The sequence below is a fragment of the Acidovorax sp. FG42 genome (assembly GCF_057809195.1).
This window is the reverse complement of record NZ_JBMDJM010000028.1, coordinates 1-41,404: the sequence shown is the minus strand read 5'-3', so window position 1 is coordinate 41,404 and position 41,404 is coordinate 1. Positions and strand designations below refer to the sequence as shown.

Sequence of the window (41,404 nt, the reverse complement as noted above, 5' to 3'; positions counted from 1 at the left end):
GCCAGCCTGGCAGCGCCCAAGACCGGCAGCGCAGCACCAGCGGCCCCAGCAGCCAGCGCCGCAGCCCCCAAACCGGCAGCGCCCAGCCCGGCACCGGCCAAGGCAGGAGGCAACGACGACGACTGGGAGAGCTTCTGACGAGGGCCAGACAGGCCCCTGGATGCAGAGTTCAGGTCAAAACGGCTGCAAGCGCAGGTGGAACATGCGCTGACAGCTATCAAAAAAGAAGTGAAGAAGCACGCAGAGGGGACACCTTCTGCGTGCTTTTTTACGTGGCACTTGGGAATGCGCCGCCCCTTCAGGTCCGGCAGGGGGCCGGTCCGTAGCCCCGTCAGCGGTGCGGGTTGGGATACACCAGATGCAGCCCTGGCAACTGCGGACGCTGGAAGGGTTGCCACACCACGCCCGGGCCGTGCGGCTGGCCCAGGCGGTCTGCCACAGCCCACCAGGCGCTTGGGTTCAGGCCGATGCCAAAGTGGCTGGCCACCACTTCGATGTTCTCGGTGTGCGGGTTGTGGTCGGCGGGCGCCTGGATGCTGCCGCGCCAGGCCACCACGCCGTCGGTGCGCGAGTAGATGCTGGTGGTGGGCACTGGGGGCGCCTCGGGCAGGTTGTAGTTCTCGGTTTCGCGCTCGATGCTGCGGCCGCTGGCGAACTGGTAGATGCGCCATGCGTTGGTAGAGGTGTGGGGCCCGGCAAAGGGCGTGCCCAGGGTCACCACGCAGCGCACCAGGTCGGGCATTTCCTTGGCTAGCTCGCGGGCGTAGATGCCGCCCAGGCTCCAGCCCACCAGGCTGACCTTGTTGCCGCTGGCATCCGCCGCTTGCTGCAACTGGGCCTTGGCGTTCTCCAGCACGCCTTCGCGGGGCCCCAGGTTCAGGCCCTGGCCCCAGCCCAGCGTGTTGTAGTTGCGCGATTCGAGGTAGCGGCGCAGGGGCAGGGTGGTGGTGTCACCCGCCGTGAGGCCCGGGAACACGATGACCGTGTGCCCATCCCCCAGCGGGGCGCGCTGCAGCACAGGCCAGGCAGGCAGCACGGCGCCAAACTCCCAGGGGGCCCGCAGCTCCAGGGCCAGCAGCGGCAGGCTCGGCGGTGGCATGTGGTCGGGGGCGGCGGATTTGCGGTCGGAGAAGAGGGGCATCGATTCGTCGTTCCAAAACGGCGCGTGCCAGGCAAGGCACACGGTTGGTGCGACGGTAGCAGTTTTTGCGCACCAGGGCGGGGCGCGAAATGGAGCAAGCTCTCCAATTGCACCGTCGTTAGCGGCCTCAGTCCCCTTGCATTGGCGTGGGGGATTCTCAAAAAATGTCACGAAATGAAACCTATGACTGCTATGCTTTGAATGGCTTTTGCGCATTTCGCGTTCTGGCGCCCCTCGCAGCCCCCTCCGCCTGAAAGCCCCGTGCCATGACCGCTTTTGTCGACTCCGCCGTCCCTGCCAACGCCCACTCTGCAACGCCAGGGCAGGTGTCCAGCGCGGCGGCCGCCGTGCGTGAATTCCTGACCTTCCGCCTGGGCGCGGAGGAATATGGCATCGACATCCTGCGGGTGCAGGAAATCCGCTCGTACGAACGGCCCACGCGCCTGGCGCATTCGCCCGACTTCATCAAAGGGGTGATCGACCTGCGCGGTCGCATCGTCCCCATCCTGGACCTGCGCGTGAAGCTGCAGTGCCCCGAAGCCAGCTACAACGACTTCACCGTCGTCATCATTCTGGACATCGGCTCCACCGTGGTGGGGGCAGTGGTGGACGCGGTGGCCGATGTGGTCTCGCTCACCCCCGACCTCATCAAGCCCACGCCCCAGTTCGAGCGGCAGGGCCATGTGGACCCCGCCTTTGTCACCGGCATTGCCAGCCTGGGCGAACGCATGCTGATCGTGATGGACATCGAGGCGTTGCTCAGCAGTGACGAAATAGGACTGGTGACAAAGGCTGCATAGAGCTAAGGTAGCCACAGGCAGAACACGCACAACGATCAACCCGAGGAGAAGAAGGATGAATCAGTTCAAGATTTCCACCCGGCTCGCGATAGCTTTTGGCGTCATGGTCCTCTTACTGGTTGCTTTAGGGGCTGTGAGTTTGGTGCGATCTGCCAGCCAGCGTGCCGAACTGACCGACGTGGTGGGTGTGCGCATACCCATCACCAAGGCGCTGGGTACGTTGGCCGATGGCGTGAACGTCCAGGCCACTCAGTATCGCAACTTGGTGATTTTCTCGAACGAGACGATCTTGAAGGCTTCGCGAGACCAGATCGTTGAAGCACGGGCCAGGGTGGCGGAGGCCTATCAGGTCCTCAACCGACTCATCGTGTCTGAAAAGGGCAAGGAAGCCTTGGCGCGAATGGAGCAGCAGCGTGCAGATTTCTTGAAAGTGGGAGACCAGTACCTGGCGCTGATCCAGCAAGCCCAAAAAGACGAAGCCATTAAATTGCTGGAAGAGCAGCTTCGTCCCGTGCAACTTGCCTATCAAGCAAGTATCAGGGAGCAAGTGGAGCTGCAGGCACAGTTCACCGTTGCAGCAGGGCAGCGTGCAGAGTCGCAAGCGGGCGCCCTGCAGCGCGATGTGCTGATTGCGGCCGCACTTGCCATCGGCATCGCAATCTTTCTGGCCATCACCATCATCCGCTCCATCACCCGCCCCCTGGCGCAGGCGGTGGAGGCGGCCGACCGCGTGGCCGGTGGCGACCTGAGCGGCCAGATCGTCGTGCAGTCCAAGGACGAAACCGGCCACCTGCTCAGCGCCCTGCAACGCATGCAGCAAAGCCTGGTCAACACCGTCAGCACGGTGCGCCAGAATGCCGAAGGCGTGGCCTCAGCCAGCGCGCAGATTGCCTCCGGCAACAACGACCTGAGCGCGCGCACAGAGCAGCAGGCCAGCGCGCTGGAAGAGACGGCAGCGTCGATGGAAGAACTGGGCTCCACCGTGCGCCAGAACGCCGACAACGCACGAGCTGCCAACCAACTGGCCGTCAGCGCCAGCACCGTGGCCGTCCAAGGCGGAGACGTTGTGGCCGAAGTCGTCGAGACCATGAAAGGCATCAACGCCAGCAGCAACAAGATTGCAGACATCATCAGCGTCATCGACGGCATCGCCTTCCAGACCAACATCCTGGCCCTCAACGCAGCCGTCGAAGCCGCCCGCGCTGGCGAACAAGGCCGGGGCTTTGCCGTGGTGGCCGGAGAAGTGCGCAACCTGGCAGGACGCAGCGCAGAAGCCGCCAAAGAAATCAAAGCCCTCATCACCGCCAGCGTAGAACGCGTGGAACAAGGCACCGCCTTGGTGGACAAAGCCGGAGCCACCATGACCGAAGTCGTCAGCGCCATCCGCCGCGTGACCGACATCATGGGAGAGATCAGCGCCGCCAGCAGCGAACAAAGCGCAGGTGTCGGCCAGGTCGGCGAAGCCGTCACCCAGATGGACCAGGCCACCCAGCAAAACGCCGCCCTGGTGGAAGAAATGGCCGCAGCTGCCAGCGCCCTGAACGCCCAGGCCGGCGAACTGGTCAACGCCGTGGCCGTGTTCAAGCTCGACGCCAACAGCACATCAAGCCACAGCCCGGCGCGCAGCAGCGCAGCCCCCGCTCGCGCTCCCATTGCAGCGCCCAGCTACAAAGCCCCGGCCCGCAGCAGCGTGGGCAGCAGCGCCAAGAGCAGCAGCAAACCCGCAGCCAGCCTGGCAGCGCCCAAGACCGGCAGCGCAGCACCAGCGGCCCCAGCAGCCAGCGCCGCAGCCCCCAAACCGGCAGCGCCCAGCCCGGCACCGGCCAAGGCAGGGGGTAACGACGACGACTGGGAGAGCTTCTGAGAAGGGCCAGACAGGCCCCTGGATGAAGAGTTCAGGTCAAAACGGCTGCAAGCGCAGGTGGAACATGCGCTGACAGCTATCAAAAAAGAAGTGAAGAAGCACGCAGAGGGGACACCTTCTGCGTGCTTTGTTACTTGATGGATGTGCGAGTGGCATCAGCGGCTGGTGAAGTTGGCTGGTTGCCAACCGGGGCCGTCGTCCCAGCCCCAACGATGCGACTCGTACGCAAACGTAACGGAAAGCGCTATGCTGGGCTTGACCGCCACGGCGCGCGGTCTTTGCATGGGTGGGCATTTCTTTTTGCGCCGTTCTCCCCAGGAGTTCCGCAATGGACCGTGGTTTCACCGCTGTGCGCACACGCTTGCGCACGCACCAGCCCCCGGCCGCTGACGCGGCCCGCCGGGCTTGGGTGCAAGGGGTTGCAATGCCCACTCTGGCACCACCAAGGCCGCCGCCCCGGGCCGCTCTGGCTGCTGTTGCCACTTGCTCTGTGCTCTTTTCCCACCGCTGGCGCGCAGCCAGCGGGGCTCAGCCGTGTGCATAGTTTCCCTCAGGAGTGTTGTCATGAACCAGTTCAAGATTTCCACCCGCCTGGCGGGTTTGCTTGCGGCCCTGTGTCTGCTGGTGCTGCTGGTGGGCGTGGCGGGGCTGTATGGCATGGGCAATTCCAATGCCGGGCTCAAGTCGGTCTACGACGACCGGGTGGTGCCACTCAAGCAGATCAAGGTGGTGGCGGACATGTATGCCGTCAACGTGGTGGACACAGCCCACAAGGTGCGCGACGGCGCGCTGACCCCTGCGCAAGGCCTGCAGTCCGTGGCCGACGCGCGCAAGGCCATCGATACCAACTGGAAGGCCTACCTCGCCACGCAGCTGGTGCCGGAGGAAACGCAACTGGTCGAGCGCTTCAAGCCGCTGCAGGCCAAGGCCGATGCGGCGACCGACGTGCTGGCGGGGCACTTCAAGTCGGGCGATGTGGCGGCGCTGACCGCGTTTGCTGCCAAGGAGATGTACCCCGCCATCGACCCGTTGCAGGCGGTGCTGGGCCAGCTGATGCAGGTGCAGCTGGACCGTGCCAAGGCCGAGTACGACAGCGCGGCTACCAGCTACCAGACCATTCGTGCGCTGGCAGTCACGGCGGTGGTGGCGGGCATCGCGCTGGCGGTGCTGATGGGCGGCGCCATGATCCGGCAGATTTCGCGCGCGCTGGGCGATGCGGTGCAGATCACCGACGCGGTGGCCCAGGGCGACCTGACCGTGGCGATCCACGCCCGGGGCAAGGACGAGATCGCCCATTTGCTCAGCGGCCTGACCACCATGCGTAACAACCTGGCGCATGTAGTGTCGGGCGTGCGCAGCAACGCCCAGGGGGTGGCGTCTGCCAGTGCCGAAATCGCCTCGGGCAACAACGACCTGTCGATCCGCACCGAACAGCAGGCCAGCGCACTGCAGGAGACCGCAGCGTCGATGGAGGAGCTGAGTTCCACCGTCAAACAAAACGCCGACAACGCGCGCCAGGCCAACCAGCTGGCGATGAGCGCATCCACCGTGGCGGGGCAGGGCGGTGACGTGGTGGCCGAGGTGGTGACCACCATGAAGGGCATCAACGACAGCAGCAGGAAGATCGCTGACATCATCTCGGTCATCGACGGCATCGCATTCCAGACCAACATCCTCGCGCTGAACGCGGCCGTGGAGGCCGCCCGCGCGGGCGAGCAGGGCCGGGGCTTTGCCGTGGTGGCGGGCGAGGTGCGCAACCTGGCCCAGCGCAGCGCCGAGGCAGCCAAGGAGATCAAGTCGCTCATCACAGCCAGCGTGGAGCGTGTGGAGCAGGGCTCGCAGCTGGTGGACAAGGCCGGCACCACCATGACCGAGGTGGTGGGCGCCATTCGCCGCGTGACGGACATCATGGGCGAGATCAGCGCGGCCAGCAGCGAGCAGAGCACCGGCGTGTCGCAGGTGGGTGAGGCCGTCACGCAGATGGACCAGGTCACCCAGCAGAACGCCGCGCTGGTGGAGGAAATGGCGGCGGCCGCCAGCAGTCTGAGCCATCAGGCGCAGGCCTTGGTGGGGGCGGTGGCCGTGTTCAAGCTCACGGCCGACCAGGCGCGTGCAGCGCAGCCGGGCGGCGGAGCCACCGGGGCGCAGCGCCCCGTGCACGCCGCACCGGCAGGCAAGCCTGCATCGACAGGCGCGCCCGTCAGGGAGACTTCTACTCTGCGGTCCACGGCCACGCCCGCACCTGCTGGCAAAAAAGCGTCTGCTGCTGCTGCGCCTTCTGCAGCCAAATCGGCCAGTGCGCCGCCCAAGCTGGCCCAGCCTGTTGCCGCAGGTGCGGAGGACGATTGGGAGAGCTTTTGATGTGGCGCAGGCAGCGGGGCCGGTTGTAAGGTTTTTGCCCCTTGTTGGGACATAAACTTCTTCATCAAAGCGGGCCAACCAAAGCGCCCGCTACTCAAGGCTCAGGGACCGCAGGCTGCGCATGGCTCGCCACGGGCGGTGCGTGCGTCTGATTGCGGTTCTCTCCGGGCAATGGGGCAGGGGTGTCCACCCTTGGCTGCCCCAGCGCGCCACACCACGGGCGCCTGTCCCTCTGCCGTCCCTGCCCACGCGTCATGCTTATAAATTGATAAAATCATTTTTATCAAAACAAATGATACAATTGGCGCCAATCCAGACCTTGCCATTGTCCTGACCGGGCACCCGTGCGTGAGCACGCCCCAGGCGACATGGCCCAAACGGCTGGCAAAAACCTACAAGTCCCACGAAAGAGTCCATGAACAACCTCAAAATCGGAGCACGCCTGAGCCTGGCCTTTGGCCTCATCCTGTTGATCACCGCCGCCATTGCTGCCACCGGCGTGTGGCGGCTGGCTGTACTCAAGGAGGCCAGCAGCCGCATCGCCACTGTCGAGATGGAGCGCAACGCACTCGCGCAGGAATGGAAGGCCGCCATTGACCTGAACTGGGTGCGGGCGTCGGCATCGCTCAAGGCCACGGACGCGGGCTACATCCAGTCGCTGACGGCCGACATGGCCGCCACGTCGCAGCGTGCCAGCGAGGCGCAGAAAAAGCTGGAAGCGCTGGTGGACGACCCGACCGAAAAGGCGCTGATGGAGCGCGTGGCTGTCACCCGCAAGGCCTATGTGGATGCCCGCGCCAAGCTGCTGGACCGCAAGAAGGCGGGCGAGGATGTGTTTGCGCTGGTGGACAGCGACCTCAAGCCGCTGGCCACCGCCTACCTGCAATCGCTGGCCGATGTGGCAGACAACACGCACAAGCAGCTCGATGACTTTGAAGGCGCCATCCTCCAGGACGCGGTGACCAGCCAATGGGTGCTGGCGCTGGCTGCGGTGGCATCGCTGGTGCTGGGGGCCTTGTTCGCGCTGTGGACCACGCGCTCCATCGTGGGGCCGGTGCAGCGGGCTGTGCACGCGGCCGACGAAATCAGCCATGGCAACCTGTCGGTCCACATTCCTGATCTGGGTGAAAGCCGCAATGAGATGGCGCACCTGCTGCGGTCGCTGAACGAGATGCAGCAGAACCTGTCGCGCATCGTGGGGCATGTGCGCTCGGGCTCCGAGAACGTGGCCACGGCATCGTCCGAGATCGCCCAAGGCAACAACGACCTGAGCGCGCGCACCGAGCAGCAGGCCAGCGCACTGCAGGAAACGGCGGCATCCATGGAGCAGCTCAATTCGACCGTGCGCCAGAACGCCGACAACGCCCGGCAGGCCAACCAGCTCGCGCAAAGTGCGTCCACCGTGGCCGTGCAGGGTGGCGAGGTGGTGAGCCAGGTGGTGGACACCATGAAGGGCATCCACGACAGCAGCAGCAAGATCGCCGACATCATCGGCGTGATCGATGGCATTGCCTTCCAGACCAACATCCTTGCGCTGAACGCGGCCGTCGAAGCAGCGCGTGCGGGCGAGCAGGGCCGGGGCTTTGCGGTGGTGGCGTCCGAGGTGCGCAGCCTGGCGGGCCGCTCGGCCGACGCAGCCAAGCAGATCAAGGCCCTGATCAACGACAGCGTGGAGCGCGTGACTGCGGGCACCACACTGGTCGATCAGGCCGGGGCAACGATGACCGAGGTGGTGGGCGCCATCAAGCGGGTGACGGACCTGATGGGCGAGATCAGCGCCGCCAGCTCCGAACAAAGCCAGGGCGTGGCCCAGGTGGGCGAGGCCGTCACGCAGATGGACCAGGTCACCCAGCAGAACGCCGCCCTGGTGGAGGAAATGGCCGCAGCCGCCAGCAGCCTCAACACCCAGGCGCAGGACCTGGTGAGCACGGTGGCGTTCTTCAAGCTGGGCGCCCAGGGTGCAGTGGCAACGTCGGCAGCCAGCGCTAGCCCGCAGCGTGCGTCATTTGCTCCAGCGGCGCGCGTGGGCACCGCACCGGCCTATGCACCGCTGCCGTCCCAGCGCGCTCTTGGCGCTGCTCCTGCGGGCAACGCGGGCGCTGCGCTGGGCATCAACCTGGACACTGCCATCCAGGCACACGCCAACTGGCGCGCCAAGTTGCGCACCGCCGTCACCCAGAAGGAGCGACTGGATGCGGACATCGTGGGCCGCGACGACTGCTGCGAACTGGGCCAATGGCTGCATGGCGCTGGCAGCTCGCAATACGGTGGCAAGCCGTCTTTTGTGAACCTGCTGGACGCACACCGCCAGTTCCACGAAGAGGCGGGCAAGGTGGCGCGCATGATCAACCAGGGTGCCTATGACCACGCAGAAAAGCAGCTCGCCAACGACACCGCGTTCTCCCGCGCTTCGCAAAAGGTCGCCACGGCGGTGATCCAGCTGGCCAAGGAACTGAAGGTGCGCCTGGCGGGCTCGTCCCAGGCGGCGGCGCCCCGGCCTGCGCAGCCTGCGGCCCTGGCCAGTGCGCCGCGCCCCAAGGTCACAAGTGCTGCGGGGGACGACGATTGGGAATCGTTCTGAGCCGTTGAGCCGCGCCGCCCCATGCGCTGTGCGGGCAAGGGGCGTGTGGCGAAGCCTTTGAACAGGTTCTTACGGCGCTTGCTTGAACGGCAGGCGCTGGTGCAGGGACTCCAGGTAGTTCTCCACCCCGGCCCCTTCGCGGTCCAGAAAACGCTGTACCGCCTCTGCAAACGCCGGGTGCGCCAGCCAGTGCGCGCTGGTGGCCTGCACGGGCAGCAGGGCGCGGGCCATCTTGTGTTCGCCCTGGGCGCCTCCCTCAAACCGCACGGCGCCGTGGGCGATGCACCACTGCAGCGGCTGGTAGTAACAGGCCTCGAAATGCAGACAGTCCACACGCTCCAGGGCTCCCCAGTAGCGGCCATAGGCCACCAGTCCGGTGCCTGGTTCAGAGCGTGAATCAGAGTCATTTGGGCCTGTAGCGCCAGATTCATATGCGCCGATAGCTATCAAACTGCTAGCAATAGGCCGCCCGTCCCGCTCTCCCACAAACAGCAGCCAGGCCTCCGGCATGTGCGCGGCCATGCGGGCAAAGAAGTCGCGCGTGAGGTAGGGTGGGTTGCCGTGCTCCAGGTAGGTGCGCTCGTAGCAGCGGTAGAAAAAGTCCCAGTCTGCAGTGCTGATGTCGGCCCCAAGCGACCAGCGGAAGGTCACCCCCGCATCGGCCACGCGGCGGCGCTCCTGGCGGATCTTTTTGCGCTTGTCCTGCGACAGGCTGGCCAGAAAGTGGTCAAAGTTCCGGTAGCGCGGGGGCTGCCCAGCCGTGGCCGCCTCCCCTTGCGCAGCAGCCAGTGTGGGTGGCTCGTTCTTCCAATGAAATTGCACGGTGTGCCGCAGCATCAGGTCTTGCTGCACGCTGGTCTGCACATCGTCATCGCTGGCAAACAGCACGTGCACGGACGACACGTCTTCTTGCTCGCACCACTGGCACACCGCCTGCACCAGCAGGGCCCGTGTAGCAGCATCGCGCGCCAGCAGGCGGCTGCCGGGCACAGGGGTGAAGGGCACGGCGATGACGGCCTTGGGATAGTAGGGCACGCCATGCTGCTCATAGGCGCTGGCCCAGGCCCAGTCGAAGACGTATTCGCCATACGAATGGCTTTTGAGGTACAGCGGGCAGGCGGCCACCAGGGTGTCGCCTTGCCACAGCGTCATGAAGCGGGGCGTCCATCCGGTGCGGGGCGTGGCGCTGCCGCTGCTTTCCAGCGCCGCCAGGTATTCATGCCGCATGAAGGGCGTGGGGTGGCTTTGCTGCGCCAGCAGGCGGTTCCAGGCCGCAGCGTCCACGTCCAGCGCGGAGGGGAGCACGCGGGCGATAATGTCAGCTTCAGCCATGCAGGCCCCTGTGATGCTCCCTTGATGGCGGGCCTGCAACGGCGGTATTCAACCCGGCCGCAGGGGCCGATTCCAGTTTCATGACGCTCTCCATTTGCACTGCGCAGCTCAACTTTGTTGTGGGCGACATGCCCGGCAACGCCCAAAAGATCATTGCGGCAGCCCGCGAAGCCTATGCCCAGGGCGCCCGGCTGCTGCTGACGCCGGAGCTGGCCATTTGCGGCTATGCGGCCGAAGACCTGTTCCTGCGCCCCGCCTTCATTGCGGCTTGCGATGATGCCGTGAAAACCGTGGCCCGCGAGACTGCGGGGTTGAAAGGCCTCGCTATCGTGCTGGGCCACCCGCAGGCCATGGCCCCTGGCGCGCAGGCCTTCAGCGTGTGCTTCAACGCCGCCAGCGTGGTGCGCGACGGCAAGATCGAGCAGACCTACGCCAAGCGCGAGCTGCCCAACTACCAGGTGTTTGATGAGCGGCGCTACTTTGTGCCGGGCAGCAAGCCCTGCGTGTTCGAGGTGGAGGGCGTGAAGGTGGGCGTGCTGGTGTGCGAAGACGCCTGGTTTGCCACCCCCGCGCGCGACACGGCCGCTGCCGGGGCGCAGCTGCTGGCGGTCATTAATGCGTCGCCTTTCCACCTGGGCAAGGGCACGGAGCGCGAGGCCACGATGCGCGCCCGTGTGGTCGAGACGGGCCTGCCGCTGGTCTACGCCCACCTGGTGGGTGGGCAGGATGAGGTGGTGTTCGAAGGCCGGTCGTTTGCGCTGGCGGCCGACGGTTCGGTGGCGGGCCGGGCGCCTGCTTTTGTGGAAAAACTGGTCTATGCGCTAGTGGAACCTGCCCAAGGCGCTATCAAAATTACAGCAGAGGTGGCCCCCGAGCGCACGCTGGAGGCCGACCTGTGGGACGCCCTGGTGCTGGGCGTGCGCGACTACGTGGGCAAGAACGGCTTCCCTGGCGCGTTGCTGGGGCTGTCGGGTGGCATTGACTCGGCGCTGGTGCTGGCGATTGCGGTAGACGCGCTCGGTGCCGACAAGGTCCGCACGGTGATGATGCCGTCGCCTTACACCGCCGACATCAGCTGGATCGACGCGCGCGACATGGCCACGCGCATGGGCGTGCGCTACGACGAGATCTCCATCAAGCCGCAGTTCGAGGCCTTCAAGGCCGCTTTGGCCACCGAGTTTGCCGGTTTGCCTGAAGACACCACCGAAGAAAACCTGCAGGCGCGCATCCGGGGCACGCTGCTGATGGCGCTGTCCAACAAGTTCGGCGCCATCGTGCTGACCACGGGCAACAAGAGCGAAATGTCCACCGGCTACTGCACGCTGTACGGCGACATGGCCGGCGGTTTTGCGGTGATCAAGGACGTGGCCAAAACCCGGGTGTTCGACTTGGCCCGCTGGCGCAATGCCAACGACCCGTATGGCACAGGCGCCAATCCCATTCCCGAGCGCATCATCACGCGCCCCCCCAGCGCTGAGCTGCGGCCCGACCAGAAAGACCAGGACAGCCTGCCGCCCTACGAGGTGCTGGACGCTATCGTGGCCCGCTACATGGAGAACGATGAGCCCATCGAATCCATCATTGCCAGCGGCTTTGAGCGCGCCGATGTGGAGCGCGTGACACGGCTCATCAAGCTCAACGAGTACAAACGCCGCCAGGCTCCCGTAGGGATTCGCGTCACGCGCCGCAGCTTCGGCAAGGACTGGCGTTACCCTATCACCAGCAAATTCAGGGCGTGACGCGTTCGCGCCGTGCCTTCAGCCCCCTTTTTTACATCCTCCAGGAGACCCGCCATGAAAATGATCACCGCCGTCATCAAGCCCTTCAAGCTCGAAGAAGTCCGCGAAGCCCTGGCCGAATGCGGCGTGACCGGCCTCACGGTCACCGAAGTGAAGGGTTTTGGCCGCCAGAAGGGCCACACCGAGCTGTACCGTGGCGCGGAATACGTGGTGGACTTTCTGCCCAAGGTGAAAGTCGAGGTTGTCGTGAAGTCCGAGGATGTGGACCGCTGCGTGGACGCCATCGTGAACGTGGCGCGCACGGGCAAGATCGGTGACGGCAAGATTTTTGTGACCGCTGTGGAGCGCACGGTGCGCATCCGCACGGGCGATCTGGATGACGCTGCGGTCTGAGGTGGTCACCCTCTGAGCCGCTTGGCGCGTTCCACCTTTCCATAGGGGGCGCCATCCAGGAAGAGGCATCGCCTGTACAGCGGTGCCGCCCATGAGCTGCATTCGCTGGCGTGGGGCGCGCCAGCACAAGCCAGCGCCTGGCGGTCAGTCAGATCACTGAGCGCAGCGGGATCTGGCGGGCATTGGTGCCGGCCTGTTCCACCAGGGATTGCAGCAGCTCGCTGGCGTCACTGCCAGAGTGCAGCAGGCCCATCTGCCACTCGCCCATGAAGCCACTGGCCACGCTGGTCTGCAGAAAGCCCAACAGGCCGTCGTAGTAGCCCGCCACGTTCAGCAAGCCCAGCGGCTTGTCGTGGTAGCCCAGCTGGCGCCAGGTCCACACTTCAAACAGTTCTTCAAACGTGCCGATGCCCCCGGGCAGGGCCAGGAAGGCGTCGCTGCGCTCGGCCATCATGGCCTTGCGCTCGTGCATGGTCTGCACGATGTGCAGCTCGTCGCACTGTCGGTTGGCCAGTTCCTTGTCCACCAGCGCCTGCGGGATCACACCCACCACCCGGCCACCCGCCAACCGCGTGGCTTCGGCCACGGTGCCCATCAGGCCGCTGCGACCGCCGCCGTACACCAGTTGCCCGTGGTGCGCACCAATCCACTGGCCCACCGCTTGCGCAACCTGGGTATAGGCCGGGTTGTCACCGGGGCGCGAGCCGCAGTACACGCACACAGAAAAAGCGGGTTCAGCCATGGAAAAACCTCTGAAATAACGCGGCGGCCCAGATGCCGATGCACAGCAGCAAAGCCAGCAAAACTGCCGCACTGCCCATGTCCTTGGCACGCTTGGACAGGTCATGCCACTCGGGCCCGATGCGGTCGATGGCGGTTTCGATGCCGGTGTTGAGCAGTTCCACAATCATCACGATGACCACGGAGCCCGCCAGCAGGGCCACTTCCATCCAGTTGCGGCCCAGCCAGAGCGACAGCGGCAGCAGCACCATGGCCCCGATGGCCTCCTGGCGGAAGGCTTTCTCGTTCCAGCCGGCCCGCAGCCCTTCCAGGGAATAGCCCGCGGCATGCCAGATGCGGTTGAGGCCCGTGCGGGCCTTCTGAGGGTTGGCAGGGGCTGCGGATGGGGGAGAAGAGGGTTGCATGCGCTTATTTTTTGGGGATTTCGTAGTGCACCAGACGAGTGCCAGCCAGCGCGTCGTGCCAGAACTGCCGAGTGGGGTGGAAGCGGCTGAGCAGCGCCCAGATGGCCACCCAGCCCAGCACGATCACCGCAGACTCACCGCCCGACAGCGAAAACGGTGCAATCGCCGCCAGAGGCGGCAAAAACCACAGCCAGCTCAAGACATAGCGCAGCAAGGCACGCGGCTGGCTGATGGGTTGACCGGCGGTGCCGACGACGCGGATGTGCCAGGTTTTCTGCGCCAGGGTCTGTCCTTTGGCCCAGAACCAGGTGAAATAAATGCCGAACACCACGAACAGAAAGGCCTGCAGCGCGTGGCGGTTGTCCATCGCGTTCCGGGTTTGGCTCAACGTGCCGAACAGGTAGCCCGCAATGAAAACCACACCAAACATGAGCATGCCTTCATACAGCCAGCAAGCCATGCGCCGCCACAGATTGGGCGTAGGGGCGCCCGCGAGGGTGGTGCCGAAGGAGGCGGGGGCCGCCGCTTGCGGCGTGAGGGGAGGGGGAGAAGCGGACATTCCAGGTCAGGCCCGTCGGGCCGGGGGCAGGTTGCAAACCTACTGAGGATACAGGCCGGAGGTGTCAGGGGTCACCGGGGGAGGCGTTGGCGAGCTGGCGCCTTCCGTGCCGCTGCTACCCAGAGGGGGGAGCGCAGCAGGCACCGCGCTGGGGATCGCCACGGGGGCCGTTTCCACCCCGGCTGTGGAGGCCGCTGGCGCTGGGGGTGCCGGGGCAGCAACGGTTGCTGGTGCAGGCACGGGCGCTGCAACGCGGGGCGAATGGTCTACGACCGGTGGAATCTTGGGCGCGTTCGGCCGGTCAGGGCTGGCCTGGGTGGCGGCTGGCACCTGCACCAGCTTCTTGGGAGACACCGGGCGCAGGGCGGGAGCTGCACCATGCGGGTTGGGGGCTGCTTTGGAAGCCAGGGCCTTACGCTCTTCGTCCGACAGTGCCTGGTAGGCCTCCCACTGGGCTCGCTTGTCATCGCCGGCCAGGCGTTTGGTGACGGCGTAGTTCAGGCGCGCCTGGTTGCGTTGCTGGGCACTCAGGCTCGCCCAGTCGGTGATGCGGTCATGGAACTTGCGCTGTTCCTCTTCCGAAAGGTTGGGGTAGTTGGTGGCCAGATCGAGCCAGCGGCGTTTTTGGGCTTCGCTGATCAGCGCCCAGCGCTCTGCCAGCGGATACAGCGCCAGCTTTTGTGCTGTGTTGAGCGTGCCCCAGCCCGGTCCCGATTCGGTGGCGGGAGGCATGTTGACGGCAGATAAGTCCGCACGGGCATTGTTGGGGCGGGCCACAGCAGCCTCGGCGCCCGCCTGCAGCACAGTGCTCGGAGCCATTCGCATCTGCACCCATGCCTGCCAGCCACCCGCGGTGAAGGCGCCCAGAAGCGCCAATGCCAGCACAAAGGCTGGCAGCGTGGAGGGGGCTTCGGTGGGGCTTGGGTGCATGCAGTCCAGAGTCAGGCAGTCAGTTCGACTGCGCGGAAGTCTTGAGGAATTGTACGAAGCCTGGGTCCGAGTAGGCGGCAGGCGGCAGGTCGTCGGTCAGCAACGCGGCATCGACTTCGGCCACGTCATTGGCGGCGCGTTCGTCCTGGGCAATGTTGATGACCACCAGGCCCACCACCAAGGCCAGCAGCGGAACAGCCGAAACCAGGGCATTCCACCAGCCACCGCCTTCGCCGCCACGCCCCAGGGTGGCGGTGCTGCCTGTGTTGACCACTACGGCAGCCGGCGCCGTACGGCGCACCGGCACGGTGACCTTGCGTTTGGCCAAGGCCTGCATGCGCGAGGCACGCAGCCGCTCAGAAATGTCGTAAGGCAGAGCCTCGGTCCCGCTGGACAGTCGGGCCGTGACGCGCAGCGCGAAGCGCTCTGCGGCTGCTTCAGCTTGGGTCGATGGTGTCTGTGCAGTGTTATTCATGGCTCGATTCCTTTGGCCTTCAGTGCCTTGCTGAGGGTTTGTATGGCGCGAAAACAGTGGGTTTTGACACTGCCTTCAGAGCAGCCCATGGCGGCGGCTGTCTCTGCGACGTCCATTTCCTCCCAGTAACGCATCAGGAACGCTTCCCGTTGACGCGGAGGCAATTCGGCAATTTCTTCCTCAATGCCCTGGAATATCTGGGCGCGACGGGTCAGGTCTTCCGCGCTTTCGGCCTTGTCCCCGTCCTCTGTTCCTGAATACGCTTCGAGTAGATCAAAATCCGTGCCATCTTCGCCCGGGCCCTCGAAGTCGCTCATGCTCGAAAACAGTGCATTGCGCGTCTTCTGGCGCCGGAACCAGTCCAGGGTGCAGTTGGAAAGAATCCGCTGGAACAGCATGGGCAATTCGCTTGCCGGCTTGTCGCCGTAGTGCTCAGCCAGCTTGAGCATGCTGTCTTGCACAATGTCCAGCGCCGCTTCCTCGTTGCGAACGTGGTAGACCGAGCGCTTGAATGCGCGCTTTTCTACGCTTTTGAGGAAATCGGAGAGTTCTTGTTCGGTTGCCAAGACGGGTCAGCCCGGGAGGAGATCGACGCAAAAGTCCGCAGTTTTGCAACTGCATGGCGCCGTAAAACCACTGATTATCGCACCCGCCGGAGTTTTTTTCGGCGGCGCTGCATTTTGTGTGTGTTGCAGTGCGATAATTGAGGTTGCAATTCAAAAGGCAAACGGGTCACGGTCCGGCGCGGCAATCATCCCGCCCATGTCCTTGGCCTCAAGTCCCAAGCTGGCTTCACAAGAGCGCGTGCGAGGGGCACCCAAGGTTTTTCGTCAGAGAAATTCACAAAGGTTGATCGATCATGGAAATCTCCAAAGCTGAAATCTCTTCAGCAGCCGCTGCTTCGCAGGGCAACGCATCCCCCGCTTCCGCATCTCAGGACCTCATGGGTGCCGAGATCCTCATCAAGTCGCTTCAGGCCGAGAACGTCCAGTACATCTGGGGCTACCCCGGCGGTGCGGTCCTGTACATCTACGACGCGCTGTACAAGCAAGACACCATCCAGCACGTGCTGGTGCGCCACGAACAGGCGGCCGTGCATGCTGCGGACGGCTATGCCCGAGCCACAGGCGAGGTGGGCGTAGCGCTGGTGACATCTGGCCCCGGTCTGACCAATGCCGTGACCGGCATCGCCACCGCGTACATGGATTCGATCCCCATGGTGATCATCTCTGGCCAGGTGCCCACGCCCGCGATCGGGCTGGATGCCTTCCAGGAGTGCGACACGGTCGGCATCACCCGTCCCATCGTCAAGCACAACTTCCTCGTCAAGGACCCGCGCGATCTGGCCGCGACGATGAAGAAGGCCTTCCACATCGCACGCACTGGCCGCCCTGGCCCTGTGGTGGTGGACGTGCCCAAGGACGTGTCGTTCAAGAAAGTGCCATACACCGGCTACCCCCAGACGGTGGAAATGCGCTCCTACAACCCTGTGCGCAAAGGCCACGGTGGCCAGATCCGCAAGGCCCTGCAGCTACTGCTGGCGGCCAAGCGCCCCTATATTTACACCGGTGGCGGTGTGTTGCTGGGCAATGCCACCAACGAGCTGCGTACGCTGGTGGACATGCTGGGTTACCCCGTCACCAACACGCTGATGGGCCTCGGAGCCTATCCGGCCAGCGACCGCAAGTTCCTGGGCATGCTGGGCATGCACGGCACCATCGAAGCCAACAACGCCATGCAGAACTGCGACGTGCTACTGGCTGTGGGTGCCCGGTTTGACGACCGCGTGATCGGTAATCCTAAGCACTTCGCACAGAACGACCGCAAGATCATCCACGTTGATATCGATCCATCGAGCATCTCCAAGCGTGTGAAGGTGGACATCCCGATCGTCGGTGACGTGAAGGATGTGCTCACCGAGCTGATCTCCATGATCCGCGAGAGCAGCACCCGCCCCGACGCCGGTGCCCTGGCTGCTTGGTGGGACACCATCGAGGGCTGGCGCAAGCGTGAATGCCTGAAGTACAGCATGGGCAGCGGCGACGTGATCAAGCCCCAGTACGTGGTCGAAACGCTGTGGAACATGACCAAGGATGGTGATACCTACATCACATCCGACGTGGGCCAGCACCAGATGTGGGCGGCGCAGTACTACCGTTTTGACGAACCCCGTCGCTGGATCAACTCCGGTGGCCTGGGCACCATGGGTGTGGGTATTCCTTACGCCATGGGCATCAAGCTGGCCAAGCCGCAGTCCGAAGTGTTCTGTATCACCGGCGAAGGCTCGGTGCAGATGAACATCCAGGAACTGTCCACCTGCCTGCAGTACAACACGCCTATCAAGATCTGCTCGCTCAACAACCGCTACCTGGGCATGGTGCGCCAGTGGCAGGAGATTGAATACTCCGGCCGCTACAGCCACAGCTACATGGATGCGTTGCCCAACTTCGTGAAGCTGGCCGAGGCTTATGGCCACGTGGGCATGCTGATCGAGCGTCCTCAAGACGTGGAGCCGGCGCTGCGCGAGGCCCGCAAGCTCAAGGACCGCACGGTGTTCATGGACTTCCGTACCGACCCCACCGAGAACGTGTTCCCGATGGTGCAGGCCGGCAAGGGCATCACCGAAATGCTGCTGGGGTCGGAAGACCTTTAATTCAGCATCAAATCGGCCTCTGGCGCTTGTCCATAAAGCGCTTTCAGCTATCAAATAGATAGCATTCATTTTTTGACGAATCTATTGCCTGCCAAGCCTGTGCATTACCGTGCACGGGGGAGGGCAGCGAAAAGAGGAATCTCTTCACCATGAAACACATCATTGCTGTCTTGCTGGAAAACGAGCCTGGTGCTCTTTCCCGCGTCGTGGGCCTGTTCTCGGCCCGTGGCTACAACATCGAGTCGCTCACCGTGGCGCCCACCGAGGATGCATCGCTGTCGCGCATGACCATCCAGACCACAGGCTCCGACGATGTGATCGAACAGATCACCAAGCACCTGAACCGCCTCATTGAGGTCGTCAAGGTGGTCGATCTCACCGAAGGCGCCTACACCGAGCGCGAGCTCATGATGGTGAAGGTACGCGCGGTGGGCAAGGAGCGCGAGGAGATGAAGCGCATGGCCGACATCTTCCGTGGCCGCATCATCGACGTGACCGAGAAGAGCTACACCATCGAGCTGACGGGCGACCAGTCCAAGAACGACGCCTTCCTGCAGGCCATTGACCGCACCGCCATCCTCGAAACTGTCCGCACAGGCGCCAGCGGCATCGGCCGTGGCGAGCGCATTCTGCGCGTGTAAGACAATTCACCCCGTTTTTTCCCCATTTCAACCCCCAACAACGCATTTCAACCGGAGCGACCCATGAAAGTTTTCTACGACAAAGACACCGACCTGAGCCTGATCAAGGGCAAGACCGTGGCCATCATCGGCTACGGCTCGCAGGGCCATGCCCACGCACAAAACCTGAACGACAGCGGCGTGAAGGTTGTGGTCGGCCTGCGCAAGGGCGGTGCATCGTGGGACAAGGTTGGCAAGGCTGGCCTGACGGTGATGGAAGTCAACGACGCCGTGAAGGCCGCTGACGTGGTCATGATCCTGCTGCCCGATGAAGACATCGCAGCCGTCTACAAGAACAACGTCGAACCCAACATCAAGCAAGGCGCCTCGCTGGCCTTTGCCCATGGCTTCAACGTGCACTACAACCAGGTCGTGCCCCGCGCTGACCTGGACGTGTGGATGGTGGCCCCCAAGGCCCCAGGCCACACCGTGCGCAACACCTACACCCAAGGCGGCGGCGTGCCCCACCTGGTCGCTGTGCACCAGGATAAGTCCGGCAAGGCCCGTGACCTGGCCTTGAGCTACGCAGCTGCCAACGGCGGCGGCAAGGCCGGCATCATCGAGACCAACTTCAAGGAAGAAACCGAGACCGACCTGTTCGGCGAACAGGCCGTGCTGTGTGGCGGTGCCGTCGAGTTGATCAAGATGGGTTACGAAACCCTGGTCGAAGCTGGCTACGCTCCTGAAATGGCCTACTTCGAGTGCCTGCACGAGCTCAAGCTCATCGTGGACCTGATCTACGAAGGCGGCATTGCCAACATGAACTACTCGATCTCGAACAACGCCGAGTACGGCGAGTACGTGACCGGCCCTGAAGTGATCAACGAGCAGTCGCGCGCCGCCATGCGCAATGCCCTGAAGCGCATCCAGAACGGCGACTACGCCAAGATGTTCATCCAGGAAGGTCGCCTGAACTACCCATCGATGACGGCCCGCCGCCGCAACACGGCCGACCACAGCATCGAAAAGGTGGGAAGCCAGCTGCGCGCCATGATGCCCTGGATCGCCAAGAACAAGCTGGTCGACCAGACCCGCAACTGATACTTCCGAGCGAAGCATCCCAAGGCCACTTCGGTGGCCTTTTTCGTTGCCAGGCGGCCCATGCGCAGGCGCTACACTGCGGCCTTTGCCTTTTGCGCGCTGGACGGCCTGCTTCCCCGCAGCGGATGGCTTAACACTATAAATTTAATAGCTGCTTACGTAATTTGCGTGGGCACTGGAGGTCTGTTTGATGCATGACGGCAATGAGTCCACCGAGAACCCCGGTGTGATGGTGCGCAAAAGGCGCAAAGGCATCTACATCCTTCCCAACCTGTTCACGCTGGCGGCTCTATTTGGTGGCTTTTATTCCATCGTCATGGCGATGAATGGCCGCTTTGACCAAGCGGCCGTAGGCGTTTTCTGCGCCATGGTGCTCGACAGCCTTGACGGCCGCGTGGCCCGCATGACCAACACACAGAGTGCATTTGGCGAGCAGATGGATTCACTGTCGGACATGGTGTCTTTTGGCGCTGCGCCGGCCCTGATTGCTTATGAGTGGTCACTTCAGGGCCTGGGCCGCTGGGGCTGGATTGCCGCTTTTGTGTACTGTGCGTGTGCAGCGCTTCGCTTGGCTCGCTTCAACGTGAACACTGGCGTGGTGGACAAGCGCTACTTTCAGGGGTTGCCTTCGCCGGCGGCTGCGGCTCTGGTGGCGGGGTTCATCTGGTTGATGACCGAGCTGGGCGTGCGTCCAGGCGAAGACCATTGGCTGACCTGGAGTCAGGTGACATGGATCATGTTTGCCTTCACGTTGTATGCGGGACTCACCATGGTGACCAATGTGCCGTTCTACAGCTTCAAGGACGTGCAAATGAAAAAGAGCGTGCCCTTTGCAGCCATCGTGCTCATAGCGCTAGGCATTGCCGTCATCAATATCCATCCCCCCGTCGTGCTATTTGGCGTGTTTGTTTTTTATGGGCTGTCTGGTTACGCCGTGTATGCCTGGCGCAAGGCCAAGGGCCAGCACAGCAGCGTGATCAGCACCTCGACCGATGAGCCCGACGAGCGCGGGTTGCACAAGTGACCATCGCCTCCGCTGCCGCGCAGTTGTGCTACATTGCGTTGCATGAACAAGTTTGCACTGGCTCTACTGCTACCTCCCCACGGGCGGAGACAGTAGGCGCACGCGCACACTTTTTCCACAAAGGCCCGTATGCACCCGCAACGGGCCTTTTGTTTTGGGCGCCAGATTTTTGACGTTGCGGGTCCCCCCCACCGATACCAGGAGAACAACATGGCTGACAAACTGATCATTTTCGATACCACCTTGCGCGATGGCGAGCAGTCCCCCGGCGCCTCGATGACCAAAGACGAAAAGCTGCGCATTGCGCGCCAGCTGGAGCGTCTTAAGGTGGATGTGATCGAGGCTGGCTTTGCCGCCAGCTCCAACGGTGATTTCGAGGCGGTGCAGGTCATTGCCAACGCCATCAAGGACTCGACTATCTGCTCGCTCTCGCGCGCCAACGACCGCGACATCTCGCGGGCGGCCGAAGCGCTCAAAGGTGCCAACAGCGCGCGCATTCACACGTTCATTGCCACCAGCGCACTGCATATGGAGAAGAAGCTGCGCATGACGCCGGAGCAGGTGCTGGAGCAGGCCAAACAATCCGTGCGCTTTGCCCGTAATCTTGTTGCAGACATCGAGTTCAGCCCCGAAGACGGCTACCGCAGCGACCCAGACTTCCTCTGCCGCGTGCTCGAAGCGGTGATCGCCGAAGGCGCCACCACCATCAACGTGCCCGACACCGTGGGCTATGCCGTGCCCGAACTGTACGGCAACTTCATCAAGACGCTGCGCGAACGCATTCCCAACAGCGACAAGGCCATCTGGTCGGTGCATTGCCACAACGACCTGGGCATGGCGGTGGCCAACTCGCTGGCTGGCGTGAAGATCGGCGGTGCCCGCCAGATCGAGTGCACCATCAACGGCCTGGGCGAGCGCGCCGGCAACTGCTCGCTCGAAGAGGTGGTGATGGCGGTCAAAACCCGGCGCGATTATTTCGGCCTGGACCTCGGCATCGACACCCAGCACATCGTGGCCGCCAGCCGCATGGTCAGCCAGACCACCGGTTTCGTGGTGCAGCCCAACAAAGCTGTGGTGGGTGCCAATGCGTTCGCGCATGCCAGCGGCATCCACCAGGACGGCGTGCTCAAGGCCCGCGACACCTACGAAATCATGCGCGCCGAAGACGTGGGTTGGAGTGCCAACAAGATCGTGCTGGGCAAGCTCAGCGGCCGCAACGCTTTCAAGCAGCGCCTGCAGGAGCTGGGCGTGCAGCTCGACAGCGAAACCGAGATCAATGTGGCTTTTGCCAAGTTCAAGGAGCTGGCCGACCGCAAGAGCGAGATTTTTGACGAGGACATCCTCGCGCTGGTCAGCGACGAGAGCGTGACGGCTGAGAAGGAGCAATACGGCTTTGTCTCGTTGTTCCAGCAAAGCGAAACCGGCGAGCAGCCGCGTGCGCGCATCGTGTTCACGGTGGATGGGCAAGAGGTGCGCGGCGAGGCGGAGGGCAACGGCCCGGTTGATGCCTCGCTCAAGGCCATCGAATCGCACGTGAAGAGCGGTGCCGAGATGGTGCTGTATTCCGTCAACGCGATCAGTGGCTCCACCGAGAGCCAGGGCGAGGTCACTGTGCGGTTGCAGAACAGCGGGCGTGTCGTGAACGGGGTGGGCGCCGATCCGGACATCGTCGTGGCATCGGCGAAGGCCTATCTCAGTGCTTTGAACAAGTTACAAAGTAAAGCAGATCGCGTGGCCGCACAAGGCTGAATGATCTCTTTATAATTCACTCACTTTCTCGGAAAGTCGCGCAAGGTATTGATCTTGCGCGACTTTTTTTGATTCTGTACACTGCCCCATAATTCTTACCGTTTGGAGCACTTTGATGCACCATCGCCGCAACGCTGCAGTGAATCGATTTTTCCAGTGGGTGGGTTTCGCGCTCGTGAGCGCTGCCCTCATTTCGCCTGCCGCGCACGCGGCAGATGTCAAAAAACAAGGGACCAAAAAGCAGCAGGTCAGTGCAGCCAGCGCCAAGCGTACTGTCGCACAGCGCAAGGTGGCTGCCAGCGTCAAGCCTACCCGTGTCGCCGCCCGCACAGCCAAAGCACCCACCAAGGTAGCGTATGTGCCTGCCAAGCCTTCTTTTGGTCAGATGGCGGGCTTGCATGAAGTCAATGACCCGCTGGATCTCAAGTCCAGCGTGGCCTTGGTGGTAGACCAAGATACGCACGAGGTCTTGCTGCGCAAGAACGATCAGGCGGTGCTTCCGATTGCGTCGTTGACCAAGCTCATGACGGGTATGTTGATCTCCCAGGCCAAGTTGCCCATGGATGAGCCTGTCACGATCACCCAGGATGATGTGGATACCGAAAAGGGGAGCCGGTCTCGCCTGACAGTGGGCACGACGCTCACACGTGGCGAAATGCTGCACCTGGCGCTGATGTCCAGTGAGAACCGCGCCGCCCATGCGCTGGGCCGCACCTACCCGGGTGGCCTGGACGTTTTTGTGGCCCTGATGAACGCCAAGGCCAAGTCGCTGGGAATGAACGACACCCACTACGTCGAGCCCACCGGCCTGTCCAGCCGCAACCAGTCCAGTGCCCGCGACCTTGCGACGCTGGTGGGCGTGGCGCACGGAGACCCCTTGCTGCGCGAACTGTCAACATCGCCCGGCTTTGAGGTGGCCGTGGGGCACAAGACGCTGCAGTACAACAACACCAACGGACTCGTGAAGAACCCCACCTGGGATATCGGCCTGCAAAAGACCGGCTATATCTCCGAGGCGGGCCGTTGCCTGGTGATGCAGGCCCAAGTGGCAGGGCGCAAGTTGATCATGGTGTTCCTCGACTCTGCGGGTAAGTTCAGCCGACTGGGTGATGCTGAGCGGGTTCGTCGTTGGGTGGAATCCAACCCGGCGCTGGCAGCCCCTTTGCAGGCAGCACGCAGCACCAACGGCTGATCTGCTGAATGCACGGCATACGCCTGACAGGCTTGTTCTGTCAGGCGTTTTTATTTTGCGTTTGCGAGTCCTTGGTGGGTAGGCGCTTATCCGGGCAGTTGGAGGCCGGGATTGTGTGAGCCTCGTTGGTGCGAGGGCGCGTAGTCGTGACGGCCAGACGGCACTGGCTATTGAACCGGTTGCATCAATATATTCCCGATGCCTCGCTCAGAACGGCGTTGCCTAGCCCTGATTGGGGCGTCAGCGCAATTCGGTACGTTGGCTGGTGACTGGGGTGTGACTGGCTTCGATACTCGGTGGTGTATAGCCCAAGGCGAGCGAAATCTCATTCGCTGTAGCCTGCAGTTTGGGCAGCCAGCCTTCATCCAGACGATCCGCAGGGGCCGAAATGGAGAGGCCTGCAACCAGTTTGCCTTGGTCGTCATACACGCCGGCGGCCATACAGCGCACGCCCAACTCCAGCTCTTCGTTGTCGCGAGCAATACCGTACTGGCGGGCCTTGGCCAGTTCTCGCTCCAGCAACGGAAGCTGCGTGATGCTGTTGCGGGTGTGGCCTGCCAGACCGGTACGGGTGGCATAGGCGCGGACGCGCTGGGGGTCATCCAGCGCAAGGAAGAGCTTGCCTGTCGAGGTCAGGTGCAGAGGCGCTCTGCCGCCAATGGCGCGCACCACCTGCATACCCGACCGCTCGCTGTAGGCCCGCTCCACATACACAATCTCATCGCCCTGGCGCATGCTCAGGTTCACGGGCTGCTGGATCAGTTTGTGCAGCGCGCGCATGGGGGTGAGCGCCGCATCACGAACGCTCAGACGTGCCTTCACCAGATTGCCCAGCTCCAGCAGTCGCATGCCCAATCGGTAGCTGCCTGATTCGGGGCGGTCAACAAAACGGCCGATGGTCAGGTCGTTGAGAATGCGGTGGGTGGTGGAGGGATGCAGCCCGGTTTTTTCGCTGATCTCCTTGAGGGAAATCGCTTCTTCCCGGGAGGCCAGAACGTCGATCAGTGTGAACATGCGCTCAAGCACCTGAACGCTGGGTTTGGGAGAGATGCTGGGATCGGTTTTTTTCATGAGCGGCAATGGTGCGAAGGCCGCTGCATTTTATCTTGTGAAATGTGAACGCGTGTTCAGGGGCTCGCTTGCGCGGCGCCTGGGACCCGGCGCCAGGCCCCGTCGGTGCGGATTTCATGGGGCAGGAAGCGTGCCTTGTAGCTCATCTTGGGGCTGGTTTCGATCCAGTAACCCAGGTACACATGGGGCAGCCCCAGTGAATGGGCTTGCGCGATCTGCCACATGACGTTGTAGGTGCCATAGCTGCAATGGGGTTCAGGCTCGTAGAACGTGTACACGGCAGACAGGCCGTCATCGAGCACATCGAGGATGGAAACCATCTTGAGCGCGCCGGGTTCGCCGGACGCGTCGGTCTCGCGAAATTCCACCAACCTGGAGTTCACCCTGCTTTGCAGCAGAAATTGCGTGTATTGGTCGATGCTGTCATGGTCCATGCCGCCGCCCGCGTGGCGGCCGTTCTGGTAGCGCAGGTACAGCTGGTAGTGCTCGGGCACAAAACACAGCCGCAACACCCGGGCCTGCAGTTGGCCGTGGCGCGCAGCAGCGCGCCGTTGGCTGCGGTCGGGCTTGAACTCGTTGACAAGAACCCGCAGCGGGGTGCAGGCCTGGCAGCCATCGCAATAGGGGCGATACGTGAACATGCCGCTGCGGCGAAACCCCTTGGCGACCAGATCGGAGTAAAGGTCGCTCTGGATCAGGTGGCTGGGGGTGGCGACCTGCGACCGTGCCTGCCGGTCCGGCAGGTAACTGCAGGGGTAGGGCGCTGTCGCGTAAAACTGCAGGGTTTGCAGCGGAAGGTCGTTGAGTTGCGTCATGCCGGATCGGTCTTGGGTGGCAGCAGCTCGTCCCAGTATACGGGCTCAAATTGCCAGGTGACGGGGGGCTGCTGTCGCGCGCTGTCCACATGCCGCAGGAAATCGGCCCGGGGTATCTCCCGTCCGCCCAGGGAGGCCAGGTGCTGCGTGTTTTGCTGGCAGTCAATCAGGGTGATGCCATGACGGCGGCACAGGCAGACCAGGGCCGACAGGGCGATCTTGGAGGCGTCGGTTTCATGTGCAAACATGGACTCTCCGAACACCGCGCGACCCAGCGCCACGCAGTACAGGCCCCCGACGAGTTGCCCATCAACCCAGGTTTCCACGCTGTGGGCATGGCCTGCCAGATGCAGTTCGGTGTAGGCCTCGACCATCTCCGGAACGATCCAGGTGCCAGCCTGGCCTTCGCGTTCCTTGGTGGAGCAGGCGGTGATGACGTCCCGGAACGCGCTGTCGATGCGGATTTCGCAGTGCGCCGCCTGTCTGCGAAATGCCTGCAGCTTTTTGCTCAGCGAGCGGCGCAACCTGAACTCAGCCACTGGCAGCACCATGCGAGGATCAGGTGCCCACCACAGGATAGGCTGCCCGGGGCCATACCAGGGAAACGTGCCTTGTGCATATGCAGCGCACAGGCTGACCACATCCAGCGCGCCGCCTGCTGCCAGCAGGCCCGGCGCGGGATCGCCTTCCCCCCACGCAAGGGTCGGTGCGGGAAAGGGGGCGTGGGGTTCGAGCCAGGGCAGTTGCGGGGGCATGCTGGGTGCGCAAAGCCACCATTGTCTGGCATGCAGCGTTTGCCACGCCGCGGCAGGGATGGCGAAAAAAAAGCCCCGCACTTTGGAAGTGCAGGGCTTTTTTGATTGGCTCCTCGACCTGGGCTCGAACCAGGGACCTACGGATTAACAGTCCGGCGCTCTACCGACTGAGCTATCGAGGAACAAGACTTAGATTATATACACAAAATTGGGCCCGAATCGAAAAACAGCCCTGTCCATTCAAAAGCCCGTGCAGCGCCGTGGAGTCGTACTGCGCGTTATGCTGAACGGTATCCTGCCCAGCGAGCGGCTTGTGTTGCATCCAACTCCCTCACGATATGACCATCCACACCATCCTGAAAATGGGCGACACCCGCCTGCTGCGCGTGGCCCAGCCAGTGACCGCATTCGATACCGATGAATTGCACCAGCTGGTGCGCGACATGTTCGAAACCATGGCGTCGGTGAATGGGGCGGGGCTGGCCGCACCGCAGATCGGGGTGGATCTGCAACTGGTCATCTTTGGCTCCAACGACCGCAACCCGCGTTACCCGGACCGGCCGCTGGTGCCACCCACCGTCCTGCTCAACCCGGTGATCACGCCTCTGGGGACAGAAGAGGAGGAAGACTGGGAAGGGTGCCTCTCCGTGCCGGGTTTGCGTGGCAAGGTGCCCCGCTGGTCACGCATCCGCTACACAGGCTTTGACCTGTATGGCGATCCCATTGACCGCACGGTAGACGGCTTTCATGCACGTGTCGTACAACATGAGTGTGATCACCTGATCGGAAAGCTATACCCCATGCGGGTGCGTGATTTCACGCAGTTCGGATTCACCGAGGTGCTGTTCCCGGAGATCAGCGCCAACGAGGACGACTGAGCCTGACCCATACCCTTGGCCCACGCCCGCCGGGTCAGGACGACAGTTCCTGCAGCAGCTCGGTCTCGATCTGGATCTGGCGCGCGTTGTTCTGCAGCTCAGGGCCCTGGATGAGGAAGGTGTCTTCCACCCGTTCGCCCAAGGTGCTCACTTTGGCCAGTTGCACGCTCAGGTGATGCTGCGCCAGGATGCGGGCCACCAGATACAGCAGGCCTGCACGGTCGCTGGCAGAGATGGCCAGCAGCCAACGCTGCGCCTTTTCGTCGGGTCGCAGGGTCACGCGGGGCGCGACCGGGAAGCTCTTGACCCGGCGTGATACCCGCTTGCGGGTGGGCTCGGGCAGCGGGCCGCCTTCCTCGATCACGCGCATCAGGTCGCTCTCGACCATGTGGGTCAGCTCGCGGTAGTGCCCGGGCTGTTCAGACGCGGAAGAGGCTACAACCTGGAAGGTGTCGAGTGCATAGCCATTGTTGGCGGTGTGCACCCGCGCGTCGAGGATGCTGAAGCCCACGCGGTCGAAGTAGCCACAGATGCGCGCGAACAGGTCGGCCTGGTCGGCCGCGTAGACCATGACCTGCAAGCCATCGCCCGCCAGTGACTGCCGGGCGCGCACCACCGGTTTGGCCGCGCCCACGTGGCGCGACAGGTGGCGTGTGTGCCAGGCAATGTCGGCCGCGTCGTGGCGCATGAAATAGCTCACGTCGAGCGTGGCCCACAGCGCCTTGTGCGCTTCAAAGGGCAGGGCGTTGAGCGCCAGCAGCACCAGTGCCTCGCGTTTGCGGGCCTCGATCTCGGCGGCTGCGTCGGGCGCGCGGCCACCCAGGGTGCGCAGCGTGGCGCGGTACAGGTCTTCCAGCAGCTTGCCCTTCCAGGCGTTCCAGACCTTGGGGCTGGTGCCGCGGATGTCCGCCACGGTGAGCAGGTACATGGCTGTGAGGTTGCGCTCGTTGCCCACACGGTGCGCAAAGGCGCCGATCACATCCGGGTCGCTCAGGTCCTGCTTTTGCGCCACGGTGCTCATGGTCAGGTGCTCACGCACCAGAAACTCGATGAGCCGACCGTCTTCTCGGTCCACGCCGTGCTGGCGGCAAAAGCGCCGTACTTCTTCGGCGCCGATTTGTGAGTGGTCGCCGCCTCGCCCCTTGCCAATGTCGTGGAACAGGGCCGCCACGTAAAGAATCCACGGCTTGTCCCACCCTCCCGCCAGCTGCGAGCAGAACGGGTATTCGTGCGCATGCTCGGCCATGAAGAACCGGCGCACGTTGCGCAGCACCATCAGGATGTGCTGGTCCACCGTGTAGACGTGGAACAGGTCATGCTGCATCTGCCCCACGATGCGGCGAAACGGCCACAGGTAGCGCCCCAGCACCGAGGTCTGGTTCATCAGCCGCATGGCATGGGTGATGCCCGAGGGTTGCTGCAGGATGCGCATGAAGGCATCGCGGTTGACCGGGTCGCGCCGGAAGGCGCTGTCCATCACGCCGCGTGCGTTGTACAGCGCGCGCAGGGTACGCGCCGACAGGTCCTTGAGCCCGACCGTGGTCTGGTAGAGCAGAAAGGTTTCCAGGATCGCATGCGGGTCGCGGGTGTAGAGGTCGTCACTCGCCACTTCGATGAGGCCCGCCTTCTCGAAGAAGCGCTCGTTGATCGGACGCGGCTCGTGGGTCGATGGGTTCAGGCGCTCTTCGATGTTGAGCAGCAGGATCTGGCTGAGTTGCGACACCGCCTTGGCTGCCCAGTAGTAGCGGCGCATCAGGCTTTCGCTGGCCCGCATGGGCAGGCGCGAGCCGTCGGGTGCCTGCGAGCGGTAGCCGAACGACTCGGCCACGGCGGTCTGCAGGTCGAACACCAGCCGGTCTTCGTGCCGCCCGGCCGCTGCATGCAGGCGGGCACGGATCAGGCAGAGCAGCGCTTCGTTGCGCTCGATCTGGCGTACTTCGAAGGCCGTGGCCATGCCGCTGGCAGCCAGCTCCTTCCAGTTGCTGCCAAGACCGGCCGCCTGGGACACCCACAGGATCATCTGCAGGTCCCGCAGCCCGCCGGGCGACTCCTTGCAGTTGGGCTCCAGTGAATAGGGCGTGTTCTCGTACTTGGTGTGGCGCTGGCGCATCTCCAGGGTCTTGGCGACCAGAAACGCCTGGGGGTTCATCTGCGCGCGGTACTGGCGCTGGAATTCTGCAAACAGCGCGGCGCTGCCGCACACCAGCCGCGATTCGAGCAGCGAGGTCTGCACGGTGACATCGCGCGCGCTTTCGGCAAGGCATTCGGCCACCGTGCGCACGCTCGATCCGATCTCCAGGCCCGTGTCCCAGCAGCTACCGATGAAGCCTTCCAGCTTCGTGCGCAAGGCACTGCCGGCCTCGGGCGCCGTGCCGTCGGGCAGCAGCAGCAGAACATCGACATCGGAATAGGGGAACAACTGGTCGCGCCCAAATCCGCCGACGGCCACCAGGGCCATATCGTCGGGCAGCGCAGCACGCTGCCACAGGGTCTGCAGCAGGTTTCCCGCCAGCGACGACAGCTTGCGCAGCAGCACCCGAATGCCGCGCGTCGATGCGCCGGTGGATTGCACGGCAGCCAGCAGCGCGGCCTTGTCGCTGCGGTAGGCGTCGCGCAGGGCATGGAGTTCAGTCATGGTCGGTAAGTATCGTGGGAGGCCATGAAAAAGCCATGCAAGAGTTGTGCAAGCGGCAGCCAGCGGCGCGGGACCCGGTGGCCCCGCCGTCGCCTCAGGTCTTGGTGGCTGTCACAAAGGACGGCAGGGGGGGCGATCCAGCCGACAGCGTCATCACCTCATACCCCGTGGGTGTGACCAGCACCGTGTGCTCCCACTGGGCCGACAGGCTGTGGTCCTTGGTCACGATGGTCCAGCCGTCGTTGCCGTGTTCCTTCACCTCGCGGCGGCCCGCATTGATCATGGGCTCGATGGTGAAGACCATGCCGGGTACCAGCTCTTCGAGCGTGCCGGGCTTGCCATAGTGCAGCACCTGCGGCTCTTCATGGAACTTCTTGCCAATGCCGTGGCCGCAGAACTCGCGCACCACCGAGAAGCCGTGCCCTTCGGCAAACTTCTGGATTGCGTGGCCGATATCCCCCAGCCGTGCGCCGGGCTTGACCTGCACGATGCCATGCCACATGGCTTCAAAGGTCAGCGCCGACAGCCGCTTGGCGGCGATCGAGCATTCCCCGATCAGGAACATGCGGCTGTTGTCGCCATACCAGCCGTCCTTGGTGATCACGGTCACGTCCACATTGACGATGTCGCCCTTCTTGAGCGGCTTGTCGTTGGGAATGCCGTGGCACACCACATGGTTGACCGAGGTGCACAGCGAGGCCGGGTAGGGCGGGTAGCCCGGTGGCTGGTAGCCCACGGTGGCCGAGATGGTGCCCTGCTGGGCCATGCATTCGGCGCCCAGGCGGTCGATCTCTTTGGTGGTGATGCCGGGCTTGATGTGCGGCGTGATGTAGTCCAGCACTTCGGAGGCCAGGCGGCAGGCCACGCGCATGCCCTCGATGTCCTCGGCGCTTTTGATGGTGATGCTCATGCCGCAATTATCCCATCGGCCCCCCAGCCGCGCAGGCGGCCTGGGCTTGCCCGGTAAAATGGAGGGCTCCGGTGCTGGTTGCACGCTGGCGCCCGGAGCCACCCTCTACCCCTGACACCCCCCAACAGGCCGCTACCGTGACCTTGCACATGACCACGCTGGCGGGCGGCAACGCCCTCAGCACCTTCCGCGCCCAGCAACTTCAACCCGCCCTGGAGGCGATCCACCCCAAGATCAGTGGCATTGCAGCGCGTTTCGTGCATCTGGTCGCCACCGATGCGGCCCCCACGCCCGCCGAACAAGAACGTCTTGCCGCACTGCTGACCTACGGCGACCCCTACGCAGGCCCCGAAGACGGCGCTGTCCTCATCGTCACGCCCCGACTGGGCACGCTGTCGCCCTGGGCCTCCAAGGCCACCGACATCGCGCGCAACTGCGGCATCGCCATCCGCCGCGTGGAGCGCATCACCGAATACCGCATCAGTCTGAAATCCGGCCTGCTGGGCAAGACGCCCGAGCTGACCGCCGAGCAACTGGGCCAGATTGCCGCGCTGCTGCACGACCGCATGACCGAATCGGTGGTAGCCGACCGCAGCGCTGCCGCAGCCCTGTTCACCGAGCTGCAGCCCGCGCCCATGGAGCATGTGGATGTGCTGGCCGGTGGCCGCGCTGCCCTGGAGGCCGCCAACACCCGCTTCGGCCTGGCATTGGCCGATGATGAAATCGACTACCTCGTGACCGCCTTCACGGGCCTGAAGCGCAACCCCACCGATGTGGAGCTGATGATGTTCGCGCAGGCCAACAGCGAGCACTGCCGCCACAAGATCTTCAACGCCCAGTTCACCATCGACGGCGTGGCGCAGGACAAGAGCCTGTTCGGCATGATCCGCAACACGCACCAGCTGGCGCCCCAGCACACGGTGATTGCGTATTCGGACAACGCCTCGGTCATGGAAGGCCATCAGGTCGAGCGTTTTGTAGCAAAAATGGCCGCAAGCGCTAGTGAATCAAGCGCTAATAGCTATCAAAAAAGTAGCGTCACCCAGCATGTGCTGATGAAGGTGGAAACGCACAACCACCCCACGGCCATCTCGCCCTTCCCGGGAGCATCGACCGGCGCGGGCGGAGAGATCCGTGACGAAGGCGCCACCGGCCGGGGCTCCAAGCCCAAGGCGGGCCTGACGGGCTTCACCGTCTCCAAGCTCTGGGGCAGCACCGTGGGCAAGCCTGAGCACATTGCCAGCCCGCTGCAGATCATGGTCGAAGGGCCCCTGGGCGGCGCCGCGTTCAACAACGAGTTCGGCCGCCCCAACCTGAACGGCTACTTCCGCGAATACGAGCAGAACGTGGGCGGCGTGCAGCGCGGCTACCACAAGCCCATCATGATCGCGGGCGGCGTGGGCGTGATCGATGCCGAGCTGACGAAGAAGATTGAGTTTCCCGCCGGCTCGCTGCTGATTCAGTTGGGCGGCCCAGGCATGCGCATCGGCATGGGCGGCAGCGCTGCCAGCTCCATGGCCACCGGCACCAACGCCGCCGAGCTGGACTTTGACTCGGTGCAGCGCGGCAACCCCGAGATCGAGCGCCGTGCGCAAGAGGTCATCAACCACTGCTGGGCGCAGGGCGCGGCCAACCCCATCCTGGCTATCCATGACGTGGGCGCAGGTGGTTTGTCCAACGCCTTCCCTGAGCTGACCAACGACGCGGGCCGTGGCGCACGCTTTGACCTGCGTGCCGTGCAGCTCGAAGAGTCGGGCATGAGCCCGAAGGAAATCTGGAGCAACGAGTCGCAAGAGCGCTACGTGCTCGCGATTGCGCCCGAGTCGCTGCCCCTGTTCCAGGCATTCTGCGAACGCGAACGCTGCCCGTTTGCGGTGATCGGCACCGCCACCGAAGAGCGTCAGCTGGTGCTGCACGACCCCGCTGCGACGGCTGAAGACCAGAAGCTGCCCGTGGACATGCCCATGAACGTGCTGCTGGGCAAGCCGCCCAAGATGCACCGCGACGTGAAGACCGTGATACGCGAATTCGCACCCATGGACTTGACCGGCGTGCCGCTGCAAAAGGCCGTGATCGACGTGCTGGCCCACCCCACGGTGGCGTCCAAGCGTTTCCTCATCACCATCGGCGACCGCACCGTGGGCGGCCTCAGCCACCGCGACCAGATGGTCGGCCCCTGGCAGGTGCCCGTGGCCGATTGCGCCGTGACGCTGGCCGATTACAAGGGCTTTGCAGGCGAGGCCATGAGCATGGGCGAGCGCACCCCGCTGGCCGCCATCAACGCCCCTGCCTCTGGCCGTATGGCCGTGGCAGAAGCCATCACCAACCTGCTGGCCGCACCCATCGAGCTGCCGCGCGTGAAGCTGTCGGCCAACTGGATGGCCGCCTGTGGCGAACCCGGCGAAGACGCCGCGCTTTACGAAACCGTGAAGGCCGTGGGCATGGAGCTGTGCCCCGCGCTGGGCGTCTCCATCCCCGTGGGCAAGGACAGCCTGTCCATGCGCACGCAGTGGAGTGAAGGCGCGGACAAGAAGAAAGTCACATCCCCCGTCAGCCTGATCGTGAGCGCATTCGCTTCACTGTCCGACGTGCGCGGCACGCTCACACCCCAGCTCGACGCCACCGAGGCCGACACGACCCTGGTGCTGATCGACCTGGGCAAGGGCCAGAACCGCATGGGCGGCAGCATTCTGGGCCAGACGCTGGACCAGAGCGGCGATGTGGTGCCTGATGTGGACGACCCCAAAGACCTGGTCAACCTCGTCAACGCGGTGAACGCACTGCGCGCCAAGGGCCAGATCCTGGCCTACCACGACCGCAGCGACGGTGGCCTGCTGGCCGCAGTGGCAGAAATGGCGTTTGCAGGCCATGTGGGTGTGTCGCTCAATGTGGACCTGCTGGTGACCGAAGGCGACGGTATCAGCGACAGCCGCGCCGAAGTGGGCGATGCCAAAAACTGGTCGGGCCAGGTCAGCGCGCGCCGCGAAGAACTCACGCTCAAAGCCCTGTTCAACGAAGAACTGGGCGTGGTGCTGCAGGTCAAGACCAGCGAGCGCAATGAGGTGATGCAGACCCTGCGCGAGCACGGCCTGTCCAAGTTCAGCCACTTCATCGGCAAGACCCGCCCCGCCTCGTCGTCCATCGATGCGGGCAAGGGCGAGCTGCAGGTGTGGCGCGATGCCAAGGCCGTTTTCAGTGCCTCGCTGGCCGACCTGCACCAGGTGTGGGACGCCGTGAGCTGGAAGATCTGCCAGCAGCGCGACAACCCCGCCAACGCCGACGCCGAGCACGCGGCGGCAGGTGAGCCCACCGACCCGGGCATGCATGTGCACCTCACGTTCGACGCCGCTGACAATGTGGCCGCGCCGTATTTGAGCCTTGCCAAACCCAAGGTCGCCATCCTGCGTGAACAGGGCGTGAACTCGCACATCGAAATGGCCTACGCCTTCACCGAGGCGGGCTTTGAGGCCTACGACGTTCACATGACCGATCTGCAGACCGGCCGCGTCAAGCTCGAAGACTTCAAGGGCGTGGTCGCCTGCGGTGGCTTCAGCTACGGCGACACGCTGGGCGCGGGCATCGGCTGGGCGCGTTCGATCACCTTCAACCCCGTGCTGGCAGCCCAGTTCCAGGGCTTCTTTGGCCGCACGGACACGTTTGGTCTGGGCGTGTGCAATGGCTGCCAGATGTTTGCCGAGCTGGCCGACATCATCCCCGGCGCGCAAGACTGGCCGCGCTTCACCACCAACCAGAGCGAACGCTTCGAGGCCCGCCTGTCGCTGGTGGAAGTGCTCGAATCCCCCAGCCTGTTCTTGCAAGGCATGGCGGGCAGCCGTCTGCCGATCGCCGTGGCGCATGGTGAGGGCTATGCCAACTTCAAGTACCGTGGCAATGCCGACAAGGCCATCACCGCCATGCGCTACGTGGACAACCACGGCCGCGCCACGGAGCAGTACCCGTTCAACCCCAACGGCAGTGCGGGCGGCCTGACGGCCGTGACCACGGCTGACGGCCGCTTCACGGCCATGATGCCGCACCCCGAGCGCGTGTTCCGCAACGTGCAGATGAGCTGGACCAGCGAGGACAAGGCCCAGTACAGCGGCTGGATGCGCATCTGGCGCAACGCGCGCAAGTGGGTGGGGTGATGGGCTGAGGCACCCTGCGCTGCAGGGTGCTCATGCTTGATATCAGTAGCCGCTGAACACCGCAGGTTCAGCGGCTACAGTTTTCTTCAGGTGGGGTTCATGCCCTGTCGTCCATCTGAAGAAACACGCGCCCTCCGTCGATGCGCACGGGGTAACACTTCAATGGCTCGGTGACCGGTGCGCAGGTGGGGCTGCCATTGCGGACATCGAACTTCCCCTGGTGCAGGGGGCACTCGATTTCATGGCCGTCCAGAAAGCCATCGCACAGGCGCGCGTGCCCGTGGGTGCAGATGTTGTCGGTCGCAAACACACTGCCATCCACCTTGTACAGCGCAATGGTGTGCTCACCCACCTGCAACCCGATGACATCGTCGTCGGGTACTTCGGCTTCGCTGGCGGCGTCGATCCAGGATGATTCGTTCATGGTGGTTCAGATGGGGTAGATGATGGAGTTGGGGATCATTTCGCTGTCGTACACACAAAGGCGCGTCGCGAACTTGAGCCCTGCCGGGGTGCGTTCGATCACGTCGATGTACCGCCCCACGTTGAACACCGTGGACTCGCGCGAGAGCTTGGTGCGGAACACTGCGTAGTTCGCCTGGGCCTCGAAACGGTTCTCGCTCGCGGCAAGGACCACGGGCGCGCTGACCACATGGCGCTGGTAGTAGGGGTCGTGGAACAGCGTTTCGCGGATGCCGTAGACGCGGTCCTTGAGCATCCCTTTGCTTTCGAACAGCAGTGTTGCGAGGGGGAATCCGCGTTCGTGGTTCTCGCGGGGCACCAGCTTGTACGTGCAGTCCTCCGTGAAGAATTCGGGCCACAGGTCCCAGTCACCAGAGTCCACTGCCAGTGCGTACTCGGAGTACAGGCGCGAGATGGCCAGGTAATCATCAAAAGCAATGTGGGGCGTAGTGCTCATGGTCAGCCCTCCATCACTTCACGCCAGTAAGCGTACATGCCGCGGATGAGTGTTTCGGTCACCATGTGATCGGTGTTCTCCACCGTCTTTCCCCCCAACTCGGCCAGGGCGCGGTGGTAGGGCTTGCTTTCAAAACCTTCTTGCGAAAACTCGATCACCTCCCCGTCGTCGGCAGACACAAACCCCGCCGGGCCGAACAGGTTGGCCTGCCGCAGACGGCGCTGTGTCATCTCCGCGCTGTCGTCCTCAAACCCGAAGTGCGTCCATACGAAATCGAAGGCCCCGTGCCCGTCCGGCTGGATGTGCCGCGTGGAGACGCTGTTGACCTGCTGCTGAAAGATGACGCTGGGGAACACCGTCATCATGACCGCTGTGGGCCCGCCCCACCAGGGCTCGGGCACGATGTCCAGAAACCGCGCGTCGTGGAGCTGCATGCTCTCCTTGAAGCTGGACACCTGGGTGACCTGTTCGGCCTTTCCCGCTTGGCCCCGGGTGGAGATCATGGCGGCATGCCGGTGGCGTGCATCCATCTTCAGCTCGCTCTTGTTGTCTGCGCGCCAGAGGCCAAAGGTCACAAACCAGGTGTGCAGCAAGCCGGGGTGGTAGGGGTCCTTAATGTTCTCCTGCATGAGCTTCCAGTTGCCCGGAATGCGCTGGCGGTTGTAGCCCAGTATCGTCAGGCGCCGGCCGTTGAAGAGCCGGTCGAAGTACGACAGGATGTTCGGCCCCAGAAAGTCTTCCAGCGATTCCACATCGTGGTCGAAACTGGCAAACACCACGCCGCCCCGGGTGGCCACCTTGAGCTTGTTGAGGCCATGGTCCGCCGTCTGGAAATCTGCTGGCATGCCTCCGTTGATTTTTCCGTCCTGCTTGACGCCACGGCGAAAGGGCACCCCTTGCAGATCGCCTTGCAGCGTGTAGCTCCACTGGTGGTAGGGGCAGACAAAGTCCTTCTTGTTGCCATGGCGCTCGCGGCAGAACTGCATGCCGCGGTGGGCGCACACGTTCTCGACCACCTGGATGCCGCTCGCGTCGCGGACCATGATGACCGAGCGTTCTCCCACCGCCGTGCGCTTGAAGTCACCCACGTTCGGCACCTCGGCCTCCAGCCCGACATAGTTCCAGTGCTGCCGATAGAAGAAGCGCTCCAGCTCCTTCTTGTGCAGGTCTTCACCGGTGTAGGCCATGAACGGTATTCGGCTGCTGCCTTCGGTTTCCCATCGCATCTGGCTGGGAAAGACTTCCTTGGTGGGTGTGCTCATTGCTGTCTCCTGGGTTGTTTTGTGGGGCTCACGTGCCACTGGCATAAAACGCATCTGCGTACACCTGCTCTGGCAACACGCCCATTTGCCTTACCAGCAAGGCAGTGGCTTCGACCATGGGCGGTGCGCCGCAGAGGTAGGCGCGAAAGCCTTCCAGGCTGCGCCAGTCCCGGGCGATGGCGTCGGTGACCAGTCCGGTGCGATGCCCCTGTGCGGGACCGGACGCGACCACGATGTGCACCTGGAGCTGCGGGTGCTGGCGCTGCAGCGCTTGCAGCCATTCCGCGCCATAGATATCGCGCTCGGACCGCACGCCGAAGTACAGGTGGATGGGGTTGCCCATGCCGGCGGCAACCACGCCGCGAACGATGGACAAAATTGGCGCCAGCCCTGTGCCGCCCGCCACGCACAGCATGGGGCCTGTGTGTTGGTGGCGCAGGTATGCAGATCCCATCGGGCCGCTCACGCGCACCGTATCGCCCACGCGAAGCTCGTTCGCCACGTAGCCGGTGACACGGCCTTGCGGAACCAGCCGGATGTGGAACTCCAGCGTGTCGTCCAGTGCGGTGCCCGCCATGGAGTACGGCCGCACGTGCGCTGGCGTGAACTGCAGCTGCGCATACTGGCCGGGCGAAAAATCGAGTGCTTTTGCGGGCTGGAGAACCAGTCGCTTGATGTCGTGGGTGGGGTCTTCCATGGCCACCACCGTGGCCTTGATGATGCGTGCCGTGTGCACGACCACTTCGTCGGGTTCGGGGATCTCTACCGTACAGGGCTCCGTCACGAAGGTCTGGCAGGCCAGGACGTAGGAGTCTTGTGCCGCCAGTGGTTGCTGTACTTCGCGCCCTGAGTCGAGCACCTGTCCTGCCACGATCTTGCAGCGGCAGGTGCCACACCGCCCGGCCATGCAGCTGTGCGAAATCGGCACATCGTTGTTGCGCAACGCGTCCAGCAGATTGGTGCCAGGAGCGACATTGAGCGTGCGCTGCAAGGGGCGTACGTGGATTTCCATCGTCCGTTGTCTCGGGTGTTGTCTCTGATGTTTTATGGGTCGATCCCCGGAGAAGGGATCGATGGAGGCGATGATCAGATCGGCGAGAAAATCAGTCAACGCGATGATGTGAATGTTGAATATCATCAAAATCAATAATTGGCGAGGCAATCGATGGAGCTGAAGGACATTGATCTGAATCTTTTGGTGGTCTTCAACCAGCTCCTGGCCGAACGCAAGGTTTCCAAGGTGGCGGAGAACCTGGGCCTTGGCCAGCCTGCAGTGAGTAATGCGCTGGCGCGGCTGCGCAAGCTGTTTGACGATGATCTGTTCACCCGCACGGCCAGCGGCATGCAGCCCACGCCGTTTGCAGAACAACTGGCGGAATCGGTGGGGTATGCGCTGGGCATGATTCATGGAGCCGTGAACGCCAGAAACACGTTCGACCCGCGCACCAGCAAACGCAGCTTCACCGTCGGCATGACGGATATTGGCGAGATCTACTTTCTGCCGCCACTGATGCAGCGCATCGAAGAAGTCGCGCCCTCGGTCACCATCAGCACCGTGCGCAACACGGCCACCAACCTGAAGGACGCCATGGAGTCGGGCCAAGTGGACCTGGCCGTGGGCCTGCTGCCGCAGCTGAAGGCGGGCTTTTTTCAGCGCCGCCTGTTCGAGCAGAACTACGTCTGCATGTTTCGCAAAGGCCATCGGCTGGACCAGAAAAAGATCCGCCTGCAGGACTTCTTCGGCGCGGACCATGTGGCCATCGTGTCTGCGGGCACGGGCCATGGGCAGGTGGACGAGATACTGGACAACCACTCGCCGCAGCGGCAGGTGAAACTCAAAGTGCCCCACTTCGTCGCCGTGGGCCACATCTTGCAGTCCACCGATCTGGTGGCCACGGTGCCAGAGCGGCTGGCCGAGCGCATGGCCGCCCCCTTTGAGTTGCGGTACTTGGCACACCCCGTCAAGCTACCCAAAATCGCCATCAACATGTTCTGGCACGCCAAGTTCCACAAGGACCCGGCGAACCAGTGGCTGCGCTCGCTGGTTTTTGACCTCCATGCGGACGCTTCTACGGGCGCCAAGGCTTAGGGCAACGCTGAACAATTCCCTCGCGCACCGCGCACCCCTGCTTTGGGCGGTCTGCCGCGTTGCAAATCCTCGCGATAGCTACGGCTATCGCTGTGGTTTGCGCCTTGCATCCCATCCCAAATCAGGGCGCGCGCCACTGCGGGGACTTATTCAGCGTTGCCTTAGCACCATCCTTCTCGCGTTGGGTGAGGTGGGGCAGAGCGGGCACGTCGCCTGCGCTTTCCGTCTCTCCTACGCACACCTGGCGCCGCTGCTGGCGCTTGGAGTGTCTGTGCGTTGCTATAGTGCGGCGCACACCGGCGGCATGTTGGCCGCTTTTTTACGACCGATCCCAAGGACTCTTCATGGCCACTGGCAGCCTGCTTGCTTTGCTCGACGACATCGCCACCATCCTCGACGACGTGGCCTTGATGACCAAGGTGGCGGCCAAAAAGAGCGCTGCCATGGCCGACGATGTGTCGGTGATGACCAAGGTGGCCGCGCAGAAGACGGCGGGCGTGCTGGGGGATGACCTGGCGCTCAATGCCCAGCAGGTGACCGGCGTGCGCGCCGAGCGCGAGATTCCGGTGGTGTGGGCGGTGGCCAAGGGCTCGCTCATCAACAAGGTCATCCTGGTGCCTGCCGCGTTGCTGATCAGCGCCTTTGCGCCTTGGGCCGTGACGCCGCTGCTGATGGTGGGGGGCGCCTTTCTGTGCTTTGAAGGCTTTGAAAAGGTGGCGCACAAGCTGCTGCACGCGCAGCACGAGGACGAGGCCGAACGCGAGAGCCATGCCAAGGCCAATGCCAATCCGGCGGTCGACCTGGTAGCCTTTGAAAAGGACAAGATCAAGGGCGCCGTGCGCACCGACTTCATCCTGTCGGCCGAAATCATCGCGATCACCTTGGGCACCGTGGCCTCCGCGCCCTTTGTGCAGCAGTTGACCGTGCTGTCGGGCATCGCGGTCATCATGACCATTGGTGTGTATGGGCTGGTGGCGGGCATCGTCAAGCTGGACGACCTGGGCCTGTGGCTCAGCAACAAGGCCAGCAGCGCGGCGCGTGCCCTGGGCGCGGGCATTTTGCGCGCGGCGCCCTGGCTGATGAAGGGGCTGTCGGTTGCGGGCACCGCCGCCATGTTCCTGGTGGGCGGCGGTATTCTGGTGCACGGTGTGCCCGTGCTGCACCACGCGGTCGAGGCGATGGGCACGGCGGCGGCGCAATGGCCGGTGGGCGGGCTGTGGGCGGTGCTGGTGCCCAACCTGCTGAACGCTGTGGTCGGCATCGTGGCGGGTGGGCTGGTGCTGGCCGGGGTGACGCTGGTGCAGCGCCTGCGGGGCAAGTCCACAGCCCAATAGTGGGTATTCCTTGATCTAGGTCTAAGGGTTACTACCGAGGGCTTGAGGTAAGGCAAGGCCGGGTGGGGGCCGCAGCGGTTCAATGCATGCACGGGGGTCGTCCCCGTCCAACCGATGCGAAATACCATGAAAAAGAACCTGCTGGCTGTCGCCGTTCTCTGTGCCCTCTCTTCTGGCGCTGCCCTGGCGCAACAGGCTGAAGGCCCCTGGATGGTCCGTGCACGCGCGGTGCACCTGGACAGCGCCAACAAGGACAGCACGCCGCTGGGCCTGTCGGTCAACAACAAGACCATCCCTGAAGTGGATGTGACCTACTTCTTCAACAAGAACATCGCGGCCGAGCTGATCCTCACGGTGCCACAAAAGCACACGCTCAGCGCTGGTGGCGCCGCCATCGGCACCCTCAAGCACCTGCCACCCACACTGCTGGCGCAGTACCACTTTGACGCCCCTGGCTTCAAGCCCTATGTGGGCGCGGGCCTGAATTACACGCGCTTCTCCAGCGTGAACCTGCCCGCAGGCGTGAGCATTGACCGCAACAGTTTCGGTCCCGCGCTGCAAGTGGGCGTGGACATTCCGCTGGCAAAAAACCTGTACCTCAACTTCGACGTGAAGAAGGTTTTCATCAAGACCGACGTGAGCGCAGGCGGTGCCAAGCTGGGCACCTTCAAGGTGGACCCCGTTCTGGTGGGCGTGGGTCTGGGCTGGCGCTTCTAAGGGCACAGGGCCCAGGCGGGCCCTGCGTTCCTGACGATAAAGTTCTCCAAGGGTTTGAGAGCCTGTTTACGATCTACCAGGGGTCGCGCAGTGGTCTTTGCGGGATGGGATGCAAGGCACGGTGCGCCGCCAATAGCCCCGCTATTGGCAAGCGCCGCAACGCCGCAGACCGCCCGCAAAGACCACTGCCCGAAGGGTTGGAGCGAAATCGGGTG

The 41,404-nt window shown here is 63.6% G+C and carries 34 protein-coding genes and 1 tRNA gene; 17 read left to right on the top strand and 18 right to left on the bottom strand.

Features of this window, described 5'->3' with window-relative positions; genetic code table 11:
* Nucleotides 1–331: 331 nt before the first annotated feature.
* Nucleotides 332–1,141, bottom strand: coding sequence for an esterase/lipase family protein (locus ACODSM_RS22020; protein ID WP_015013644.1), 810 nt, complete (start codon nt 1,139–1,141; stop codon nt 332–334).
* Nucleotides 1,142–1,407: 266 nt separating this feature from the next.
* On the opposite strand from ACODSM_RS22020, the gene ACODSM_RS22015 reads away from it, so the two are divergent.
* The 4 genes from ACODSM_RS22015 to ACODSM_RS22000 all read left to right on the top strand — a co-directional run bounded on the left by ACODSM_RS22015 (nt 1,408) and on the right by ACODSM_RS22000 (nt 8,747).
* On the top strand, nt 1,408–1,941 hold the full coding sequence (locus ACODSM_RS22015) for a chemotaxis protein CheW (RefSeq protein WP_488806911.1): 534 nt from the start codon (nt 1,408–1,410) through the stop codon (nt 1,939–1,941).
* A gap of 55 nt (nt 1,942–1,996) precedes the next feature.
* Nucleotides 1,997–3,805 carry a methyl-accepting chemotaxis protein gene (locus tag ACODSM_RS22010; protein WP_488806910.1) on the top strand — a complete coding sequence of 603 codons (1,809 nt, stop codon included), beginning with the start codon at nt 1,997–1,999 and terminating at the stop codon, nt 3,803–3,805.
* Nucleotides 3,806–4,369: 564 nt separating this feature from the next.
* Nucleotides 4,370–6,166 carry a methyl-accepting chemotaxis protein gene (locus tag ACODSM_RS22005; RefSeq protein ID WP_488806909.1) on the top strand — a complete coding sequence of 599 codons (1,797 nt, stop codon included), beginning with the start codon at nt 4,370–4,372 and terminating at the stop codon, nt 6,164–6,166.
* A 415-nt stretch (nt 6,167–6,581) separates the two neighbouring features.
* Nucleotides 6,582–8,747: a methyl-accepting chemotaxis protein gene (locus ACODSM_RS22000; RefSeq protein WP_488806908.1), complete on the top strand. Its 2,166-nt coding sequence runs from the start codon at nt 6,582–6,584 to the stop codon at nt 8,745–8,747.
* Between the two features lie 69 nt (nt 8,748–8,816).
* Here the strand turns inward: ACODSM_RS22000 and ACODSM_RS21995 are convergent, their stop codons facing one another.
* Nucleotides 8,817–10,079, bottom strand: coding sequence for a GNAT family N-acetyltransferase (locus ACODSM_RS21995; protein WP_488806907.1), 1,263 nt, complete (start codon nt 10,077–10,079; stop codon nt 8,817–8,819).
* A gap of 80 nt (nt 10,080–10,159) precedes the next feature.
* Between ACODSM_RS21995 and ACODSM_RS21990 the strand changes: the two genes are divergently transcribed.
* Complete coding sequence (locus ACODSM_RS21990; protein WP_488806906.1) at nt 10,160–11,818, top strand: NAD+ synthase; 1,659 nt, start codon at nt 10,160–10,162, stop codon at nt 11,816–11,818.
* 54 nt (nt 11,819–11,872) lie between these two features.
* Nucleotides 11,873–12,211, top strand: coding sequence for a P-II family nitrogen regulator (locus ACODSM_RS21985; protein ID WP_015013651.1), 339 nt, complete (start codon nt 11,873–11,875; stop codon nt 12,209–12,211).
* A 148-nt stretch (nt 12,212–12,359) separates the two neighbouring features.
* On the opposite strand, the gene ACODSM_RS21980 is transcribed toward ACODSM_RS21985, so the two are convergent.
* From ACODSM_RS21980 to ACODSM_RS21955, 6 genes are read right to left on the bottom strand one after another with little or no spacing between them, the layout of a single operon-like run.
* Nucleotides 12,360–12,953, bottom strand: coding sequence for an LOG family protein (locus tag ACODSM_RS21980; protein ID WP_015013652.1), 594 nt, complete (start codon nt 12,951–12,953; stop codon nt 12,360–12,362).
* The gene (locus ACODSM_RS21975) at nt 12,946–13,356 is read right to left on the bottom strand and encodes a diacylglycerol kinase (protein WP_295944110.1); all 411 of its coding nucleotides are present in this window, start codon (nt 13,354–13,356) and stop codon (nt 12,946–12,948) included. The genes ACODSM_RS21980 and ACODSM_RS21975 overlap by 8 nt, the downstream gene beginning before the upstream one ends.
* A 4-nt stretch (nt 13,357–13,360) precedes the next feature.
* The gene (locus ACODSM_RS21970) at nt 13,361–13,915 is read right to left on the bottom strand and encodes an RDD family protein (RefSeq protein WP_295944111.1); all 555 of its coding nucleotides are present in this window, start codon (nt 13,913–13,915) and stop codon (nt 13,361–13,363) included.
* 39 nt (nt 13,916–13,954) lie between these two features.
* Nucleotides 13,955–14,845, bottom strand: coding sequence for a DUF3106 domain-containing protein (locus ACODSM_RS21965; RefSeq protein ID WP_488806905.1), 891 nt, complete (start codon nt 14,843–14,845; stop codon nt 13,955–13,957).
* 19 nt (nt 14,846–14,864) lie between these two features.
* Nucleotides 14,865–15,320 (bottom strand): DUF3619 family protein, encoded by a 456-nt coding sequence (locus ACODSM_RS21960; RefSeq protein WP_488806904.1) that lies wholly within the window; start codon nt 15,318–15,320, stop codon nt 14,865–14,867.
* Nucleotides 15,317–15,886, bottom strand: a complete 570-nt coding sequence (locus ACODSM_RS21955) for an RNA polymerase sigma factor (protein ID WP_015013657.1) — start codon at nt 15,884–15,886, stop codon at nt 15,317–15,319. Before ACODSM_RS21955 ends, ACODSM_RS21960 begins: the two co-directional genes overlap by 4 nt.
* A gap of 293 nt (nt 15,887–16,179) precedes the next feature.
* Between ACODSM_RS21955 and ACODSM_RS21950 the strand changes: the two genes are divergently transcribed.
* From ACODSM_RS21950 to pbpG, 6 genes are all read left to right on the top strand, one after another.
* Nucleotides 16,180–17,973, top strand: a complete 1,794-nt coding sequence (locus ACODSM_RS21950; RefSeq protein WP_110958999.1) for an acetolactate synthase 3 catalytic subunit — start codon at nt 16,180–16,182, stop codon at nt 17,971–17,973.
* A 149-nt stretch (nt 17,974–18,122) separates the two neighbouring features.
* The gene (gene ilvN, locus ACODSM_RS21945) at nt 18,123–18,614 is read left to right on the top strand and encodes an acetolactate synthase small subunit (RefSeq protein ID WP_015013659.1); all 492 of its coding nucleotides are present in this window, start codon (nt 18,123–18,125) and stop codon (nt 18,612–18,614) included.
* A gap of 63 nt (nt 18,615–18,677) precedes the next feature.
* A complete protein-coding gene (ilvC, locus tag ACODSM_RS21940) occupies nt 18,678–19,694 on the top strand; it encodes a ketol-acid reductoisomerase (protein ID WP_015013660.1) in 1,017 nt (338 codons plus the stop codon).
* A gap of 190 nt (nt 19,695–19,884) precedes the next feature.
* The gene (pssA, locus tag ACODSM_RS21935) at nt 19,885–20,718 is read left to right on the top strand and encodes a CDP-diacylglycerol--serine O-phosphatidyltransferase (RefSeq protein ID WP_015013661.1); all 834 of its coding nucleotides are present in this window, start codon (nt 19,885–19,887) and stop codon (nt 20,716–20,718) included.
* 210 nt (nt 20,719–20,928) lie between these two features.
* On the top strand, nt 20,929–22,467 hold the full coding sequence (locus tag ACODSM_RS21930; protein WP_488806903.1) for a 2-isopropylmalate synthase: 1,539 nt from the start codon (nt 20,929–20,931) through the stop codon (nt 22,465–22,467).
* Nucleotides 22,468–22,582: 115 nt separating this feature from the next.
* The gene (gene pbpG / locus ACODSM_RS21925; RefSeq protein ID WP_015013663.1) at nt 22,583–23,659 is read left to right on the top strand and encodes a D-alanyl-D-alanine endopeptidase; all 1,077 of its coding nucleotides are present in this window, start codon (nt 22,583–22,585) and stop codon (nt 23,657–23,659) included.
* A gap of 240 nt (nt 23,660–23,899) precedes the next feature.
* Here the strand turns inward: pbpG and ACODSM_RS21920 are convergent, their stop codons facing one another.
* The 4 genes from ACODSM_RS21920 to ACODSM_RS21905 all read right to left on the bottom strand — a co-directional run bounded on the left by ACODSM_RS21920 (nt 23,900) and on the right by ACODSM_RS21905 (nt 26,482).
* The gene (locus ACODSM_RS21920) at nt 23,900–24,730 is read right to left on the bottom strand and encodes an IclR family transcriptional regulator (protein ID WP_488806902.1); all 831 of its coding nucleotides are present in this window, start codon (nt 24,728–24,730) and stop codon (nt 23,900–23,902) included.
* A 56-nt stretch (nt 24,731–24,786) separates the two neighbouring features.
* Nucleotides 24,787–25,545, bottom strand: coding sequence for an arginyltransferase (locus ACODSM_RS21915; protein WP_309823537.1), 759 nt, complete (start codon nt 25,543–25,545; stop codon nt 24,787–24,789).
* On the bottom strand, nt 25,542–26,300 hold the full coding sequence (gene aat / locus ACODSM_RS21910) for a leucyl/phenylalanyl-tRNA--protein transferase (protein WP_488806901.1): 759 nt from the start codon (nt 26,298–26,300) through the stop codon (nt 25,542–25,544). The genes ACODSM_RS21915 and aat overlap by 4 nt, the downstream gene beginning before the upstream one ends.
* A gap of 106 nt (nt 26,301–26,406) precedes the next feature.
* Nucleotides 26,407–26,482 (bottom strand) — tRNA-Asn (locus ACODSM_RS21905).
* A 156-nt stretch (nt 26,483–26,638) separates the two neighbouring features.
* Here ACODSM_RS21905 and def point away from each other — a divergent pair.
* Nucleotides 26,639–27,178 carry a peptide deformylase gene (def, locus tag ACODSM_RS21900; RefSeq protein WP_488806900.1) on the top strand — a complete coding sequence of 180 codons (540 nt, stop codon included), beginning with the start codon at nt 26,639–26,641 and terminating at the stop codon, nt 27,176–27,178.
* 34 nt (nt 27,179–27,212) lie between these two features.
* Here def and ACODSM_RS21895 read toward each other — a convergent pair whose 3' ends face one another.
* Nucleotides 27,213–29,813 carry a [protein-PII] uridylyltransferase gene (locus ACODSM_RS21895; RefSeq protein WP_488806899.1) on the bottom strand — a complete coding sequence of 867 codons (2,601 nt, stop codon included), beginning with the start codon at nt 29,811–29,813 and terminating at the stop codon, nt 27,213–27,215.
* Between the two features lie 94 nt (nt 29,814–29,907).
* A complete protein-coding gene (map, locus tag ACODSM_RS21890; RefSeq protein ID WP_060987734.1) occupies nt 29,908–30,723 on the bottom strand; it encodes a type I methionyl aminopeptidase in 816 nt (271 codons plus the stop codon).
* Between the two features lie 137 nt (nt 30,724–30,860).
* On the opposite strand from map, the gene purL reads away from it, so the two are divergent.
* Nucleotides 30,861–34,868, top strand: coding sequence for a phosphoribosylformylglycinamidine synthase (gene purL / locus ACODSM_RS21885; protein ID WP_488806898.1), 4,008 nt, complete (start codon nt 30,861–30,863; stop codon nt 34,866–34,868).
* 97 nt (nt 34,869–34,965) lie between these two features.
* On the opposite strand, the gene ACODSM_RS21880 is transcribed toward purL, so the two are convergent.
* From ACODSM_RS21880 to ACODSM_RS21865, 4 genes are read right to left on the bottom strand one after another with little or no spacing between them, the layout of a single operon-like run.
* Nucleotides 34,966–35,292, bottom strand: coding sequence for a non-heme iron oxygenase ferredoxin subunit (locus tag ACODSM_RS21880; RefSeq protein WP_488806897.1), 327 nt, complete (start codon nt 35,290–35,292; stop codon nt 34,966–34,968).
* Nucleotides 35,293–35,298: 6 nt separating this feature from the next.
* Nucleotides 35,299–35,787, bottom strand: coding sequence for an aromatic-ring-hydroxylating dioxygenase subunit beta (locus ACODSM_RS21875; RefSeq protein WP_203422186.1), 489 nt, complete (start codon nt 35,785–35,787; stop codon nt 35,299–35,301).
* Nucleotides 35,788–35,789: 2 nt separating this feature from the next.
* A complete protein-coding gene (locus ACODSM_RS21870; protein WP_488806896.1) occupies nt 35,790–37,049 on the bottom strand; it encodes an aromatic ring-hydroxylating dioxygenase subunit alpha in 1,260 nt (419 codons plus the stop codon).
* A gap of 28 nt (nt 37,050–37,077) precedes the next feature.
* Nucleotides 37,078–38,061 (bottom strand): 2Fe-2S iron-sulfur cluster-binding protein, encoded by a 984-nt coding sequence (locus ACODSM_RS21865; RefSeq protein WP_488806895.1) that lies wholly within the window; start codon nt 38,059–38,061, stop codon nt 37,078–37,080.
* Between the two features lie 153 nt (nt 38,062–38,214).
* On the opposite strand from ACODSM_RS21865, the gene ACODSM_RS21860 reads away from it, so the two are divergent.
* From ACODSM_RS21860 to ACODSM_RS21850, 3 genes are all read left to right on the top strand, one after another.
* A complete protein-coding gene (locus ACODSM_RS21860; protein WP_488806894.1) occupies nt 38,215–39,138 on the top strand; it encodes a LysR family transcriptional regulator in 924 nt (307 codons plus the stop codon).
* 344 nt (nt 39,139–39,482) lie between these two features.
* Nucleotides 39,483–40,472: a DUF808 domain-containing protein gene (locus ACODSM_RS21855; RefSeq protein ID WP_488806893.1), complete on the top strand. Its 990-nt coding sequence runs from the start codon at nt 39,483–39,485 to the stop codon at nt 40,470–40,472.
* A gap of 126 nt (nt 40,473–40,598) precedes the next feature.
* Complete coding sequence (locus ACODSM_RS21850) at nt 40,599–41,189, top strand: OmpW/AlkL family protein (RefSeq protein WP_015013729.1); 591 nt, start codon at nt 40,599–40,601, stop codon at nt 41,187–41,189.
* The last annotated feature ends 215 nt before the right edge of the window (nt 41,190–41,404 follow it).

Excerpts from the sequence above, each read along its gene's own strand:
- ACODSM_RS22005 (WP_488806909.1), top strand. The coding sequence starts at position 4,370 with ATGAACCAGTTCAAGATTTCCACCCGCCTGGCGGGTTTGCTTGCGGCC.
- pbpG (WP_015013663.1), top strand. The coding sequence starts at position 22,583 with ATGCACCATCGCCGCAACGCTGCAGTGAATCGATTTTTCCAGTGGGTG.
- ACODSM_RS21990 (WP_488806906.1), top strand. The coding sequence starts at position 10,160 with ATGACGCTCTCCATTTGCACTGCGCAGCTCAACTTTGTTGTGGGCGAC.
- pssA (WP_015013661.1), top strand. The coding sequence starts at position 19,885 with ATGCATGACGGCAATGAGTCCACCGAGAACCCCGGTGTGATGGTGCGC.
- ACODSM_RS21980 (WP_015013652.1), bottom strand. The coding sequence starts at position 12,953 with ATGGCTGAACCCGCTTTTTCTGTGTGCGTGTACTGCGGCTCGCGCCCC.
- ACODSM_RS21965 (WP_488806905.1), bottom strand. The coding sequence starts at position 14,845 with ATGCACCCAAGCCCCACCGAAGCCCCCTCCACGCTGCCAGCCTTTGTG.
- ACODSM_RS22010 (WP_488806910.1), top strand. The coding sequence starts at position 1,997 with ATGAATCAGTTCAAGATTTCCACCCGGCTCGCGATAGCTTTTGGCGTC.
- ilvN (WP_015013659.1), top strand. The coding sequence starts at position 18,123 with ATGAAACACATCATTGCTGTCTTGCTGGAAAACGAGCCTGGTGCTCTT.
- ACODSM_RS21950 (WP_110958999.1), top strand. The coding sequence starts at position 16,180 with ATGGAAATCTCCAAAGCTGAAATCTCTTCAGCAGCCGCTGCTTCGCAG.
- ACODSM_RS22015 (WP_488806911.1), top strand. The coding sequence starts at position 1,408 with ATGACCGCTTTTGTCGACTCCGCCGTCCCTGCCAACGCCCACTCTGCA.
- ACODSM_RS22020 (WP_015013644.1), bottom strand. The coding sequence starts at position 1,141 with ATGCCCCTCTTCTCCGACCGCAAATCCGCCGCCCCCGACCACATGCCA.
- ACODSM_RS21970 (WP_295944111.1), bottom strand. The coding sequence starts at position 13,915 with ATGTCCGCTTCTCCCCCTCCCCTCACGCCGCAAGCGGCGGCCCCCGCC.
- ACODSM_RS21880 (WP_488806897.1), bottom strand. The coding sequence starts at position 35,292 with ATGAACGAATCATCCTGGATCGACGCCGCCAGCGAAGCCGAAGTACCC.
- def (WP_488806900.1), top strand. The coding sequence starts at position 26,639 with ATGACCATCCACACCATCCTGAAAATGGGCGACACCCGCCTGCTGCGC.
- aat (WP_488806901.1), bottom strand. The coding sequence starts at position 26,300 with ATGCCCCCGCAACTGCCCTGGCTCGAACCCCACGCCCCCTTTCCCGCA.
- ACODSM_RS21895 (WP_488806899.1), bottom strand. The coding sequence starts at position 29,813 with ATGACTGAACTCCATGCCCTGCGCGACGCCTACCGCAGCGACAAGGCC.
- ACODSM_RS21870 (WP_488806896.1), bottom strand. The coding sequence starts at position 37,049 with ATGAGCACACCCACCAAGGAAGTCTTTCCCAGCCAGATGCGATGGGAA.
- ilvC (WP_015013660.1), top strand. The coding sequence starts at position 18,678 with ATGAAAGTTTTCTACGACAAAGACACCGACCTGAGCCTGATCAAGGGC.
- ACODSM_RS21875 (WP_203422186.1), bottom strand. The coding sequence starts at position 35,787 with ATGAGCACTACGCCCCACATTGCTTTTGATGATTACCTGGCCATCTCG.
- ACODSM_RS21860 (WP_488806894.1), top strand. The coding sequence starts at position 38,215 with ATGGAGCTGAAGGACATTGATCTGAATCTTTTGGTGGTCTTCAACCAG.
- ACODSM_RS21915 (WP_309823537.1), bottom strand. The coding sequence starts at position 25,545 with ATGACGCAACTCAACGACCTTCCGCTGCAAACCCTGCAGTTTTACGCG.
- ACODSM_RS21985 (WP_015013651.1), top strand. The coding sequence starts at position 11,873 with ATGAAAATGATCACCGCCGTCATCAAGCCCTTCAAGCTCGAAGAAGTC.
- ACODSM_RS21855 (WP_488806893.1), top strand. The coding sequence starts at position 39,483 with ATGGCCACTGGCAGCCTGCTTGCTTTGCTCGACGACATCGCCACCATC.
- ACODSM_RS21995 (WP_488806907.1), bottom strand. The coding sequence starts at position 10,079 with ATGGCTGAAGCTGACATTATCGCCCGCGTGCTCCCCTCCGCGCTGGAC.
- ACODSM_RS22000 (WP_488806908.1), top strand. The coding sequence starts at position 6,582 with ATGAACAACCTCAAAATCGGAGCACGCCTGAGCCTGGCCTTTGGCCTC.
- ACODSM_RS21865 (WP_488806895.1), bottom strand. The coding sequence starts at position 38,061 with ATGGAAATCCACGTACGCCCCTTGCAGCGCACGCTCAATGTCGCTCCT.
- ACODSM_RS21850 (WP_015013729.1), top strand. The coding sequence starts at position 40,599 with ATGAAAAAGAACCTGCTGGCTGTCGCCGTTCTCTGTGCCCTCTCTTCT.
- map (WP_060987734.1), bottom strand. The coding sequence starts at position 30,723 with ATGAGCATCACCATCAAAAGCGCCGAGGACATCGAGGGCATGCGCGTG.
- ACODSM_RS21960 (WP_488806904.1), bottom strand. The coding sequence starts at position 15,320 with ATGAATAACACTGCACAGACACCATCGACCCAAGCTGAAGCAGCCGCA.
- ACODSM_RS21930 (WP_488806903.1), top strand. The coding sequence starts at position 20,929 with ATGGCTGACAAACTGATCATTTTCGATACCACCTTGCGCGATGGCGAG.
- ACODSM_RS21975 (WP_295944110.1), bottom strand. The coding sequence starts at position 13,356 with ATGCAACCCTCTTCTCCCCCATCCGCAGCCCCTGCCAACCCTCAGAAG.
- ACODSM_RS21920 (WP_488806902.1), bottom strand. The coding sequence starts at position 24,730 with ATGAAAAAAACCGATCCCAGCATCTCTCCCAAACCCAGCGTTCAGGTG.